We start from the raw sequence: 57,671 nt of genomic DNA, 5'->3' as shown, positions 1-57,671 counted from the left end.
CATTGCGCTGTTCGGTGTGCTGATCCTGATGACGCTGCGCACGCGGGCCAGCAAGCGCAAGCACAATCTCCAGATGCTTTCTTCCGGGATGGAAGTCGCAAGGCTTCTTGGTATCGGTGTCCTGATCCTTGGCTTCATCCTGATCCTCAACAGCTATCAGGGTGTGCCGGTTCCGGTCTTGATCCTGCTGGTGATCCTCGGTGTCTTCACGGTGATTGCAAAACAGACCGTGTTCGGTCGCCACATCTATGCGGTCGGCTCCAACACAGAAGCGACGCGCTTTTCCGGCGTGAACGTCAATTTCGTCAAGATGGCGGTCTTCGCTCTGATGGGACTGATGGCGGCAGTGGCTGGTCTGACGACAACCTCGCGCCTGGCAGCGGGCACGCCTTCGGCGGGCATGGGCGGCGAGCTCGACGCCATTGCGTCATGCTTTATCGGCGGCACCTCCATGCGCGGCGGGGTCGGCTCGGTGCTTGGTGCACTGGTCGGCGCGCTCATCATGTCGAGCCTCGATAACGGCATGTCCATGCTCGGCGTCGATACGTTCTGGCAGCAGATCATCAAGGGCAGCATTCTTGTTCTGGCCGTCTATCTCGACATCGTATCCTCCGGCACGCGGCGCGGATAAGTGTCGATCTATATATTAGGCAAATAAAATATATTGAGCCCTACCAATCAGCTTGCTAAATTGCAGCCATGACGATGCTCAAGGATATCGGCGGTCTGCTCGCTCTGACAGCCCGTCTTCTGGCTCGGTTCTGGCCCCAGCTGTTGCTTATCGGTACGCTGGGCTATATTGCGCGCGACCTGCTGCTCGATGCTGCGGTAAGCGCGGGCGGATATTTTCCGCTCGCCGGAATGGTCGTTCTTTCGCTGGTCGTGCTGGTCAAGTTGCTCGTGGTGGTGACGATGTTCGCCACGCTGCGGCCTGGATTACCTGCGCTCGCGTCGTTGCGTCAGACGGCGGCCGTAGGAGATGCTGCATCTTCGCCCGACAATCGCAGGGCAGACCGCATGTTGATGGTGACGGCGGCTGTCATCTTGCCGTTCTTCGCCTATTACGCCGCATGGGGGTTTCTCGGCGATACGGTTCGCGAATATTCCCGGCTTGCTTTTGAGCGCACTGCCTTTGGCGAGAAGATGCACATATTCGACCTGGTGCGCTCCGGCAGCCTGATAGCGGCAATTTTCGTCTGCTGGCTGATCCGCTGGATTGCCAAACGCGCCAATGAAAAAGTTCAATCGCCATGGCTGCGGCTGCTCATTGTCGCTGCGGATGCAAGCTGGATATTCATCGGTCTGTTTGCACTCGACAAGTGGAAAGACGATCTCATTCATTGGATCGGGGCCGGGTCTCTGCTCGACAGTTTCGATGTCAGTGCGGCATGGTTTTCGATGAGCGCATACGCCGCCGAAAATTTCGTGCCCGTGGAGTTCCAGCAACCGAGCTTCTGGGTACAGGCGCAAAATCTGTTCTTCTACGCGCTCTTGCCGATGGTCTGGCTGGTTATGGCCGCTATCATCTACGGCTATGATCTGTCCGCCAAGAAAGCGCCTGTGCCGCCAGCCCCATCTCGCGGAACAACCTTCCGGAAGTGGCTGAGCGACTTCGCCGCGCATTATCTGGGCGGTTATCGCAGCCGCTACCGGCCCGTCTGGACCTGCCTGAAACTGGTCGCCGGGGCGGGGCTTGGAACCCTGCTGTCGTTTATCGTTCTTTATCGTGCGATAAGCTGGATCGGTGCGTGGATCTGGTACAGCACGACCCATTATCTTGGACCATATGATATCGAAATCTGGCAACGTATTGCCAATGTTCTGGTTATTTTTATCGGCAGCCCGACGGAGCTTGATGGCGGCATTCTGCTTGATGCAATACGTATTGCGCTTCTGGCCGCAGTTCTCGAATATGCGTTGGTAAGCCAGAAGAACAGGGCTATTTCAGAACCAGATGCTCAGGTTGTTTCCCAAGCATAGTGAGCAATAGCGAAAGCTCTCCAGCATCTGCAGGTACAAGAAAGCTCTCGACGATACGAACTGGGGCGCTGCCGTTTTCATTGGCCAGATCGTAACATTTCGGCTTGTCGGCGGCTTCCGGTTTCAGTTTCTGGATTGTTTGGTTGGATACATATAATGTCGACCAGCGGCGGTCCTCAGTGTCCGTCACGGTCATGAAACAGGGTATCATCTGTTTCAATTGTTCGGCATCCTGAATAGTCACTTCGATTTCAGCGAGCACAATATTTGTTTCCGGCAATGTGCCAGGAAACCTGTCCAGCGCGACCAGTTTCCAGTTGCCGCCTCCATAAGCCTGTATATCGCCACGAGGCACGATAACCGGCTCTTGCAGCTTCTGCTCTATCCATCGCAACAAACCGCCGTCGGAACGAACGAAAACGGCAAGGGGCAGGGCGATAATCAGAAGGGCAAGGCATATCCAGAACGACTTCCGCTCGCCTGAAGAGGTCGCTTCACTCATTGGCTGACCTCCAATTGCCATGGCATGATGGTCCCCATGCGTTTGATCGCGATAGACCGGCTGACATTGTCCTGTGCCGTGGAATTCATGCTGATCTGCACCTGTTCTGAAAGAGGTGTCATTGAAGATTCGGCAATCAGCAGCTTTCCGCCTGCGATCTGGTCGCGCGGCAATTCAAACACCATCAAGATTGGACGCGGAATTCCTGGCTCCAATCGCTCGGAGCCGACTATGCCGGGTGCATAGGTTGGACGGCTGCTCATGGCATAGCGGATACCATTCGGCCCAAGCCATTCAACAGATGCGAGGCCGAGGCTTTCGATCTTTGCTTTCGCAGCCGCTTCGATGACCAGCCATTCGCCGTCCGTATCATAAATATGAGTGTTCCCGATGCCAGGTGTCGTCACTTGCCGGGTTCGATAGGCATTGACAATGCCGACGACGAAACGGCTGGTTTCGGCTGGCTTTCCCTGCTTTCCTTCAACGGTTACCGAGGAAAAAATATTGCTGTAATAAGGGGTTGAATGCTGCATGCCGTAAAGCGCTGCGATGGCCACGCATAACATGACGGCGCTTTTGAGCCAGCCTGTCATCCTTCGCCCTCGGCGGATGATATACGTACTGGCAATTGAATGACGGCGATGGGGTCCCGATCAAGCCATGTAGAGGCCCCATAGAGATTATCCCGCTTCTTGTAGATTTCGCTGCCAATGAGGAGGCGAATTTCCTGGGGCGGAGCTTCACCTTGCGGCCATTCCCACGCCGCCGTCAGCTTTTCGGGCATGCCGGGATTGACCCGGCCAGCAATCCACTTGTCGCGGATGATATAGAAAGTTGGATCGGTCAGAGCCGGGTTCGGCGGGTCGAGGGTCAGAAGCTTTCGCGACGCATAGGCTGAAGATGCGGAACGATTGTCGAGACTGACATCGACCATGAGATAGTTCTTGGGTTCGTAAGGTTTCACGCCGGTTGGCGGAACAGGGCCGAAGCGTGCCTCAGTGACGGCCACATGCCAGCGCCCGGTATCGACCATCTCGCCGGGGCTCACCTCGCGCATGGGTTCGGGATTGGCTGCTTCATAGATCGCCGTTGCGTAGGAGAATACGCTTGCGGCAGCCGTGCCGATACCTGCGATGACGATGGCAGCCAGTCGCTGCCGAATGCTTCGACGCTGTTCGTCCGCCATGACACCTCCCTCTGTGCTGGCGATTCAAACGACAATCCAAGCCCCTGGCTAAGCCCTTAGCTCCTATAGCATATCAATGTTCCATCGTCATCTTTTGGCTTAATCTATGTTAGCTCTCCTCGACGAATACCTCGTCACGCTTCTTGCGTACCGATGGAAGCAGCACGACCACGAGAACGGCTGCAGCTATGGCAAGCAGAATGGCGCTGATCGGTCGGGTGAAGAATGTTGCCGGGTCGCCGCGTGACAGGATCATGGCGCGACGCAGATGCTCCTCCAGCAACGGCCCGAGAACGAAGCCGAGCAGCAGGGGAGCCGGTTCGCAGCGCAGTTTGGCCAGCAGGTAGCCGATGAAGCCAAAAAAGGCGACTGCGTAGAGATCATAGACGTTCGAATTGACGCTATAAACGCCGATAGAACAGAAGGTCATGATGATGGGGAACAGCACATAATAAGGCACTGTCAGAAGCTTCACCCATAAACCGATCAACGGCAGGTTCAGGACGATAAGCATGAGATTGCCGATCCACATCGACGCGATCACGCCCCAGAACAATGCAGGTTGTTCTGCCGCAACATTCGGACCCGGCACGATGCCTTGAATAATCATCGCGCCGATCATCAATGCCATGACCGGATTGGCCGGAATTCCAAGCGTAAGCATGGGAATGAAGGATGTCTGCGCACCGGCATTATTGGCGGATTCTGGTCCTGCAACGCCTGCAATCGCACCTCTGCCGAATTCCTCCGGCGTTTTGGAGATGCGCTTTTCCACTGTGTATGAAGCAAAGGATGCGAGAATGGCACCGCCGCCAGGCAGGATGCCAAGTGCCGAGCCGATGGCGGTTCCACGCAGGATCGGCGCTGTCATGCGCTTGAAGTCGTCGCGCGTCGGCATCAGCCCTGTGACTTTCGCCATCAGCACTTCGCGCGTATGCTCGCTTTCAAGATTGCGCAATATTTCGGCGATACCGAACACGCCGACCGCAACCGCGACGAAGTTGAGCCCGTCGGCATATTCCGTAATACCAAGCGTGAATCGTGGTGCTCCGGTGTAGATGTCAGTACCGACAAGACCAAGCAGAAGCCCCAGAACGACCATCGCCAGTGCCTTGATGATCGAACCGTGAGCAAGCGCCACAGACGACACCAGCCCGACGACCATCAGCGAGAAGTATTCAGCGGAGCCGAATTTCAGGGCAATTTCAGTCAGCGGCGGAGCGAATACCGCTACCAGAAAGGTGGAAACAGTACCGGCGAAAAATGAACCGATTGCTGCAATTGCAAGTGCTGCACCGGCTCGCCCTTGGCGCGCCATCTGGTAGCCGTCGATGGCGGTCACGGCGGATGAGGATTCCCCCGGCATGTTGATGAGAATTGCGGTCGTCGAACCGCCATACTGGGCACCGTAATAGATGCCAGCGAGCATAATGAGTGCGGAAACCGGATCACCGATCTGGAACGTGACCGGAAGAAGCATGGCGATTGTGGCCGTAGCACCAATGCCAGGCAGGACGCCGATCAATGTGCCGAGCAGCACACCGATGAGGCAGAACCCAAGATTGGCAAGCGTCGATGCGGTTGAAAAGCCAAGCGCGAGATTGTTGAAAAGTTCCATGCTCATGCCCCCTTAGAATGGCCACCAGGGCCCGAAACGCTGATAGGGCAGCGCGAGCGCGTAACTGAACACAATGACGGAGAAGACCGTGATTGCAGCAGCAAGAATGATTGCAGCAAGCGGTTTCATGCGCATCGAGGCGAACGAGGCGATGAGGCAGGTCAAAAACAGCGACGGCACGAAACCGAGGCCGCGCACGGTCAGGCCGAAGAATATCGGGGCAGGCAGAATGAAGAACAGGCCGCGCCAAGCAATCGGCCCCATTGGTTCGCCAGATACACGTGTAGCCTGGACGAGAATGACCAGTCCAAGCAGGATCAGGACACCGGACAGGACAAGCGGGAAATATCCCGGTCCCATGCGAAGCGATGTGCCGATGTCCAGACCTAGCGACTGGTAGGCGAAAAAAGCGCCGGTCAGTGCGAGAAGGGCGCCGCACAATCCGTTGGTCGGGTCGATTGAAAATTTTCTTGAGGGCTCGTTCATGGGCCAATCATCTTTCGGATTTGCCGTTGAAAGGGCTATGCCGGATGCCCGGCATGTGAAGTCGGTCACTTATCCCCGTGGCTGCGATTTTGATGCACAACAAAGGGAAAACGACAATCAAAGCGCGTCGAACGACACACCTTGATTGCTTGCGATACGGTCAGTCTGCGTATTGCCCGGCGGCTTCGATGATCGGCTTCCAGCGTGCGACCTCGGATTCGAGCTTTGCTTTCAACGCTGCCGGTGTTGCATCGGATTCCGGTGACGGCTTTGTGCCGAGTTCGGCGAAGCGGGCGACCACGTTCTGGTCTTTCAGAGCCACCTGAAGCGACTTCGAAAGACGCTCGGTAATTTCTGCCGGGGTTCCTTTGGGCGCATATATGCCGTGCCAGATACCCACTTCCATACCGTCCAGGCCTGCTTCCTTGGTGGTTGGAAGGTCTTTCAGCACGTCCAGGCGTTCGGGCGAGGTGACGGCGTAAGCCTTGATCGTGCCTGCCTGAATCTGCTTCGTCGTATTTGTGGTCTGGTCGCACATGATGTCGACCTGCCCGCCGAGCAGATCGGTCATGGCCGGACCTGTTCCCTTGTAAGGAACCGTGACGAGCGGAGTTTCAATCGCACTCATGAACAGCATGCCGCACAGATGCGAGGCCGCGCCGATACCGGCATTGGCGACCGTTGCGGTATCCTTATTGGCCTTGGCATACTCGATCAGCCCCTTGAGGTCTGTCGGTTCAAGGTCCTTGCGCGCAACGATTGTCATAGGGACTTCCGTGACGAGGCCGACATATTCGAACGCATTCAGCGTGTCATAGGCGAGCTTGCGATAGAGTGTGGCGCTTGTAGCCATGCCGATATGGTGAAGCAGCAGCGTATAGCCATCGGGGTCTGCTGTTGCGACGCGCCCCGCGCCAAGTGTTCCGCCTGCGCCGCCGACATTCTCGACGATCACCTGCTGCCCGAGATCCTTGGACATGGATTCAGCAACAAGCCGCGTCACGGTGTCAGTCGGCCCACCTGCAGCGAAAGGCACGACCATGGTGATCGTCCGTTCCGGATAATTTTGTGCGTGTGCGGTGAAAGCTGCGGTGGAAATAGCAAGTGTTGTCGCCAAAGTGGCGATAAGCTTCATCATAGCGTCCTCCCAGACTATGTTGCGGCGGGCTGGCCCGTATTCTGAATTTAGTTCCCCACACCTCTTCGGGCGCTTCGGGCAATCTGATTTGATATTATCAAGTCACTGCAATAAAAAGATTTTACACCGATTTTGCTCTTGAATCGGCATGATTATCCGGTGCACTCTGAAAAGAATGTAGTTGTATCCTGACGGCTTGCCAATGCCTGAGCTTCAATGAAAGCGCTTATACTACCAAAGTCTGAGTATCTTACTCATCATGCTTTAACGGCCCGGCGAAATCGTCACGCATATTGTCTGGCAGGTCACAGCCTGATTGAGGGCTAACCCTGCACAGCTTTGCCCGCGAGTGGCCGGACGTGCAGAGCGAGGTGATCGACAAAGCTTCTTGCAGGTGCGGTTAAATCTTCCAGAGATCGCACCGCGATTACCAGGTTTCTTTTTGTCCATGCGTCTGCAATTGCTGCCGTTGCAACGGGGAGTGTTTTTCTGAGACGTCGTGCAGCCGTCTGTGGAATGATCGCAATGCCCACATTGGCAGCAACCATATTGCCGACGCCTTCGAAAGTGCGGAGCCTCGTCCTGATTTTAAGCCTGCCGCCCAGCCGTGTTGCTTGAACTTCTAGGTGTTCCTGCAAAGCGCCAGAGGTAAGGCCGACGAATTGTTCCTGCAGAAGATCGGAGAAGCTTACCCGCTTATGCTCGGCCAAGGGATGTTGTCTGGCCGTGATCAGCGCCAGATGATCTGTCGCAAAAGGAATGAGTTCCAATCCGGTCGTTTCTACGGCATCCGATAGAATGCCGATTTCAACGAAACCGCGCAAAACGGACCGGGCAATATCGCTGCTCTGCCGTTCTTTCAGTTCCACATCAATGCGGGGATTATCGGCCATCCAGCTCGCGAGCCTTACCGGTAGATATTCGGTGATGGCAGCGGTATTCGCCGCGACGCGAATGGCTGTTCGCATGGCTTTGGCATGAAAGCTCAATTCACTATGCATGTCCGCCATCTGCCGCATCACTGCCCTTGCATGATGGACGAGGGCTTCCCCCGCTTCCGTAAGGGCAACGCCGCGTCGTCCACGCTCCAGAAGCAAGACTTGCCCCGTCGCCTCCATGTCGCGCAGGCGCTCGCTTGCCGCTGGAAGCGACAGGCCGACTTCAGCCGCACCATGGGTGATGCTGCCGGTATCGGCGACAGCGATGAAGAGGCGAAGGTCGGTAAGATCAAAACGCATAAGCGATGTTAGCGCAAAATCTGCCTATGGGAAAGCCGAAGGCTGGATAAGGAACTTCCGCATTCCGTCCGATGGCTAAGCCGCTATAGCAGGGGCATGACTTATTCTTTTTCCTTGATCCTGACGATTGCGGTTACATTCCTCGGTGCTGGCTTTGTCAAAGGCGTTACCGGAATGGGACTGCCCACGGTCGCGATGGGCATTTTGGGCGCGCTGATATCACCGCTTGCAGCGGCAAGCTTGCTGATTATTCCGTCCTTCATCACCAATCTTTGGCAACTTCTGGCGGGGCCTAGCTTCGGCCAGCTTATGCTTCGTCTCTGGAGCATGATGCTTGCCATTGCAGCCGGGACCATTGCGGGAACTGCGGTTCTGGTTGGCGGAAACATTGCAGTCACCACATCGATGCTGGGTTTCTCGCTTGTTATCTACGCAGCCTATACGTTGTTTGCCCACCAGTTGCAGGTGCCAGAAAGGCTTGAGCGCCTGCTGTCTCCTGCCATCGGGCTGTTGACTGGCTTGATTGCGGGAGCAACGGGAATATTCGTTATTCCGGCTGTGCCTTATCTGCAATCGCTGGGTTTCAGAAAAGACGATCTCGTACAGTCGCTCGGGCTTTCCTTCACTGTCTCGACCGCCGCACTTGCGGTCGGGCTTTCTAGCAGGCAGGCCTATTCAGGCGATCTCCTGCTGGTGTCCGTTCTGGCCGTCCTTCCTTCACTGGTCGGCATGTTCATAGGGCAGGCTTGCCGCCGCAAGATCCGACCGGAAATTTTCCGTCGATGGTTTCTGATCGGCCTTATGATTCTCGGGCTTGAGATGGCGTTGAGACCATTGTTCTCGATGAGTTGATGAACGGGGAACGATTTTTCCCTTCCGCCACGCGGATACGGATTTGCTTTCTTGTTCGAATCCGGCAAGGGCAGGATATTGTCTCACCCCCAAGAGAACAGTCTTTAGCTTCAACGGGCTTTCGCTGAAGCTTCCCTATCATCGGCCTGATTGACGGAATGACCCAAAGAAATCCAGAACAACACCAGTCGCGCGCGTTCCGGCTGTTCAAGCCGGTTCTTGCCGGTGCAACGCTGCGAGAACGTTCGATTGGTTGCCTTGGTGCCCTGATCGGTATTGCGCTGACCGGTTTCATATCGAGCATGTTGCTGGGGAGCGGTCCGCATCTGCCTTTGATCGTAGCACCAATCGGCGCTTCAGCGGTTCTGCTCTTTGCCGTTCCAACAAGCCCGCTAGCCCAACCATGGTCGATCATCGGCGGCAACACGATTTCAGCCTTTGTGGGGCTGGCCGTCACCCAGTTCGTTGATGATCCGGCTTTGGCGATCGGCCTTGGCGTGGCGCTAGCCATCGCGGCAATGTCGGTTACCCGCAGCCTCCATCCGCCCGGCGGCGCAGCGGCGCTGACTGCGGTTCTGGGTGGTTCTGCGGTTGCCAAGTGGGGATTGCTGTTTCCGCTTGTGCCGGTTGCGCTGAATTCGTGCCTTCTCGTTGGCCTTGGTATCCTGTTTCACAAACTGTCGCGCCGGCAATATCCGCACGTGGCGGCTGCCGTTCCTGTGAACAAGCACAGCACCGAAGATTTGCCGCCTTCGGTCCGGATGGGTATCCGCGAGGAAGATATTGATCGCGCCTTGCTTGCTCTTGATGAGAGCTTCGATATCGATCGCAACGATCTTGGACGTCTGCTGCGGCAGGTGGAGCTTGAAGTGTCCATTCGTTCCCACGGTGATCTGACCTGCGCCGACATTATGTCTCGCGATGTCGTCAGCATCGATGAAGACGCAACGGCGAGCCAGGCGCGCGAGCTTATCCTGCGTCATAATCTCATGACATTGCCAGTGCGTGGGCTCGATGGCCGACTGAAAGGCGTGGTCGGCCTGCGCGAATTGATGCATCCGGGCGATGATTTCAGAAACTATATCGTGGAGACTCCAACCGCAGTGCAAGCCGATCCGGCTATGAGCCTTTTGCCCAGCCTGACCGATGGATTGGCGCACGCTGTCGTGGTCGTCGACGAAATGCGCCGCATTATCGGTTTGGTGTCGCAAAGCGATCTTCTGAGCACGCTTGCGCGTTCACTCCCCAACGAAAAACTGGCGCCTCTGAAAGCGGCCTGAACCGCTCGGCTCGTGCTTCTCTATTGAATTGGAATGGTTTTCCGGGCAGGGTTTCCTGACCCGGAAATCTGCAGCAGGTGATTATGTCCGTCCAGCGCGCGAGCTTTTATATTTTACTGGCACTAGTCACTATCGCCTTTGCATGGCTTCTGCTGCCTTATTATTCGGCAGTTCTCTGGGCGGTTATTCTCGCCGTGGTTTTCTCGCCGGTGCAGCAGCGTCTTGAACGTCTGCTTGGTGGCAGAAAGAATATTGCCGCTTTGCTTTCGGTGCTGATGTGCATCTGTTTGGTCATCATTCCGATGCTCGCCATTTTTGGCTCGCTGGTACAGGAGGGGAATTCCCTCTATCAACGGCTGAGCAGTCGGGAGTTCGATCTGAACAGCTATATCTCACGCATTCTGGGCGCCTTGCCAGATTCGCTGGAGGAGTGGCTCACCCGGTTCGAGCTGGGCGATTTCGCGGAATGGCGGGCGCGCATATCGTCTGCGATCATGCAGGGCAGTCAGCTTTTTGCGGGAAAGCTGGTCAGTTTCGGCCAGAACACGCTGCAATTCTTCATCGGCTTCGGCATCATGCTCTATCTGCTGTTCTTCCTTTTCCGCGACGGTGTGGATCTTGGGCGTAAGATCAGGCAGGCCATTCCGCTCAACGATGATTATACGCGGCAGTTTCTGGAAAAGTTCATTGCTGTCATCCGCGCGACGGTGAAAGGCAATATCATCATTGCCATCATTCAGGGCACGATCGGCGGCGTGACTTTCTGGTCCTTGGGCGTCGAAGCGGCTTTGCTCTGGGGCGTATTGATGACGTTTCTCTCCATGCTGCCAGCAGTCGGCGCTGCACTGGTCTGGGTACCGGCAGCGGCGTGGTTCTTTGCAAGTGGAGAATGGGTTAGCGGCGGAATTCTGGTTTTCGTCGGAGTATTCGTGATCGGACTGGTTGATAATCTTCTGCGTCCGCCTCTCGTCGGAAAAGGCACCCGCATGCCGGATTATGTCGTCCTCATATCCACTGTCGGGGGTATTTCACTGATCGGGATCAACGGATTTGTGGTCGGGCCGCTGATTGCCGCGATGTTCATCGCCGCATGGTCGCTTCTGGCAGAAGAGCAGAAGAGCAAGGGTTCCGCCCAACTGCCAAAGAATTAAATCTTACGCGACCTTCAACTCCGCTATGGGCAGCCCGGTGTCGGTCATTTTATTGTCGACACCATTTTCATCGAGAAATTGCTTCATCTCGGCATAAGTCTCGAACCATGCCCGGTTATATTTATCGAACAGCGATTGATCCCAATAGTCTTCGAGTTGGAAAGGCTTGTCGCTGAAGACGTCATAGCTTGGTATCTTGTAGGTCTCGGCGAATTCGGCCGTGCGGCTGTCATAGGTGAAATAGATGGACGGTATGCCATTGGCCAGCGCCATCAGATTGCCATGCAGGCGATAACCGAGAACGAGCTGTTGCCTGCGCACCAGTTCCTCGTAATCAGAAACGACATCTGAATAGAACATACGATGGCGATAAAGGTTTTCTATCGTCTCGTCGAAATACCAGTCCGCTGTCCAACGATGGTTCTTGAGGGCAGCAATGGCCTCCTCCTTCTGCTCCGCAGTGCCGAAGACCATCTTCTTTTCATCGACTTCGCCCTGCGCCATCAACGTTACATCGAAGCGTGCGGCCATGGATTTGATGAGGTCACGGTGACGGGTCAGATATTGCTCGATATCCTGCGCATAGGCAGGTGAAACCTCGCGGCGAACCGTAATACCGACCTGGGCAACGTTTTCGAGCGGCGGCAACTTGATACGCAAATGCTGGTTGTTGCGGCGAAATGCGGTCGGGCAGCCGACGATCCGGACATTGCGGATGCCGATATCGTTCAGCACCTGAGCAGTATAAGCGCCGCGCACGCCGATGGACGTCGTGGAATCTGCAATGATGCGCAGGACCGCCTTGGTCTCTTCGGAAAGCTGTATTTCCCCTCTGACCGGTGCTTGGGCCCCAACGCCGAATGCAATGACCGGCAGTTTCAGCCGCTGCAAGACCGGGATCGTGTCACGCCAGTTCATATCCTTGTTGATATAGTTCGAGCCGCGCAGGATCACATAATCGTATTCTTCGCGCAGTTGATCGATCTTCTCAGGTGAGAAATTGGTGATCGGAAGTTCGGAAGCTTTTTCGTAATTCATCAGCTTCAACGACGACTCGAAAACGAAGGCATCGCCGATATTGTGATAGTGATTGATGCTGCCCTGAACGTCGGTGTGACGATACCAGCGGACATTGTCGTGATCGTACACTTCTCCCGCAGGGATCATGACGAGGGCGCGTGCCATACGGTCTTCCTTCTGTTTCACTAAGGTCAAGCCAGGCTCAGCTTGCCTGAGAAAGAGCAGTTTGCGTAACTGCCGGTTTCTGTCTGCGCGGTTTTGACTCCCGCAGCCGTTTATAGAGATCGAGATGTTCCCTGGCGCAGTCGACATAGTGGACCGGATTGCGGATGGAATGATGCAACCTGTCCCATATGCTCGGCTCGCTCAGCACTTCTGTAAAGCGGTCGGCCAGATCCTCGGCGCTGCGAACACGGAAATGCAGGCCGTCTTCGCCATCGCGGATTTTCTCGGCCATGCCGCCAATATTCGAGCAGATGACCGGGCGGCGATGATGCAGTGCCTCCTGAATGACAATGGGTGAGTTTTCCCACCAGATCGAAGGCATGACCACCCAGTCGACCGACTGCATGAGGCGTGGCATTTCAGCATTCTGGTAAGCACCATAGAAACGCACGCGCGGGCCAGCCTCTTCAATCAGCTTTTGCATGCGCTCCTGAAAAGCGGGCGGCTGCTTTTCCAGATTGCCGCCGAAGATCATCAGGCGGGAGTCCTCACCCCAGACCTGTTCCGGTACACGCGATACGGCATCGACCAGAACGTCTATGCCCTTGAACGGGTTGATCTGACCGAAAAAGGCGAACCGGCTGCGACGCGGGTTCGGGCCGGTCAGCTCACGCGGAGGGGTAACATCGCGGATGGCGACGCCGTTCTCGATGACCGCCATCTTGTCAGGATTGAGGCCCCATTCGAGATAGCGGTTGGCAAGGAACTCGCTCGGTGACACGAATGCGTCGGCCAGTTCCAGCATGCCACGCACAAAGCGCTCGCGCTTGAGAAAACGCGCTGGCGGTATTTGCGGGAAGCAGGCATGGCAGTCGATAGGGGACGCCTCGTTGCAGAGCTTGGAGGTGCCAGCTTTGACCATCTGGCCATCATTGTTGCAGATGGACAGGAATTCATGAAACGTCACCAGAATGATGCGGTCTGGCAGCGCCTCGCGGATGGCATAGAGCGTTTCAAGCCCGAGGCCTAGAACGTGATGGAAATGCACGATGTCCGGGTCGAAGTCGCGGACAAAGCGCAGCAGGTCACGGCGGATTTCATCGGTGTTCTTGTTCGACAGATAGAAGTGGTCGTATTCGTCGGCATGGAACAGGATTTCGTCGCTGGCGCGCCGCATGCTCATGAGCGCCGTTGTGCCATGCCGGGGGATCGGGTGGGCAGTTCGCGCCAGATAGACTGACTGCACATCGGTAATGCTGTTCAAACCCTTGTGCAGATTGTAGGAAGCGATTTCACCCCCGCCCAGCGAAATCGACGGGTGAGCGTGCGAGATGACGAGAACACGGAGTTTGTCGCTCATGCGGGTTCCTCCGCCTGTACCTTGCGTCTGCCAGCGAGAATGGAGGACCAGCGTGCGTCGAAGACTTGTCGATCAATGCGCTCGATGAGCGCGATCGTCGATGCCCTGTCAGTTACGGATGTATCGTCTGCTCCCAGCATCTGCGCTGATGGTAACCAATAAGAGCGCAAGCCCGATTGTTTCAGTTTCAATCCGAGATCCAGTCCCTTTTCATGGGTGCCGAGATAACCGCGGGTGAAGCCGCCGACGGAAAACAGGGCTTCGCGCGGAAGGATGCAGCACTCGAACGTAGCCGTTGCGACTTCCGTCAAGGACATTCCTGAAACGGCGTCGATGGGATAACCGGCATAGCGACTGATCAGAGCGCGATCCGCCGACATGCCGGATTGTGGTCCCGCGACCCAGGTTCCTGCCCAGCGAATTGAGTCGTCTTCATAGGCAAGGGTGGGAGACAGAACGCAGTCCTTGTGCGCTTCATATGCGCTGACGAGCTTATTCAGCCATCCAGAGCGGCGCGGCAGCAACGATCCGGCCAGAAATATGACCTGATCCGTTGAAACCGTGCGGGCACCGACTTCCAGCGCATCGTAGAGGTCTTCCGATCCCGTGGCCGAAACGAGCCTGATGCGCAGCCGGTAGAAATCCGCGAGACGTCTGATTTGTACGCCGATACGGTCGATGATCTCGGTCGCAGCCGCGATCACAATTGGCGCGATGCGGGTTTCGGGATCGAGCGCAAGAAGTGCCAGCAAAGGTTCGATTTCCTCGACGCGCTCGTCGATGCCAATGATGATCGCTGGCCCTATCGCATCTTCGAAGGGCCCGAGATCGACCACGCCAAAGACTTCCGGAGCAGGACGGTTGACACCGCGCAGCAGCGGCACGAGTTGCTGGTCGACAATATGGCGCAGCGCCCATGCATTCGGATCGGTCGCGCGGATTTGCCGTACGATAGCGTCACGCGACGTGACGCGGGTTGGCGTCAATGGAAAGAACGCGCGCCTGCCATCGCTGATCGCAAGTTCGAGATAGAACGGCGAGGTGCTGTCACCGGCAAGTTCCGGCGCGAAGGCGACGAAACCATGGGCGTGACGGCTGGGGTCAAGGCCTGCATTGAATGGCGGCTGATTGTCGAATTCTCTTGTGACGTCGGGCCGGTCGATACGGGTCCAGCTGGTATCGATCTGGATTTCACCGCGGTGACGACGCAGCTTCACGCTTTCCACGTGGCTGTCGGGATCGAGCAGCCAGCCAGAAACCAGCATGCCGCTGCCTTCAACCCGGAAGACATTGTCTATCCCCATCCGGACAGGAAAGGGGAGGCCGGATACCGTGTCAGCGCCATCGAAACGGTTTGCGGCGGAACGCATGCGCAGCAGAATGTCAGTCGAGCTTCGTACGCGTGGCAGGATCGCCCGAATATGGCCCGGCGTTTCACGCGAACCAGACAACAGCCTGCGGTCATAGACTTCGGTAAAACGCCAGCCCCTTCGCCCGCGAAACAGAAGCCGTTCGATATCAGTTGGTTCCACCGGCTCATTGGCAAGCAGAAGGCCTGCAAATCCGGAAGCTTCATCGTTCAGGTCGGGACGGGCAAAAACGCTGACTGCGCATTCTGCAAGCGAAGGGTTTTTGCCGCTGATCAGCAGCCGGGTCACGGCGGGCGTCAGATCCTGTGCCCAGCCCTGAACGAAAATCTCGCCTTCGTCACTGCCGCCGATGAGCTCGATGCAGCCGTCGGAGCGGGCTCCCGCCTGCAGCAGAACGGTGATGGCCGAAAGTTTCTTCCGGCTGATAGGGCCAGAAATCAGGCCTTCGACCAGCTCATCGATGACGCCTGGCAAGCTCGGTCCAGCTAGATCGCTGATCATGGCGACAAAATCGGCAATGGAAGCAGAGCGCGATGCGAAATTATAGCGAGCGACTTTTGCGCGGTGCTGGAACATGATCGTCTTGAGAGTACCACGGCGCAAAGCAGCCGTTGGCACAATGGCGACGAAACCATGAGTTCCAGCGGGTGAAGGCTCTTTGAGCGGCCATGTGATCAGGTTCGTCTTCACACTCATGGCAGGATCGCCATTGAGAAAAGCCGTTACCTGATCGCTTGAAGCGCTGCCGATTCCGAGCACCAGCACCAGCGTGTCTTCGATCACGCTGCCGACGACCATTTCGCCCTCCATCATCATGGGAGGGCGATCCGGCGTGCGTACCTGTCTTGAGGCAGTTTTTGGCGTGTTGGGGCGTTCATCTTGAACCATGCGGCTTGTCCTCAGGGCATGACCGCAAGTGTGAGAAGCGCGCCAGCGACGAACCCCGTCAAGACCGCAGCCAGCAAGAACAGGAACTTGAGGTCCCCGCCGCTGCGCTTGCGAACGTCATCGATGCGCTGTTCCAGCCCTGCAACAACGCCGTCCATACGCATGATATGCACGTCGAGTTCAGTCATGCGCTGATGAAGATCGGTACGCAGCCCATCGACGGAACTTGCAATATCGAGCAATTCCGCCGGAGCGGCATTGCCGGATGCATCGAGCGTTGGCGCAACACGCTGCAATGAACGTTGGTTGACCTGAAGCTGACGCTGCGCCGCCATCAGCATGTCAAGCTTGTCCAGAATGCGGGTCATAGGCGCGGCGATAAGCGCTTCGGCGGCCTGTTCGTCGGGCTTTGGCACGCGCAGTTTCTGCTCTGTGCCAGCCGAATTGGCGGCAACCACCACAAGTTCGCCAGCTCGAACGGCGGCAAATTGCGGCAGCATCACCTCAAAAGCGTGTTTGCCATCGCCAATGCCATTGCGCTTCAGGTCGGGGCGATCCTTGTCGGCAGGTGCTTCAGCAATAGGCTTGTCGTCTAGCAGGACGCGGATCAAAAGCCGTTCCGTTGGAACGGAAGGATCGAAGGCCCAGCCATAAAGGCGGCCTTCCTCAATGGCGTCAACGCGTCCTTTCATGGCTTCGGTCCTTTGAGGCCCGGCGGCGGCATTGGGTGTCGCTGCCTGCTTGGTTTCCCCCTCGGATGGAACTTTGGTCGCGATGTTCATGATTTACCTCTTATGCTGCCTCGATACGTGCGACACGCAATGTCCCGATCAGATCGAGATAGCGTGCGGCGGTCGTGTCGATGGTGTCCGGATGGCGTGCGTTCTCGCTGAGTGACTGGCGCAAATCCGGGTTTTCCGCCATTCGGCGCATCGCCTGGGCGAGCGCGAGCGGATCATTCGGTGGAACGGTGAGGCCATTGACCTCGTTTTCAATCATTTCGGCCATTCCACCGATGTTGCTGCAAATAACGGGACGGTTCTGTCCCTGTGCTTCCTGAATGACGAGCGGGGCATTTTCCCACCAGATTGACGGCATGATCGCGCAGTCGACAGACTGGATCAACTGGGCGATGTCATCCCGTCGATAAGCACCCCGACGCTGGACGAAGGGGTATGTCTCTGCAAAGAGCCGCTCGATTTCACTGACAAAGCTTTCGCTTTGAAATGGTGCTGCGCCATGCACGCGCAATTCAAAATCGAAACCTTCTGAGATAAGCTGCTGTGCTGCTTCAAGCAGGACGGTTGCACCCTTCCACGGATTGAGGTTTCCGAAATAGCCGAAAACCGGCTTGCTGCGCTCGACCTGCCGCGTTTCAACTGCGGGGCGTTCCGGTTGACCATTGGGAATGACGCTGATCAGCTCTTCCGCAAGGCCCCATTCAACGTAACGTTGTTTGAGAAACTCGCTCGGTGAAACGAAAGCATCAACAGCGCTCAAGAGCGATTTGATATGCCTTTCGCGCAGTACGAATTTATCAAGTGCGATGTCCTTGAAACAGGCATGGCAGCGGTCTGGGCCAGCTCCATGGCACAGTTCCTTGCCTGTGGTGCGCACCATCAGCCCGTCGTGATGGCAGATGGGATAATAATCATGCAAAGTCAGAACAATACGGCAGTCGGGTAAAGTACGACGCACGATATGCGGGAATTCGGCGCCGAGCAAAAGCAGGTGGTGCAGGTGGACAACATCAGGCCTAAAGTCCAGCAATAGTTCGACAATATCAGGAACGATCCCGTAAAGGTCGATCTGGCTCATGTAGAACCGGTCGAAATGGCCCGACCAGAGCAGGATTTCGTCCCCACCACTGCCGATGCTCTGGAAGCTCGTGCCGGGACGAGCTTCGCGGTGCACCTTATTGGTGGCGCCCATGAACATGGCTTCGCAACCAGCACGCTGATAGGCGCGGAACAGATCATGCGCGAAGATTTCAGTTCCGCCGGGGTGCAGAGAGGGATGGTTATGGGCTGCTATGAGGACGCGCTGAGCCATCAGGCAACACCTCGCGAGGCGATGAAAATATCCTGATAGTGATCCGCATCAATGCCGCGCCAGTGACCAAAGGATTTTGTTTCGAGCGTCAGTTTCGCTCCTGCAAGCGCACGATCCAGAAAGCCGTTTTCAAAGCCCACTGCCGCAAGCGGTGGCAGTTCCGGCACGAACCAGCACGGTCCGCTGCCATGCCGTTCAAATGCAAGTCGTTTGTCACGTTTGCCATGGCGGTCGCGCGCGGCAACATCATCCACGACGAATGCCGTCATGAACAATTGTCCGCCGGGAGAGAGGACACGGGATACCTGATCGAGATAGGTCTTGACTTCATCTGATGGTAGATGCGTGACCACAGATGTCATGATGATGAAATCGAAACTCTTGTCCGCGAATGGCAGAGTAAGAGTGAGCCCGTTTACCGCCCCTTTGGGGTTGTAGAGGTCATGGGCGATGTCGATGTGGCGGAACTCGAAATTGGGGTAGCGCGACGTGATGTTCTGGCGGCACCAGTTCACGCCGCCCACTACGGGGTCAATCCCCGAATAGCGGGCTTTTGCCAGATCGAGATATTGGGTCAGCGGCACGGCCATGCGACCGATACCTGAACCGATGTCGAGCACGCGTGCGTCGGGGCGAAGTCCGCCCTTGCGAATGAAATGGCCGAGAAACTCGGCACCGACCGCTCGATAATCACCATCACCGACGAACACACTGTTCGGATCGGGTGAGGGCAAGAAACGGTTCTTCAAAACAGACTGCATCAGCCAGTCGATCTGCGCATCCGGTATTGCTGGTTTTGCTTCAAATGCTGGTTGTTTCAGCGCTACCACGTCCGTCAAGCGGCGTTCCTTTCAGATTTGGTCATAATCACATTGGACAGGTCGGCGGTGCCTTCCTGTTCCTGTGGCAGGACCATCAACTCGGTAATGTCATCATCCCAGCGCTGTGTATGGAGCCAGGAATTATATTGGCTTGCGAGGCCGCGCATGTAATCCGCGCTGCGGCGGATCGAGCGCCGTTCAAAATGGTAAAGTGCTACGGAAGGCTCATAGAATATCTGGAAGCCGAGCTGCCTGATCTTCAGGCACAGATCGCTGTCCTCATAGTCGCCGATGACGTAGTCTTCAGTATAGCCGCCGACGAGGTCGAAGATATCCTTGCGCGTTATCAGGCAGGCGCCGGTGACGCCCGGCACTTCCCGTGAACGAAGCGCTGGCGGATAGTTACCCGGCATGCCTTTGTAATAGTGGTGATTCAGCCAGATACCTTGACGGCCGCGGGCAAAATAAAGCCCCGCATGTTGAAGCGAACCATCTTCAAACAGAAGGCGAGGGCCGATTGCTCCGAGCTTCGGCTGATCGAACAATGGCTGGGTGAGTTGCTGCAACCAGCCATGTTCGGCAGGCACGACGTCAGAATTCAACATCACGATGGTCGTTCCTGTCGCAATGCTGGCACCCGCATTACAGGCACGTGCATAGCCGCCATTGCGGTTCATGATGGCGAGTTTGAACGGTATGTCATGCAGAATGTGCAATCCGCCAAGCATATGCTCGGTGTCGTCCTGAATTTCAGGAGAATCCAGCACGAATATGAACTCTGCGTTTTCCACCAGCCAAAGGTCCGTGGCCATGGATGAAAACTGGAAACGTAAGAAATCGAGGTTGCGGTAAAGCGGAATAACGATGGACGCGAGCGGAGAGGCAGGTGTCGTTCCGTAGTCCTTGACCTCGGAAATCCGTACCGTTGCAGCGAGCTTCTTCTCAACTTCGGTAAGCGCGGGTCCCAGAATGTGCGAGAAGACGTGAGGCTTTGCCTGTTGTGGCGGTACAGACCGCAAGATGCGATTGCGCTGCGCCGATGATTCGAAGGGTTGCGGGGCTGGCACGAGCGGAGCGGTCGTGCCGGACGCAAGGCGCATCTGGAATCGCGGCTGCAAAAGAGGCCCAAGATTCTGCACCGAAGGAAGCCAGGCGACAAAACCTGTCACATCCTGCTGCGGCGCATCTTCCCGCTTGGCAATCTTGCCGGGGAATTTGTGAAAATTGGGCTTCAGCGACAAAGCGCTGCCATTTTCCGGAAGATATTCGATGTCTGCGAGCATGGCTGCCGGGTCATGCATCCATCCGCCGACAATCAGCCCGCCGTCGAGCGCCAATGCAAGATCGATTTCCGCTGCCGGATGAGTGGCAGACTGCGCGATCTGGCGAACGGGTAGTGGAGTGCGCGTTTGCAGGTCGATGGCGACCGCAGCGCCAGCAGAGCTTAGTTTGCCGAGCTGGCGAACGAGAAACTCCCGCAATGCGCCATTGCCCTGCCATTTGGTCCACCATTTGGCGAAATCCGTTTGCTCGCCTGTCATTGCCGCAAGCTTGCGAACGGCAACGCCTTTCTGACCAGTGAGCACCAGCAGCAGCGATGACGGCAGGTCTTGTGCTGATTCCAGCAGAAAATGGCATGGCTGCCAGGCATTGCGCGCCTGCTTGCCCACCACAAACCTTGGTGGAATGACCATGACACTGCCGGAAGTGATGCCATAGATAGCCGAAATCTCACCCAGCATCGGGTCGACCGCTGTTTCAAGGAGATGATGTCCCTGAACCGGTTCGCCGCAATGCTGGGCCTCGCGCGGTTCCGGCGTCAACGCGAAAGTCAGGTCACGCACGAGGGATGCGAAAGTCTGGTTTCGCGAGAGCCGGAAAGTGCTGCGCCACGTGGTCAGTAGATTGGTAAGAAGCTTGATATGTCCGGGCAAAGTGAGTTCGCTGACGACATATTCGACGTCGAAGGGTGCAAGTTCGTTGGCCGGATAGACGATCGCCTGAGCAGTGGGCCCAAGGGAGCCAGCAGACAGCGATAGCTCGACGGGTTCACTGCCGGTGCGCAGTGCCCAGAACATGCGCAGGCCGCCATTCTCGAGCGGAATGCCAACACTCAACAGCGGGACCGGCTGAACCGGCATTTCAAATTTGCATTTGGTTGTTGTGCGAGCCGGGCCCGGGATATCCCAGATGACCACAGCGACATCGGCGCAGAGACGGCAAATGGAGAGGTTCTCGGTTTTGCTTTCAGTGTCCGCCGAATGGTCGAGGTTCAATGTGAGGCCCTTTCATTCTTGCAGGAATATCGGCTTGCATGGATTCAGCTCGCCGGAATGCCCAGGCACGCAAAGCTAGAGAAAATGCGTGCCCGGTAAAGACGAAACGTGCCCGGCGGGAGGACTGCCGGGCACGCTCTCAATTGTTCAATTAGTGAACAGTGAAGTACTGGTCGGGATGAGCCTGTACGTCGTCTGCATTGGTGTTCACGAGGGTAACGGTATCGCCATTGCCGAGATCGACAACGACATTGCCGCCAACCTGCGTGACACGGTCGGCAAGATCGTCTGCGGAAGCGATATCAAGACCATTGATACCCTTCTGGATTTGCAGAATGTCTTCGCCGGGATTGAAGTCGAGAATGACGTCGTTTCCGCCGCCACCATTGAACAGGAATGTATCGCTGCCATTTCCGCCGATAAGGATATCGTCACCGGCCCCGCCATCGAGGATGTCGTTGCCGTTGCCACCCTGCAGGATATCGTTTCCGTCGCCGCCAAAGAGAAGGTCTGCGCCATTGCCGCCCTGGAGAACATCGTCTCCAGCACCGCCAAACAGCACATCATTCCCATTGCCGCCGCTCAGGACGTCGTTTCCTGCATCACCGAACAGAATGTCATTGCCATTTCCGCCGAAAAGTAGGTCATCACCATTTCCGCCGAAAAGGGTGTCGTTCCCGTTATCGCCGAAGATGGTGTCATTGCCATCACCTCCGAATACGAGATCATCACCGCCATGGGCACGGATGAAATCGTCAAAGCGGGAGCCGAACAACACGTCGTCGTAGGCGCCGCCTTCTAAAGTGGCCATCTGCTTCTCCTTGTGTTCCTGTATGGGGTTTCCACAAGCCGGAATGCTCCGACCATTATGCTCTTAGTAGTCTGCTCTGCATTAATTGGAATTGCAACATTGGTAATTGGTATAATTGCGGCAACTATAAGTAACAAATTATTACCATTAATTTATATTGCAGTTGTGTAAACACAAATATGAAATATATTTGTCATCATTATAATTTCTATTTACGTGATATTTATATTGAAACTAATTCGAAATTTGAACTTTTTTGATTGATGAGGAGTGAATTGAAAATCATTTCAATAAGATGACGCCGCACATGAAATTTCATGCGCGGCGTTTCTGTCTTTTGGAATTTCAACCTATTATCGAGTTTTACTTTGAAATTCTCTGGCTATTAATCTTCGCGGAATGCGCGGTTCAAACTATCTGTGATAGGTGAAACCAAGTAATCGATAGCGCGACGTTCCTTGTGGACGATGATTATTTCAGCAGGCATGCCAGGATAAAGCCGCGCAGTTGGATTTGCTGCAAGTGACGCCGGAGTAATTTCAGCTCTTGCGACGAAGAATGCGGTATCTGTCTTTTCGTCGAGCGACTGATCGGCGGCGATATAGGTCAGTTTGCCGTCGAGCGGTGCCATTGAGCGTTGATTGTATGCCGTCAACCGGATCTGTGCCCCAGCGCCAACCGAGATACTGTCGATATCGCGTGGGCTGATTTTCATCTCAACGACGAGAGGCTCATTTTCTGGAACGATATCCATGATCGCTTCGCCCGGAGCTATGACGCCACCCGGCGTGCGCAATCGAATATTGGCGACGATACCGTCCTGCGGCGAGCGAACCTCCACGCGCCGCATCACATCCTTGGCGGCAACGATACGTTCCTGCACATCCGAAAGCTCGACCTGGCTCGATGTGATCTCGCCAGCGATTTCGGACTGTAGATCGCTTTCGATTCCCGTCAGGGCGAATTCTGCGCCAGCTTTTGCTTGTTCAGCCTTCGCTTTGTCACCGGCATATTCGCCACGATCACCCGCAAGCTGGCTGAGGCGCGTATCGATTTCCGTGAGCTTCGATTTCTGGGCAAAGCCTTTCTCAACGAGACTGGCAATCGCCTTGCGTTGATCGCTGATGAGTTCGATCTGCCGGTCGGTGGCCGCAATCTGCGATGTGGAAGCCTTGGCTTGCTCCGTATATTGCTCGATAGTCTTCTGCTGTATGTCAATCTTGCTCAGTTTCTGTGCAAGTCGCTTCTGGAAAAAAATGTTCTCGGCGCGGATGGCGTTTTGCGCGTTTTCACCGCCATCGGCGAAACCTTCCGGGAAGCTGATTTCTTTTTCGCCGGATTGCTCAGCACGCAGACGGGCCAGTTTTGCGATCAGGCCGATACGCCTGCTTTCCAGAGACTGGAGATCGGAGCGGGCCTTGGTGTCGTCAAGCCGGAGCAGGGGCTGGCCGACCTTAACGACATCGCCTTCCTGTACGAGCAACCGATCAAGAATGCCGCCTTCAAGATGGCTGATCGTCTTGCGCTTCGAATCGACGATCACCGTGCCCATTGCGACTGCCGCACTTCCCAGATTGGCAGAATAAGCCCAGGCGAAAAAACCGCCGAAAGCAACGCCGATTGTGGCAAGGCCAGCAATGATGAGGCCGCGCAATGGTGATCTCGTATCCTCTCGCTCCAGATCGAGCGCCCATTCAGGTTTGACGCTTCCGAAACGGGTCAGGGTTTTGTGATCCGAGGATTCTGCACGCGGCGCGAGCAGGCTGGAAACACGACGAGGAATGACCGATTTACCCATCATGCGTTTGCTGCTCCCATTTGCGGGCCGTTATTGGCGGGTGTCAGTGACGCGACGACATCGGTGCGCGGGCCAAACTGTGAAATGCGCCCGTTTTCGAGGACGAGCAGTTTGTCAGCGACCTGCATGATAGACGGCCGATGTGCGATCATGATGACAATCGCTCCATCGTCACGGGCATGCTCGACGGCACGGATCAGGGCGCGTTCACCGACAGCGTCGAGATTCGAATTCGGCTCATCGAGAACGATCAGGCGGGGGCGATTGTAAAGGCAGCGAGCCAGCCCGATTCTCTGGCGCTGACCACCAGACAAGGTCAGTCGACCGTCGCCGACCGGCGTATCGTAGCCAAGTGGCATGCGCCCGATCATCTCGTGCACATCCGCAAGACGCGCGGCTTCCAGCACGCGATGCGGGTCGCTGTCACCCATGCGAGCGATGTTGTCCTTGATGGTACCGTCAAGCAGCGAGACAGACTGTGGCAGGTAACCGGCAATCTCGCCGAACGAACCGCGTTCCCAGAGATAAACGTTATTGCCGTCGAGGAAAACGCCGCCTGACGTGGGTTTGACGATGCCGATCAGCAGACGGGCAAGCGTCGACTTGCCTGCTGCCGAAGGACCGACGACGCCGAGCACTTCACCTGGGGAAATCGAGAACGAAATGCCCTTGATGATCGGAACATCGACGCCTGGAGCAGCATAGATCAGCTTGTCGATTACGAGATCGCCATTGGGGCGTGGTGTCGGCATGGTCTGTCGAACGGCCAGATTTTCCGAAAGCAGGGATTGGACACGCTTCCAGCTCGCAATAGCGCTGACCCACTGACGCCAGTTTTCGACGATTCGATCGAACGGCATCAGCAAGCGACCGATGATGATGCTGGTCGCAATCATCGCGCCGGGGGTGATTTCCTGTTGCATGGCAAGTAATGTGCCAATGCCGAGCGATCCGATCTGGATGATGAAACGCGCTGTGCGGGCAATTGAGGAGAGGGCGCGGGCGCGTGTCCCGCCAAGGTCGAGCACCTCCAGCGCCTGAACCTGCATCGTGCGCCAGCGACGCGCGAGTGCCGGAAGCATGCCCATGGCTTCAATGACTTCGGCGTGGCGCAAGCTGCTGCCGATTTTGGAAACCGCTTCGATATTCGCTTGATTCGCCTCCTGAATCAGATTCCGGGTCAGGAGGTCGGTCAGCAGGCCGCACGCGACCAGGATAATCACGGCGACCAGGCCGATCACACCCAGCATCGGGTGAAGCAAGAACAAAACGCCAAGAAAGATAGGCGACCACGCCGCATCAAGCGGAGCATTGATGGCAGGCGACGTAAGGAAACTGCGCAGCTCATTGAGGTCGCGAAGCGTCTGTGTCGCTTTCGGCATGCCCTGATTCACGGAGGCCTGTACCGCTGCTGTCAGAACCGCGAGGTTAAGGCGGCGGACAAGCGCGCTGCCCATGGCCTGGAAGGAAAGCGAGCGGATATATTCCAGAACGCCGAACACCAGCATGGCGCCGATGGCGAGCACCGTCAGCATGGTGAGCGTGTCCATGCTTCGGCTGTTCAGCACCCTATCATGAACCTGCAACATATAGAGAGGTACAGTGAGTTGTAGCAAATTGATACAGGCGCTCAGCAGCACCGCATAAAGTAGTCCCGACAGGAAAACGCGGCGGGCCTTGAAAATCAGGCCTTTGGGCGTAGTTACCGAATCGTCTTGCCCCTTTTTGTGCGCAGGGCTCTTGCCAATCGATTTGAATTCGCGAGTATCATTCATACGCTATCTGCCTTGGAATGGTCACAGGTGGCGGATATCCCTAAAAACTGTGTGCTAGTTCTCAAGATCAGTAAAGTAATACTGCAGAGAATGTGACAGAAAAAAGGTTCTTACGGCGGGGAAATGCGAAAGGAGCAAAGAAAATATAACTGCAAATTTCTTCAAAATTTGAAGTAAAATTGAAAATGGAGAGCAAAAGATGCAAAAACTTCTACACGAGGGAGTGGAAGTCGAAACATCAGTCGATGGCTTTACTGCCGTTGATTTTCCTGAAGTTACCGCCGAAAAACAGGAACGCAGACATCCGGTCCATACAGTCGTTATCACGCATTTCGAACTGGCCCGGATGATAGAACGAGTGAACCGCCGCTTTGTGAGCTTGCTGAAAACCGAGTTGACGAAGTTAGGTGTGGAAGATATCGGTCCGGCCCAGACTTTGGTTCTGATGGCTATCGGCGATGTCGAGCTCACTGTGGGTGAACTATTGGATCGCGGACATTACGTCGGTTCCAACATTTCCTATTATCTTAAACAGCTTACCGATGGTGGGTATGTTGATCGCGTCGCCTCGCAGAGGGACAAACGGTCGGCCCGTATCCGCCTGACGGACAAGGGTGAGCGGCTGTGTGCAAGCTTGCGGAATGCAAGCAGGGCCTACAACCATATCCTTACCCGGGATGATGACGATCTCAGAAATCTCGAGATTGCCTATCAGACTCTGCACAGACTGGAACTCGTGTGGGGTAACGCCGCACGATTTGGCATTTGATGTGTTGCGATGCTTTTCGGCCGCTAGCCGAGCACGTTTCGTAACATGCGTATAGCATTTGTGCACAGGCGTGGTTTCGGCCAGTTCGCTGCGCTAGCCGAAAATCTGGCTACCAGCGGACATGATGTAAGCCTGATCTGCGAGACAGTGGACCGTCGCCTCCCAGCGGTCCGCGTCATCCGCCACAGAGTGGAATCTGGTCCTCGCACAGGCGGTGCGATGGCCAGATATCTTGAAGTACCCGATCATCACACGAGGATCGGGTACCGTGTGGCCGAAACCCTGGAAACCATGGCTCGTCAGGGGCAGGCACCCGATATCGTCGTCGGTCATATTGGTTGGGGCAGCATGATGTTCGTCAAGGACGTACTGCCCTCAGTGCCTGCACTCGGCTACTGCGAGTTCTTCTATCGCGCTAATGGTGCGGATGTAGGCTTTGCGCCGGGCGACAGGCCGGACATCGAAACACGGAAGCGTCTGCGTCTGCGCAACACGGCGCAGCTCGTCACCCTTGAGGCAATTGACGGTGGGCTTAGCCCGACACATTGGCAGAAAAGTCTCTACCCGCGTTCCGTGCAGAATCGCATCGCTGTCGTGCATGAAGGGGTGGATACGAAACTTTTCTATCCAGACCGTCACGCCACGATTCAGTTGCCCGATGGACGAACGCTTAAGGCAGGAGAATCGCGCGTGATTACATTCGTTGCGCGCGATCTCGAACCCTATCGCGGTTTTCCCCAAGCGCTTGAAGCTGCAGCCAAGGTCATTCGGCAGAACGGCGATGCGATCTTCGTATTTGTTGGCGGCGATGGCGTCAGCTACGGGACGCCACCGCCCGGTGGCGGATCGTGGCGCGAGCATCTGGTCAAGAATTTCGATCTGCCGCCGGATCGTATCGTGTTCGCAGGTACAATTCCGCATGCCCAGTTGCGCAAACTTTATCAGATATCGACGGCCCATATCTATTTGACTTACCCGTTCGTCCTGTCCTGGTCGGTCGTGGAAGCGATGGCCTGCGGCGCGCTTGTCATCGGTTCGGATACGCCGCCTGTGCGGGAAGTGATCCGCTCCGGTCAAAACGGGCTGCTCGTACCGTTTTTTGAGCCGGATGTACTGGCGGAAGTGATCATGAATGTCCTTCGCGATCCCGATGTATGCCTTCAGATGCGGGCAGCGGCGCGCCGGACCGTCGAAAATCGGTTCAGGTTGTCGGATTGTTTACAGCAGCAAAAAACCTTGATCGATGCAGTATTGAATGGAAGATGACCAGTATGTGGCGATAATCGGGCGCTCCAACGCTGATGATTAAATATAAAATCCCGTATTTCTGCGTGTTTACGCTGTATGTGCAATATACATGAACATTATTTCAAAATTTGAATTAAAATTGTTCCAAATATTTGCAATATTATCATATAGTTGATGCTATAAGTCTGTTGACAATACATAGTCTGTATTTTCTCATTGTAAGTGCAGGCCGAGACTCCCAAGTCGGCCATCACACAATGGATGATTATGTTGAGCACACCACTTCCTGCGATCTCGGCGCGGAAATCCCGCCGATATGCCATTGCTTCGATGCGTGATCGTGAAGCGCTGGAAGCGACGTCTCTGGGCGAGCTGACCACCTTTGTCGAAGGTGATGGAAAACGTCTTCGACTGGCGAACACATTTCCGCTCATCGCGGTTGCCGCTTCGCAAGAGGGCGAGAACGAGCTGAAGACGATTCTGCAGCAGGTTTATCGTCTAAGCACCATTCCGGAACTTCCTGTTGTCCGTATCGACGATGCGACGCCTGAAACAGTTCCTTTGCTGGTTACGCAATTGCTCGAGAGCAGTCTGGATCGTCTCGTCGGTCACGTCAGCAAAGTTCACACAGAGCTTGCGATGCTGCGTCGCGAGCGTGAAACCATGTTTGAAAACTACCGGGCAATCGAGGATGCATTTCACGCACGCAACTGGGATTCCTCAACAGAGATATTCAGTCATTCTCCTCTGGTTGACCCGAAGGATGAAGGCTTTGCACGCCTGCTGCGCGAATCGGAGATCGAACAACTTTTTCCGGTTTCGAGTTATGCAGTTTCCGGCTTTGCCCTGCATTTCCGTGATTTGCCTGCCAATCGTAACGGCCAGTTGATCGTTACGCTGGACTATCTTGAAAACGGCGAAGGGATCGCTGAATGGTTGGTACCTTACGGTATGCTGCATCCAGAGTGGAACTTTTTCTCGCTTCCCAAGGCATGTGACGGCAGCCATCGGACATTGCGTTTACGGATTTCTGCCTCGGGCGGGGTTCCTCCGGAATTGTCGCTGGGCAACGTGATCGCCAATGAACGCTACGCGGCGCGGGCGCGCATCCCACATGCCGACCTCGACATGCGCCCGCTGGCATTGCGGATTTTCACTGGCCTGCCGGGCGTTCGTCCGGCATCGCTGCCAAATGCCATCGTGCCGACGGCGCTGATCAATGGTCGCAAGGTCGACGATTACCGTCTGCCGGTCGAATTGCTGCGGAATGTGACCAATGTGTCCGTAACACCCATTACGCCTGACTTTCCCACTGTGCGTTTTCTCGAACATGAAGATGCCATCGGCTGTCACCCGCTTGAGGAGGGCATAACTGCGGCTGCAATCCGCCGTGTGGTCGCACCAGGCACTGTGCGGGTTTCTGCGCGCGCCGTTATCGACCATCCGGAAGGCCAGCCCTGCGCGGTCGGCTTGTTGCTGGTCAATCTGGCTTCGGACGTGAAGGATGAAATCGATGCGATTTCCAATCTCGACCGCCGCCGTCAGCAGGTATTGTTCAGTGGCTGGTCGGAAGTGGCGCCTAGCCGTCCGATCGACATCAACTTTATGCTTGAAGAACCGATCGATCGCACGATGGATCTCATCGTCTTGAGCAAGGCGGCGGCGGACTCGGTGGACTTCTCCTGGCTCAAGGTTTTCAACTTCCGTCTGGTCAAGCACGTCGAGGCGCGCCCCAGTCAGGAATTAGTCGAAGAGGCCGCGAATGTACGATAGGTCCAAGGATTTGATCGTCGTTGCCATGCCGCTTTACGGGCATGCGGCGCTGGCGCTCGAAGCACTGGAGACAGTGCTGGCGTCAGAAACGGTTTTCCGTACACAAATCGTGGTGTCTGTCGATGGCGATCCGCGCCGCGAAGTGTTCGACAGTCTGACGCTTTATGCGGCAGCTCACCCCAATATTCACATCATCTTTGGGGAGAATGCAGGCCCCGGTGGCGCGCGCAATCGCGCTGTCGACTATATTCTCGAAGAGATGCCCGATGTGAAGGCAGTCTATTTCGTTGATGCTGACAACCGTGTGCAGCCGCACACCATCGATACGCTTTATCGAAAGCTTCTGGCGTCGAATGCGGGCTGGGTCTATACCAATATCGACACCTTTTCGGTCAACTGGCGCGCTCATTATGGGGACAGCTATTCGCGCCTGATCCACTGCATCACTGATAATATCTGCGACACGGGATCGATGATTTCTGCGGAAGTTTTCCGCAGCGGTGTCCGTTTTGATGATGACCGTCAAAATGGCTTCGAAGACTGGGAGTTCTGGCTCTCCGCGATTGAAGCGGGTTTTGTCGGCACACCTTGCCACGATACTGGATTTGAATATCGCCTGCGTGCGGAAAGCCGTTTCAAGGAGGCCAATCGCGACCGTTCCGGGTCGATCAGTTTCTTGCGCAAGCGGCACAAGGCGTTGTTTCGGCGCCCGACACTCGTTGGATTCGAGCATGAGGAATGTCCGCGTTATGGCGTCATTCGAGCAGGTGAGGGAACAGTCAGCCTTTTCACCGACCTCAGCCTTGGCACCTCAGACCTTAAATTCGATGATGCTATCCGTGCATTTTGGGGCAGTGTCTCCGAACCGGATAATTTTCACTTTCCGCCATTTCTGGCTTCGTCCAATACCGAGACACTGAAGCTTCTGGCGCGTTCACGACTGTTACCGAATATCCTGTCGCGGCTCGAAAAACTTTCTGAACAGGCCAATATTGTCTTTGTGGAACTTACCAATGTCGAAGACGAGCGGCGGATCGATACCGAGATCATGCCGTCCGGCACGCGCCAACCTCACGCAGACCTGATTTTCGTCTCAACGAAGCTGATCAAGGACATCATCGAAAACGATGCGCTGGATTGGTTTGCATCGTTGGGCACGCAGCAATTGTGGCCCACATCGGCGCGGATGAAGGTTCGCTTTCCGTTTCCTCGCGTGCGTCAGCGCCGGGCCTTGTCACGGCCTGAGCAATCGATGCTCAATCTGGTGACATCGATTGCGACGAGCCCGCTCAAGCAAAGTGCGGCCATGCGCTGGACATGGCGTCCGCGTCGCCTGCCTGCACTTTCTGAAATGTATCAGGTGCTGCGTAACGAGCTTGGCGGTGGTCCCGTTTTGCCGCTTGCGCATAATGCGGCAAGGAAGAAGACGGCTGCCGTTCTGGTGCCAAATGCGTCGTTCGGCGGTGCTGAAAAAGTCGCCTATGCCGCCGGGCGCGAATTGAAGAACCAGGGATTTGAAACTCATCTTTTCGTACTCGGAAATGAGCGCATGGATGTGCTCGACGAGTTCGACCAGTCATTCGATTATCTGCATTTCTGGAAGGACGGCATTCCGGCCTGGGGAGACACAAACCGGTTTCTCGGTCAGGACTTCATCACCGACGACCACCCGCTTGACTGGAGCATCCTGCGCGGACAGCTTTCAGGCTTCGATCTTGTCGTAAACAATCACGTCATGGCGGCGCATCCCCTCATGGGGAAGCTCCGTTCCGAGGGCACGCGCACCGCTTGTTACCTGCATGTGGTGGATGAAACGGTCTTCCGCAGACAGGCGGGGCAGCCCTATGCGGCGATTGCGTTTGAACACGCCTATGATGCATTTCTGACCTGTTCTGATCAGCTGAAAATCTATCTGCACAGCTTTGGCGTTCCTTATGAAAAAGTGTTTTCCGTGCCAAACGGGGCCAGTTTTTCAATCGATACAAAACTGCGTACGCAGGTCACCGCAGCGCGCAAGCAGGGCCGCAAGGGCGAACCGATGCGAATGCTCTACATGGGGCGCCTCGACCGTCAGAAGGGTATCGACCGGCTGCATGACGCTATCGTCAAGCTGAAAGAACAGGGAATTCCCTTCGAAGCGCAGGCAATTGGCGGCGAAATCCTCTCTGATGATCCAAGCGCATCTTGGATGACACGCTTGAAGGATGCGGGTGTGAAAGTCTCGCCGCCGGTTTTCGATGGCAAGGACATCGCGAACCATCTCGCATGGGCCGATGTTCTCTTGATGCCGTCACGCTGGGAAGGTGCACCGCTGATGATTGCTGAAGCGCAGCAGCTTGGCTGCGTGCCGGTTGCCACAGCCGTTGGTGCCGTCGATGAGCTTATCAATCATGGTCGCGATGGCATTCTCATCCGCAATGGCAACGATGCGCAGATTGTCTCCGACATGACGCGCATTCTGACCATTCTTGCGCAGGATCGTGAAGCCCTGATGCGGACCGCTGAAGGTGCGCTCGCCTCTGCTGCTCACCGCACATGGAGTTCGGCTTTCTCCGAATTTACCGATTGGGCGAATGAAATACGCCCCGCTTATCCGAAATCCCGGTCTTCCCAGCCGGATGTTGCAGACGCTGCCAGCACGATTGCCGCTCTTCCCGGCCGTGCAGTTGCCTGATTATACTAGAAAGGTCGACCTATGAGCCGCCCAACCAATCCAAGAATCCTTGTCACGGGCATTCCGAGCCATCTGACGCGCCTTATCCAACGTGCGGATAAAGCGCAGGTCCATTACTCGGAAAAACAGCGTGATTCAGAATCCAGGGATAATTTCATCCAGGAGCTGAAGAACATCAGCAATACGGGCAATTATCTGATCGGCGAAGGCGCGATGACGGCGCTGCTACCGACAGCCAAGCACATTCCGTTCTGGCATCTCTACAATTGCGTGAACAATGGAACTGGTCTCGAAGAGATCAACAAGGAATTCGATATCTGCGTTTTCACTTGCGCAAACCTTCTGCGCAAGGGCTTGTCGGCAGATGCCGAAGCGCTCGTTCTGTCCAAACTCGACATGCCGGTGGTGATGCTTGGTATAGGCATCCAGAACCGTCCTGACATTGAGGGTGAAGACGGCCTGCCAGCGGGCACGAAGAAGCTTTTGGAAGTTCTCAAATCCCGCGAACATTATTTTCTCACGCGCGGTGAAAATGCAGCCGGATATCTCCGTGATCAGGGCTTCTCCTATGTCCGTCCGGTCGGTTGTCCGTCGCTTTATTTCCGTCCGGACAATATGCGCAAGGCGATCAGCCGTCTGCCGGATGTGAAAGTGGGTGAGGGGCGCACTGTCTTCACCGGATATATGGGGGCAGAACTTGAAACCATCGGCGACATGAATGCGCTGAGTTCTGATGATGGCCGTTCAGCCTATGTGGTTCAGGACGAACTTCTGCATTTCGATATGCAACTTGAATCCGATGCCAATGGCCGCGCCTACGATTCCACCACTGGCGAACTTGTCGGTCCACTCACCTACAAGGGCTCGGGTGATCTCAAGAAGAAGATCTCCGTTCACGCCTTCCTCGATACAAATCAATGGCGGGCCTGGTGCTCGACCATGGATTTCTCCTTCGGTCGTCGGTTCCACGGCAATGTTATCTCCATGCAGGCTGGTGTGCCGAGCCTGATGGTCGCCGTTGATGACCGTATGCGGGAAATGCTGAACTTCTCCGGTCTGCCGAAGATCGATGCCCGTGATCTTAATGCAGCCAATGACCGGCGGGCATTCGTGAGCGACCACATCGCCGCGATGAACATTCCCGAAGTCATCGAAAACTACTCGGCGCGCGAACGCAATTTCCGAAGCGTGCTTTCAGAAATCGGCATTGGATAACTCTCGATCCAAGCCGGTCTGAAGCAGGCTTCAGATTCTTGTTACTCGCATGTCTCCCAAAACCGGTTCCCACTTTGGGGAGACATGCCTCAACTCCAGCGAAGATGGATCACCATGCGCATAATGATCACCGGCATTCCGTCATATCTAATGCGGACCGTCGAAAGTGTGTCCGGGGCGACTGTTAAGCATCGCCCCTATTTCGAGCCCATCCGGACCAAGAAGGATGTGATCGATCAGGTCAAGAAGATTGCCAATACGGGCAATTACCTTATCGGAGAGGGCGCGGCGAACGCCGTGCGCGGCCACGATGTTACCTATGTGCCGTTCTGGCATCTGGCTAACAGCCTCAACTCACCGGATACCTATGCGAAGTTGAACGAAAGCTTCGATCTCTGCCTGTTTGCCTCAGCCAACCTTTTGCGTCCCGGCTATGCGGCAACGACGGAATCCTTCGTCTTTGAAAAGCTGAACATGCCGATTGTGGTCATGGGCATCGGTATTCAGAAGAAGGAAAATTTGAAAGCGGAGTTGCCGGAAGGCACGCGCCGATTCCTCGAAATTCTGCGCCGTAAGGAAAGTTTCTTCCTCACGCGCGGGCATTTTACCGAGGAGTTTCTCAAAGATGCGGGCATGAAATATGTCCGTCCGACAGGTTGTCCATCGCTTTACTATGCGCCGGACCAGATGAAGCGCTCGTTGACGCGCCTTGCAGATCCAACGCTGGCCGATGCGCAGAAGATCTCCTTCGGCGGTTATCTCGGCAGTGTGGCAGATACGATAGTCGATGCTCATGCGCTGCTCGAAAAGGATAGCGTTGCGAGCTACGTCATTCAGGACGAAGTCATCGTCTACAATATGAATATGGCTGGCGAAGATCATTCCGAAGCCTATGATCAGGCCGCAAGCCGCATCACTGCACCTGTCGATTACAAGCACATGGAAAAATGGCAGCGCAAGAACGAGTTGCTGGTGTTCTTCGACACGCACAAATGGCGTAGCTGGATTTCCAGTCAGGATTTCGGCCTGAGCCGTCGCTTCCATGGCACAATCATCGGTATGCAGTCCGGCGTTCCGGGCTTGATGATTGCGGTCGATGATCGCATGCGGGAGATGCTGGGTTTTATCGGCTTTCCGCATATTGAGGCGAGCGTCTGGAACCGTGAACCGCAGAAGAAAGCTTATCTGCGCGACTTCCTTTCCAAGATAGACGTACCTGCAGCCATCAACCGCTATTCGGAATGCGAGGCCAATTTCAACGGCGCGTTGAAGGATATCGGTATCCGATGATGAAAAGCCGCAAGAGCGTCAGGGGCAAGAAACCGGCAATCGCAGCCTTGTTTGGTGCTGCGTTGCTAGCTATCGCGCCTATTGGTGCCCTTGCCGATACGCGCTTTGGCGTCAACCGGGTCAATATGGCCTGGCTCAAGCCGGCAGAGCGCGAGAAAATCTTCGATCGGATGGTTGAGAACGGTGTGGTGGCGGTTCGGCTGTCACTCACACGACCGCTCGATCAAAGCATTGATGCGGTGCGTCTTGCACATGAGAAGGGCCTGGCCATCCTACTCGAAATATCGCTCAATAATGCAGACTTCTATTCTGAAGGAACAAAGCCTCGTTCCGGGCGCGGGCGCATATGGGATATGTATCGGCTTTCCGACATATCTCCGGAGCGCTTTCAGCAAGCGGTTGCAGGTGCCTTGCAGAAGATTGATGCGTTGGGTGTACCTTTGGTGGCCGTGGAACCCGGAAACGAGATCAACTGGGGTGCCTATAATGGCGATCTTGCCATCCTGCCCAAGGAAAAGATGAAGACCGCACGCTCTTTAGGCGAGATGGAGGAGCTTCCTCTGGTCGAAAAAGGTGCGGAGAAATACGTTGAACTTTTACGCATTGTCCGGGCGGAGCTGGCAACAACCAGGCACAGCACCAAGGCAAAGGTCGTATCTGCGGGGTTGTCTGATATACCCTTCATTGATGCCGACCGGCGCGGGATAGACACTGTCGAACCAGCCGACTTTACCGATCTTCTCAAGAAGTATGGTCTCGATGGCGCTGCTGACGGCTATGGCATTCACATCTATCCGGGGAGCAGTGGCACGCGGGCAGCACGTGCAAAGCATATCAACGGCGCGCTTTCGTTCTGCGGCGGTGCTGATGGCAAGCCCTGCTGGATCACGGAATGGGGCTTCGCCAATACATCAAAGGCCTGTCCGGCCAATGACAATAATCGCGAACAACTGGTCGAGAAGGCACGCGACCGCTTCCGCCAGATGATGGATAGCGGCCAGATCGCAGCTGCTTATTATTTTGATTGGGATGCAAGCACTTACGGTGTGTGGCGTTGCGGTTCGCTGACGCCAGCCGGTAAGGCTGCAACGGTGACGAAATGAAACTCAAGACTGTAATTATTGGTGGTTCCAACACTGTTATGCTGCCCGGCTATCTGCCGACGCTTCTGTCGACGATGGCGAAACGCGGGGTGGAGCTAGATGTCGTTGCTGATCTTGCGGTCGGGGGAACGACCAGCGCGCTTGGCCTTTATCAGCTCAAGCAGTTTGAACAGCTCGAAGAGTGCGAGCTGCTGCTGATCGAATATGCGATCAATGACGCCTTCGTTTATGGCGATGAAAGGCGACCGTTCCGCCATTGGGCAAGGTTTTACGAAGGGATCATTCGTTACGCGCTTGAGCGCAATCCGAACCTTCGGATTGCAACCCTCGTATTTGGCGCACGCAACGGGTCCTTTCTGAATTCTGTTCCCTCGATTGATGCGGGTATCAATTACATTTCGCAATGGTATGGAACGATCTCAGCCGACGTTTCGCGAATGCTGATGCAGCAATATGGTCGTGATGTCGTCAGTAATCCGGCATTCTATCTTGATCAGGGCCATTATGCGCGCCCTGTTTCGACGACCATTGTTGCGAACTTGATTGCCGATGTTCTCGAACCGGCCTTGTCTGCTCCACATCGTCCTAAAGCACTGCCATTTGCCATTGATCCAGACCACTTCGCCAATGCGCGTGCCCTGAGTGGTGAGCAGTTATGCAAGCGGCTGGGTCGCGTTCCGGTCCAATACAGCAATCGCCGCTTCTCGATCTCGGCGCTCGATCTTGGTGCGGACAGGATGCGCTTTGAGGTTGATAACGGACAATTGCTGGCACTTGGCTATGTCTGCGATCCGCGTATTCCGCCACTGGATGTGGCGATAGGCGGGGAGGTGCATCGCGCGGCAATGATGAAGGGCGGTGTACGCGACGGAACCTACAAATTCCTCGTTTCGATGCTGAGTTTCGAGTTTCTTTATGGCACGAAATTGCTGGATGCACGTGGGAATGTGGCGCTTATCATGTCAGGTGCTGAAGGCGGAGCCGAGCACAAGCTGCATGTTCCCAAAGACAGTGCTCACCACGAGGAGCTGCCTGCGGAACCGGTGCTTCCGATAACCGGCATCCTGTTTTCCGGCAATTTGAAAGTCATGTCGCTGGAGAAGAAAGCTGCGGTAGACGCCGTTCCATCGGAAGCTGCTCAATAGGCTGTTATTCAACAAAAATCTTCACGCTGGCGGCTCGCCCGGCAGCATCAACCACAGTCAGTGTGGAATAGCCGGTGCCATCCGGCAGCCATGTGGCCGTGCGGCGGCGGTTGGGCTCGGCAATGGGTTTGCCATTGGCAAGCCAGCGAAACGGTGCGCGTCCGCCCTGTAATTTCAGCACCAGCGGCGAGGCATTATCGGTCAGGGCTTTCAATTCGACATGCGCGCCATCCGGTGGAAACACGATGCGCGGTGCAGGCTCAATCGTGGCTTTGAGAACCGGCAGCGGATCGCTGCTCGATGAAAAGCGTATCTGCGTTACAGGAAGATCGGCGCGTGCTGTCCGAAATGCGCCAGCAGGTGCACGCGGCAACGGTACGGAAGCAACACCTGAACGTACAAAGGCTTCAAACAGGATGGGCGCTGCCGAAACATAACCGGCAAGGCCCGGCACCGAGCCGCCATCGGCACGCCCGACCCAGACACCCAGCACATAACGCCCGTCATAACCGACCGACCAAGCATCGCGATAGCCATAGGACGTGCCGGTTTTGTAAGCGAGGCCGAGGCGTTTCGCGCCTTGCGGCGGCACGACACCGGCCAGAATATCGCCAATCTGCCACGATGCCTGCTCGCTCAGAATAGGAGCCGATGGCTGAACAGGTTCTGAACCTTCGGTGCCGTCACGAAGGGCTGCCCCTCGCCCGCCATTGGCAAGGCCAGTATAAAGCTGCACCAGATCGCGCAGGCTGATGCCCGCGCCACCAAGGCCGATAGCCAGTCCCGGCGCTTCACCTTTCGGCAATTGCAGATTAACCGCCGCCTGTCGAATACGCGTGGTGAGCCGCGCAGGGCCAATTGCATCGAGCAGGCTGATGGTCGGCACATTCAGCGACATTTGCAGCGCCTGGCGAATGCTGACATCGCCCTGATAGCTCATATCGAAATTGCGCGGACGATAGCCTGCAAAATCCTGCGGGCGGTCCTCAATGATGGTTTCCTGCGCAATCAGTCCCTGCTCGAAGGCCAGCCCATAGATGAAGGGCTTGAGCGTGGAACCGGGCGAGCGCACGGCCCGGGTCATATCGATCCAGCCCTGCCGCTTGCCATCGAAATAATCAGCGGAGCCAACCTCACCCAGAATATTGCCGTTGCGACTGTCGGCCAGCACCATGGCGACCGATACTTTTGGCCCAAGCTTCGCAGCAGCTTCGCGCGCCACAACTTCAAGCCCTGCCTGCACCGACTTTTTAAGCGTCAGATGATGCCGGGCCTCGGTCGGCGCCTGTTTCAAAGCGAGATCGGCAAAGTGAGCGGCCAATGAAGGCAAGGGATGACGCGTCGCGGATATGCGCTCACGCGATGCACGCTCGGCTTCTTCGCTCGTGAAAACATCAGACGAAACCATGCGTTTTAGAACGCGATCCCGCGCGGCAACCGCGTTTTCCATCTCGCGATCCGGGCGGCGGCGCTCCGGCAATTGCGGCAAAGCCACAAGAAGCGCTGCTTCCGATATGGTGAGGCGCAGCGGCTCCTTGCCAAAATAGGCTAACGATGCCGACCGTACGCCTTCCAGATTGCCACCATAGGGCGCGAGTGTCAGATAACGTTCGAGAATTTCAGACTTGCTCAGCCGTCGCTCAATTTGAACTGCACGCGCCAGCTGGCGGAACTTGGAGCCGAAGCTGCGGCTTTCGCGCGGCTCGATAAGGCGTGCAAGCTGCATGGAAAGTGTGGAACCGCCAGAAACAATACGGCCGCTCCCTGCAAGCTGATACGCGGCCCGAAGAAGTGCTGTGAAATCAATGCCGCCATGATCGTAAAAACGCTTGTCCTCATAGGCGATCAGCATTTTCACGAATTTCGGATCGACATCTTCGATGCGGGTATTCAAACGCCAGTAGCCGTCCGGCGTTGCATAGGCACGCAGCAAAGCGCCGTCGCGATCCATAACTTCAGTGGAAATGGTCAGCCGTTCCGGCAAAGGCGGAGGATAGGCGCGGTCGAGCCAGTCAAGCCCGACCACGGTTCCGAGTGCAGCGATGCCGAGAAACGCGGCACCGCCAATCGCTATTTTCCAACGCCTTTTCATTTGTTTGGCCATGATCTTGTCCGAAAACCGGTTCCCACTTTTCGGGATCATGGCTTACGGTGCAGCCACCTCCATCATGCTTGTCGCCGTGCGCGCTGCAAATTGCGGACGATACATATCCTCAACCGTTGCTGCCGGATGGGTGTAAAGACCCGGCGTCACCGCACGCACCACATAAGCGAGCGTAATCGGCTTCTTCTCGCCTGCAGAGCGGTCGAAAGCGGCCACAAAACGATCATTGCGGAATTCGAGATGCGCTGCCTGTGTGCTTTCCAGCCATGGGAAATTGCCAAGATCGGCACTGGAAACAAGGCCCGGATTGTCGATCTCGAAACCGGCTGGCAGCAGATCGGTCACAAGCAGACGCGACTGCCATTCCTGCAGATCGTCGATTTTCAGAACAACAACATAGCGCTCATTCTGATTGACCCCGGTGACATTGGCCGGCTCGCCATCAAGCGTATAATAAGTGCGCTCGATGTTGAAACCTTCTCCACCCGCAGGCAGTGACTGAGCAGGTGCTGCAACAGCCGTGACGACCGCATCAACCGAACCCTGCCCCTTGTTGGTGACGACCAGCGGCTGCGTTTCAAGGGCTGCGCCATTGAGACGCTCGGAGAACGCGCCCTCATGCGCTGTGCCATTGATGTCGAGGCTGATTGCGCCATTGTCATCCTGAAGCCCGCGTGCGGCAAGCAGCATCCATGCCTGATCCTGCGTGCTGAGATAACGTGCCTTTTCGCGCTGGAACTCAACCAGCGTAATCAACGATGGCAGCACTTTCGGCGCAGGCTTGGTTTCCGACGCAAGAGCCAGCATTGCCGCGCCATCACGCAGCGGCGAACCATAATCGGAGCGATTATAGTCGTAGCTGGACTGGCTGGTTGCGAGCTGGAGCGACGCATTGAACACGCGTTCCGAACGCGGCTGATCACCATAAAGCGCTAATGCTGCACCGAGCTGGGCAACGGCCATCGGGCTTGCAAAGTTTTCAAGCTGGGTATCGGCAAAGTAACGCAGATCGCCAACTGAAGCCTTCTTGTTGCGTGCCAGAACATAGAGCGCATAGGCAATGTCGTTGCCGCGTTCCTTGACGTCGGTGGTATAGCCGAGCGCATTTTGCAGATTAGAAAGTGCAGACAGCATCGCCTGCTGCGGCACGTCATAGCCCTTTTCGCGGGCACGCGTCAGGAAGTCGGTCACATAGGCGTCCATCCAGAGATCACCCGATCCCGGCGACCAGAGGCCAAACGAACCGCTTGAAGACTGGTTGTTGAGCACGCGGAAGATGGAATCCTGTACGCGCTTCTTAAGTTCTTCCTGACTTTCCAGACCCGCTGCCGCTTCCGTACCTGCAGCCATTTCGCTCAAATAAAGCAGCGGCAGTGCGCGGCTGGTGGTCTGCTCTGTGCAGCCATAAGGATAGCGGTCGAGCGCCATCAACAATGCTGGCACATCAAATGCGGCACTTCGCGTCACACCAACGCTGACAAAAGCACCATCAAGCAGGCTTTCAGACAGAAGGCCGCCATCGACTCGCACATTTCCGCCATTGGCCGTGAGATTGACGACATGGCGGCTCGTGACCGGCAGATCGACCGGACGCACCGGCAATGCCAAAGCCTGCTCAACATTGAGGCCTGCATCGTTGGAAAGCCGGATCGTCACACCACCCGCACCCGTGGCCACAGCATTGAGTGGAACGGTGATAGACTGCCGTTTGCCACCTTTAAGCGCGATGCTTTCAGGGTAGGAGCCAACCTCAACACCGAGATTATCAGTGGTCTCAAGGCTCACACGATAATCGCCGTCTGGTGCATCCGTATTGGCAATATCGAAGCGGATATTGGCCTGATCGCCAGGGGCCATGAAGCGTGGCAGACCAGCGGTGATGACCACAGGATCGCGGATGATAACATCGGTCACCGCATGGCCAACAGCCTTCTTGGTCCATGCCACCGCCATGACGCGCGCGGTACCGTTGAACTGCGGTATGTCGAAAGTGATTGTTGCCTTACCGTCGCTGTCGAGTTCAACCGGACCGGAGAACAGCGCAACCAGCTTTTCGGTGGGCGGGCTGCCTTCCGCTGCCATATTGCCACCATCGCCACCTGTGCGCAGCTTGCCGGTGACGCCGAGCGAACCATCGATCAGGCGACCATACATATCGCGCATTTCAAGGCCCAGCTGACGCTGGCCGAAGAACCAGTTTTCAGGGTTCGGCGGCTGATAGCGTGTCAGATTGAGAATGCCGACATCGACTGCCGCGACCATGACATAGGCCTGCTCGCCACCCGCATTTTCAACCGAAACCGGGATGGAAAGTGTGGAACGCGGCGTGATCTTTTCAGGCGGGGTCAGCTTGACAGCAAGCTGCTTGTCGGCAGGATCGACCTTCAGCCATTTAAGACCAATTGCACGCGCAGGCATACGGCTTTCAATAGCCTCACCCGGACGGAACAGCGTTGCTGTTACATAGGCGCCCGCACCCCAATCCTCACCCACCGGAATATCGATGGTCGTGCCACCTTCCGGCACGCTTGCGGTGATTGTCTTAAGCAGCTTTTCCGCACCAATGGTGATGAGCAGCTCACCGGCAAAACGTGGGGACACTTTCAGTTCTGCCGTGTCACCTGCCGCATAATGTTCCTTGTCGAGCGCGATTTCGAGCCCGTCCGGTGTTTCGGTCGAGGTTGAGCTGACAAACCAGCCCGCATCGAAATCATAGCTTGTGGCCGGACCCGAAGCATCAGCTGTTTCGATTTCCAGACGGTAACGACCCCAATCGACCGGCAGACTGATTTCAGCTTCGCTATCGGTTGTAAGGTCAATCTTGCCGTTGGCAATCGCCTTGGTGAAAGTCACTGGTTCGTAGTTCCAGCTGTTGCCACTGCGATACCACTGATAATTACGCTCGATCTTGACCAGCGACCATTGTGCGCCATCAAGCGCCTTGCGATCACCCTTGCTGTCAGAGGCGATCAGGCTGAACTTTGCAGTGCCACCCTGCGGAACTTCATCGCCAGCAAAATCCGGGCGAATGCCGATGAGATCGGTTTCCGGCTGAATGGCCACATCGATCTTACGCTCAACCGCACGACCACCGGTTTCGCGCATACGAACGGTCACGGCTGCATTTACGAGACGCGTCGTTGACGGCATTTCATCGACTGTAACCGGGAAAGTCGCCTTGCCATTGTCATCGACTTTTGACAGGCCATCGAGCGGCAGACGCGTGGCTTCGCCCTGTTCTTCATCGGCGAGGCCGAAATAATAGCCCTTGAAGCGGTCCCACTGACGCTTGGTCGAAAGCGTGACTTCGCCTTCAAGCGCAAGACCGGCGGCAGGCGCACCATAGAGGAAACGACCGTCCACGGTGATATTGGCGGTTTCGCCAACAGCGATTTCCGGCTTGTCAGGCGTCAGATCGAACTCGATCCGGTCCGGCACGAAATCTTCAACCAGGAACATCTGCGCGGCAATCGCTGGCTGCTTGGGATCGGTATAGACCGAAACGTTCCAGGTGCCGCGCATGGCGTTCGACGGCAAGGTCAGGTCGATGGCATGACCACCGGCCAGTTTGCTATCGGAAACGAGACGGCGATCTTCCACGCCATCGGGACGCGTAAAGATGAAGGTGAGCGGTAGATCATCAATTGCGGTTGCGGTGTCGTCACGCGCAAGCGCGCCTACATGCACAACTTCGCCCGCGCGGTAGATACCGCGCTCTGTCCATGCATAAAGATCAAGCGCTTTCGGCACAGCACGGCCCGTCACACCACGATCGGAAAGATCGAAACCGGCGCGCGCCATATCGAGGAATGTGAAATCCTCATCATCGCTACTTGCCATCAGCACCGCTGGCACCATGCCGTCCGTGCCGCGTGTCAGTCCCGGCGTAAACGTCGCACGGCCATCGCTGTCGGTGGTCGCTTCGCCCAGCACTTCATTGTTGCGTGCAAGCAGCGTCAGCTTCACGCCTTTAAGCGGCTCTGCGCTTTCCAGCGAACGGGCAAACACGTTGATGCCGTCCTGTCCGGTATAGGTCGAAAGGCCGATGTCGGAAACGACAAACCACTGCGTTGCCTTGGTGCCATATTCATCATCGGACTTCTGAACCAGCGGCTCGGCGGTCAGCACATAGACGCCAGGCTTGCGTTCCGGCAGTGCTTCATCAACCGGGAAACTGGTCGTTGCTTCCTTGTTCAGCTCATTGCCTGCAACCTCGATCTCACCTTCCCAGACAGGCGCACCCATCTGATCGGAAACCGTGCTGATGTCGTAGCTGTCCAACTGGCGCAGGAACTGATAGCCGGAGAGAAGCTGTGCCAGCGAACGGTCGCCGACGCGGTAGAGCTTGACCTTGGCTGTACTCAAATTGACGCTGACCAGCGGAATGCCGCGGCGGGCTTTCGCAGGCAGCACAAAGCTGTCGCCGGTAAAGCGCACCGATGGCGCGCGGTCCTGCACATAGATCGAAAGATTGACCGGAGCTGGCAGCACTTCGCCAACAGCCGATGGCAGACCCTGACGAAAAGTCACCGTATAATTACGGCCATGTTCCAGACCCTCTACGCAAATCTGGCGATCCTTGGCGTCAACGGCTTTTGGCGCGCCATTATCGAGCGTAACGAAGCTCGAATAATCGACACCGCTTTTGACCAGCTCTTCCGAGAACTGCGCGCAGATGCGCGGCGCGGCATTATCATTATCGACCGTATTATTGACGATGCGGAAGCCTTTGCGGGCCTTCAGATCTTCATAGGCGTCACGAACGGATGCGGAATTGACGAGATCAAGGCTCGCTTCATAAGCCTGCAGAGCCGGGCGCGATGCATCGCGCTTTTCGAGTGCCTGCGCCATGACGGCAAGCGCTTGCGCGCGCTCATCCTTGGTGCGTGAGGTCTGGTAGGCAAACCACGAGGCCGACGTCGCATCGCGCTGGAATTTGGAACGTTCCTGACCATTGGACGGCTCGGTCGCAAGCGCTGACAGTGCATATCCGGCCCAGATTTCGCTTTCGTCCGGCGAAATGCTGGCAGCCAGGCGGAATTTTTCCATTGCCGTGCGCGGATCGCCATTCATCCCAGCAGCGCCTGCTTCATTGCGCAGATCGCGCAGGCTGTCGGAGCTTTCAAGGCCGCCGATTTCGCGTTTCAGACGACGGGCTTCGTCAATCAGATTGGCGGCAAAGAACGAGATGCTGGGTGGGGCGCCGATATCTTCAACTTCACGCGCGGCTGCGGATTGCGTTACGACCTTGCCCGCAATGGAGCCAACGGACTGATTGAGCTTGTTGAAATCAGATTTCAAGAAGCACCATTTCACCTTCGGATTATAGGTGAAGGCGAGGCATGCATTATCGCCCAGACAAATGCTTTTGCACTGGTCGAGCGAGACATTCTTCTCCGTACGCAAGTCAAAGCCAAAATAATCGCTATCTTTGGTGATCTCTATCCGCCGGGTTTCGGCAGCCTGTGTCGTGTATGGAACTGCCGACAGACAGGCTGCGACCGCAAAGGCCGATAAAAGCCGGTTGAAACCAATACGCATTTGCATCCCCTCACGACGACCGGTGCCATTTCCAATTCTATTAGAAAAGGCGAAAAGAATCCGGCTCATGTGAAGCCTCACCGCGACAAACTGTCAAGGCGAATAGGGGATATCTACAACTATTAGGATAATTCTAGGGGAAAGTGCGTTCTGCGAGATAATACGTGCATCGCAGAACGTCGCTGGTACTTCAAATGACACCACCATTGGCACGCAATGTCTGGCCGTTTACCCAGCCGCCATCCGGTCCAGCCAGGAATGCGACTACCGCCGCGATATCTTCCGGTGTGCCGAGACGTTCGAGCGGGCTCATTTTGGCCATGCGCGCGATCAGTTCTTCAGACTTTCCATCCAGAAAAAGATCGGTCGCCGTGGGGCCGGGCGCAATGGCATTGACGGTTATGTTTCGTCCGCGCATTTCTTTGGCCGTGATGGCTGTCAGCGTTTCGACTGCGGCCTTGGTTGCGGCGTAGATACCGTAATTTTCCAGTTTCAGGCCAACGACGGTAGTGGAAAAATTGATGATACGCCCATTGTCGCGAAGGCGTTTACCAGCCTCTCGCATGGTATTGAAGGTGCCTTTGAGGTTGACTGCGACAAGATTATCGAAATCAGCGTCTTCAGTCTTGGCAATAGGTGAGAGGGCCATAATCCCGGCATTGTTGACGAGAACATCTACGCCGCCGAACGCGTCTTCGGCGGCATCGAACATTCTCTTTACTGCGGCGGGGTCGGAAACATCTGCCTGTGCTGCTCGCGCAATGCCGCCGGAAGCCTTGATCTTGCTAACCACGGCATCAGCAAGAGCGGCATTGCCTGCATAATTGACGATAACGATAAAGCCATCGCGGCCCAGCCTTTCGGCAATAGCCGCGCCGATACCGCGCGATGCTCCAGTGACGATGACAATCTTGCTTTTTGTATTGGACATTGTCCTCTCCGTTCGCGTGATCTGACTTTGTGCAACCCACAGCAAGATTGCACTTTTCTGCATTCGTTTAATCGGGCATTATTTGTCATCACTATCCGAAAATACCGAACAGTGAGATGGACAGATTTGAGGCGATGCGGGTGTTCACCCGCGTAATGGAACGGCGCAGTTTCACTCTGGCGGCGGAAGATCTCGGGATACCTCGTTCAACGGTTACGGACGCGATCAAGCAGCTTGAAAAGCGCTTGGGCGCACAGCTGTTTCTGCGAACTACACGCCATGTCAATCCGACGCTTGACGGTCAGGCATATTATCAGCGCTGCATAGAAATTATCGCGAATGTTGAAGATGCAGAAGGCGGATTTTCGGGGGCAACACCCAGAGGCTTGCTGCGCGTAGAAGTGCAGGGGACGCTTGCGCGTCATTTTCTCCTGCCGGAATTACCAGCCTTCCTGGAGAAATATCCGGAGATTGAATTCTATATGACCGAGGGAGACCGGTTCGTTGACCCGGTTCGGGAAGGTATTGATTGCGTACTGCGCGTCGGCGCATTGCAGGATAGTGAAATGATTGCCCGGCGCGTTACGACGCTGGAGGAAATCACCGTCGCATCCCCTTCTTATATCGCGCGATTTGGACATCCCAAACATCCAGATGATCTGGCCGTTGGTCATCGGATGATCGGTTTCAGGGCCAGCGGTAGTATTGCGCCTATGCCATTGGAATTCATGATTGAAGGCAGGTTACGGATGGTCACGATTCCAGCGCCTGTAACGGTCAATGCCGCTGAAAGCTATACAGCCAATGCCTGCCTGGGGCTCGGCATTATCCAGATACCCCGTTATCACGCGATGAAACATATCGCTGATGGAAAATTGGTGTCGATACTCACTGCTTATCCTCCAAGCCCGTCACCAGTATCCGTTGTATATCCACGCGATCGCCAGCTTTCTCCACGCGTGAGGGTATTCATCGATTGGCTTGTCACAATATTTGCCCAACAGAATAGCGGGGGTTATTAACCTCTCATTAAGAATTTGGAACAAATGGCGCTTTTACGTGTTAGAATAGAAGCTGCAGAGATACAGGATGCACATCGCTACGCACCATGGGAGGGAGGGCAGAGATGAGCAATATTCTATTCTGGACCGCTTTGGTAATCGTGCCAGTGCTTTTGGGTACTGCCTATGCCTATCTGCAATCGATCCGGCATAGGGACGATTTCTAGAAGCTGAAAAATAACTTCAGTGTGGTTTGTCTGGCCTGGTTGAAATCAAGTCAGATGTTTTTGTTTGCAAAGACGTTGCGCTTATCACACCGCGATTCTTTACTGATTTTCAGATTCACCCAATTTTCTTCCCTATGTCGCGTCAGGTGTATAATAGAGGGTCGCGTTGCATGTACTTTTTTCGATAAAGTTAATGCCTATTTCAATATGAAGTCTTCGACTACATGCAATTGTAGATTGCTTCTTATCAGATAAATCAATCATTAGTGGATGTTTTTATGGCCCTGCATATTCCCCTGTTCAGGGGGATTTTGACAAATTTTCTAATAAAATTAATATCTTACGGGTATAAGTATATGAGATAGCGATTTACTCAGCATGAATATGCGCCATATTGAGGCGTTCCACGCGGTTGTTTTATTTGTTTGATTATCCTTGGTTTTACAGAAGTAGTTTTATTTTCCATCTGATATTTTGCGTTGCCTAATGAAAGAAAATGCCCTTCTATTGTTACGAGTAATGCATTGCTAGTAACTGAGGGGTTTCAATGCATCGTCGCAGCGTTGGCTTTAGCGCGTTTCATTTTTTATCGAGTACGGCGCTGATTTCTTTGGGCGCCGCCTTGCTGCACGGCACCCCTTCCTTGGCTGCATGTTCGTTCTCTCCAACGCTCGGCGATGACACATTCATCTGCGATAGCGGCACATCTTCCGGTGGCCTTACTGATACTGGCGGCAACAACACATTGCTTCTGCCATCTGGAGGAGCAGGAACCATAAGCGGGGATGTTGTCTTCGGCTCCGGCGTTGATCTCGTGGAAGTCCATTCCGGTTCGATCATGGGGAATGTCAATCAGGGTGACGGTCTCAACAGTTTTCTCATTACGGGTGGAAATGTCACGGGCAACGTTCGTCAAGGAAACGATATTGACGAATTCCGGATAACGGGCGGCGAGATTGGTTCGCTCAATCAGGGCAATGGTTACGACCGTTTCTTCATATCGGGCGGGCGTATCGTCGATGCCTTTGACGACGGTGACTATGCCGTGATGACTGATGGGCGTATCGGACGTGTCAATCTCAAGCTCGACAATAACTATTTCAATATGTCCGGCGGAACCATTGACCGCAATCTTATTGCAGGGCTTGGCAACGATACGATTATCGTTTCGGGCGGCATGATTGGCGGCAATATAAGTATCAGTAGCGGAACCGACAGTGTCACCATGACGGGCGGGACAGTTGCGGGCGACGTCCTGCTTGGTTTCGGTAACGATCAGTTCTCTTGGAATGGCGGTGGTATAATCTATGGAGCGATTGATCTCGGCCCGGATAATGATACTGCAATTCTTACCAACCTCACGGATGCCAATATTGGCGCAACCAAACAACTTACCGGTGGTGCGGGGACCGATGTTCTCACGTTCAATAATGTAAAGACGGGAAAAGTCGCCCGTTTTGATAGCTGGGAAACTATCAATCTTACCGATGATACGCGTCTTCTTTTCGATAGCGCTCTCACGTTGGGCGACGTCGGAACAGGGACAGGGGTGCTCAACATAGACGCGACGAGTACGGTCTATGGCGGTGCGGCAAAGGGCGGTGTAAATCCGTTCGCGGCAGGACAACTGGCCAATGTTTTCAATGCCGGGCGCATTGATTTGACCAATGGCGGAACCAGCGTCGCTGACACATTTACGATCAAGGGCAATTATGTCGGCCAGAACGGGCTTCTGTTCGTAGACACAGTGCTCGCTTCCGACAGCGCGCCTTCGGACAAGCTTGTGATCGATGCGGGCGTTGCATCAGGTAATACAAGCATCGCCGTCACGAATGTTGGTGGCGCAGGCGCTGCAACGAATGCCGACGGCATCATGGTTGTGCAGGCGTTGAACGGTGCCTCAACCAATCAGAACGCGTTTTCTTTGAATGGTCGTGCGGCTGCCGGTGCTTACGAATACTTTCTGTTCAAGGGCGGTGTATCGGCGAATACGACTGAGAACTGGTATCTGAGATCTACGTTGGTTCGTGGAAGCGAACCGCCTGCCTCGACAGGCGGAACTTCCGTTACACCGGAAGAACCTGAAACGACTGCTCCACCCCCTGCACTTGAGCAGCCGCCGGCAACCTTGCCAGCCGATCCGGACACAGAAACTCCGGTGACTGAAGGTGCCATCGCTCCTGAAGCTCCGCCACCGCCAGATTCGGCAGAAGCGCCTCATCCCCCGAATAATGCGATAGGGCAGCAGCACGAGGTTGGCCTTCCATTCGATGGGGCAGTTCCGCCTTCTCCGGGAGCTACACGGGTTCAGGGCGATGTAGTGCCGCTTTATCGTGTGGAAGTGCCAGTCTATTCGGCTTTGCCGCCAGTGGCGCACCATCTGGCACTTTCCACGCTCGGTACGTTTCATGAGCGTCGCGGTGAGCAGGATTTGCTGGACACCGCCGGATATCTGCCTGCGAGCTGGGGCAGAGTCTTCGGGCAGGACATCGACATGAAATGGCGGGGAACAATTGCACCGAGCCTTGACGGAAAGCTCTTTGGTATTCAGGCGGGACAGGATATTCTTGGTCGCGAAACGGGTGGCGGACATTCTGACCGTTTCGGCCTGTTCTTCGGCTATTCCCGTGCAACAGGTAACATTACCGGGCAAGCGCTCGGCTGGAATGATCTCGCTGTTGGTGATCTCGAAGTTACAGGTACAAGTTTCGGTGGGTACTGGACTCATATCGGGCCACAGGGCTGGTATCTTGACGCCATACTTATGGGAACCTGGTTCGGTGGTGATGCAGCCTCGAATGCGGGCCAGAGTGTCGATCTCGACGGGCAAGGGGTTACGGCTTCGCTCGAAGGGGGATATCCTGTTGCCCTGAGCGAAAACTGGACACTGGAACCGCAGGCGCAACTGATATGGCAGCGCCTTTCGCTCGACGATCAGGCCGATCGATATTCTTCGATAGAGTTTGATACAAATGATGCGTGGACGGGCCGGATCGGATTCAGACTGCAAGGCAGGCAGGAAACATCGGTCGGAAAATTGCGACCGTATCTGAAAGCCAATCTATGGCAGAATTTTTCGTCGGATCAGACCGTGCGTTTTGCCACTGATCCGATTGTGACCGATCTCAAAGGTACGTCGCTGGAACTAGGTGGCGGACTGACCTTGGATATCACCGAGAAAGCCAGTCTGTTTGCGACAGCTGATTATACGACCAATCTTGGCGGGGAGCGTAGCCGGATATGGGAAGGCAATTTGGGGCTGAACGTAAAGTGGTAAAAACAATGGCGATCGAAATCAATCGCCAGATTTCAGAGGAGGGAACAACGACAATGGGTAGACGTGCATACGAAAAGCTCGCGAGAATATGTGCATCCCTGAACACTTCCGAGCAAGAGTTGGCGCACTCTCTCGGTATCTCGCGAGTTGCGCTGAAGGCGATAGATCGCACAGACGCGCCTCTCTATCTGCGGTTGGCATTAGCTGCTCTGGTATCAGAAATGAATCCTGATGAAGTGCTGAACTCCAAACGCGAAGGCTCAGAATTGGAAGCATCTCTACAGCTCTTGTCGGTGAGGTAATCATCAAAAGTTATGGGTTTCAAAGGTGTTGTGGTGGCAAAATCTTTCGCCTTGCTTCTTTTGACTGGACTGCTTTGTTTTCCGCAATTGGCTGCCGCGTCTTGTACGCGAGCAGCCGGTGCTGCGGATATGATGACACAACGCCAGCTTTCGGCACTGCGCGCGCTGGAACGCAGTCGAGGTTGCAAGGGCGGGGACGAGCGCGGTGGATTTTTCAATCCTTGTCGCGATCTTTCGCAGCGAATAGCTGAAATACAGCGGCAGCTTTCGTCCAGTTCGCTTTCTTCCCGTTCTTGTGGTGAACCGCCCGGTGCCAGTCAAACCGCAAAGGTGAAGCTTGATCGACCAAAGATGTCGGCGGTTGCAACGAACAGCAAACCATGGGTGCCGAACGGCATCAAAGGCGCTTTGACTTACTGTGTTCGTTTGTCGGATGGCTATCTGTTTCCCACCCCGCATTCTCAATTTCAGAAATCTGACAATGTGGCGGAAACGATGGCACAATGCCGTTTCATCTGTCAGGGGCAGAATGTCGATCTCTATGTTCTGAACGATCCGAACGGTGAGACAGCCGACATGGTGTCAGTCTCGAATGGCAAGCCCTATATCGAGTTGCCCACTGCCTACAATTATCAGGGTAGCAGCGAATTCCAGAAATGTGATTGGGCTGGCTATATCGGCAAGATCAGCGAGTTGCGCGCCAATAAAAAAGGCGGTCGAGCACTCAAGAATGTGGTTGTTCCCATGCCGGATACGCGTCCCGCGCGTAACGATGTTGTCAGTGTTTCAACTGCGTCTTTCGCACCCATAACCGACCGCAACGTGCGCATAGTCGGCTCTGCTTTCATTTTTGATGAAGGTGGGGAGAACGTGAAGCCTTCTGTATATTGACGGTGCGGCCTTCAATCTCCCACGGTCAATTTGAATGAGACGTGTCGCGATTGAGACTGAACAGCTCGCTGTCAGTCTGTAACCTCCGTGAAACGGGCGTTTTCAATTCATGCCCGGAAACTATCGATCATTGCATTGTTTGAAATCTGTCAGTGTTGTTCGACCTGGAGGAGGTAGACATGAGCAAGAACCGTGGTGTCGTTTATTTGCGGCCCGGGACAGTCGAAGTACGCGATATTGAAGATCCAGCGTTGGCGGCACCAGATGGGAGGAAGCTGGGGCATGCCGTCATACTGAAAGTAATCTCGACCAATATTTGTGGTTCCGACCAGCATATGGTTCGAGGACGCACCACTGCGATGCCCGGCCTTGTGTTGGGTCATGAAATCACGGGCGAAATCATAGAGAAGGGCAGTGATGTCGAGATGCTCGACGTGGGCGATATCGTCTCGGTGCCGTTCAACGTTGCTTGTGGACGCTGCCGCTGCTGTAAATCCCAGGACACTGGTGTCTGCCTGACGGTCAATCCATCGCGTGCTGGTGGCGCCTATGGATATGTTGACATGGGCGGGTGGATTGGCGGGCAGGCACGCTACGTCATGGTGCCCTACGCTGATTTCAATCTGCTCAAGTTTCCTGATCGTGAACAGGCGATAGAAAAAATTCGCGACTTGACCATGCTTTCCGACATCCTGCCGACGGGCTTCCACGGCGCGGTCAAGGCCGGTGTCGGCGTTGGTTCCGTTGTGTATGTCGCAGGCGCGGGACCGGTCGGTCTTGCGGCTGCTGCTTCAGCACGTATTCTGGGCGCTGCGGTTGTCATGATTGGCGATTTCAACAAAGAGCGCCTCGATCACGCTCGAAAAGTTGGCTTCGAACCTATCGATCTTTCGGCAAGCGACCGTCTTGGCGATATGATTGCTGAGGTCACAGGCAGCAATGAAGTCGACAGCGCGATCGATGCCGTCGGTTTCGAGGCGCGGGGACATAGTGGCGGTGAGCAACCGGCAATCGTGTTGAACCAGATGATGGAGATAACTCGTCCCGCCGGGGCAATCGGTATTCCGGGACTTTATGTCACCGAAGATCCGGGCGCCGTCGATAAAGCTGCGAAACAAGGTAGTCTTTCGCTGCGGTTCGGCCTCGGTTGGGCCAAGGCGCAGTCGTTCCATACCGGACAGACCCCCGTTTTGAAGTATAATCGCCAGTTGATGCAGGCGATCCTACATGGACGCTTGAACATCGCCGAAATCGTAAACGCTCAGGTCATTTCACTTGAGGATGCAGCGAAGGGCTATGAAAGCTTCGATCAGGGTGCTGCGAAGAAATTCGTGCTCGATCCGCATGGCCTTTTGAACAAGGCCGCCTGATTTAAGTCTATTTCGAAAAGCGAAAGGACGTCCTCGCGGGCGTCCTTTTTGTTTGCGACTTATGCAATCTGTAACGTTACAGATTATTTCTAAATGTGTGTTCTATGCTGAGTCGGTCATGAGGAAAAACACAGGCTGACGCTCTCACAATCAAAAATCTGTCAAGGAAAAATAGCGATGATTCAATTGGTTAATCTCCAAGCACGCGTTGAGTTCTGTCCGTTGGAAATTAAAGACTTGCAAGAGAGATTGTTTCGAATACCATACCTGTAACGTTTCAGATTTGGGAGGATATGAAATGTTAATTGAAAGAGCCAAGCTTCTCGCCGCATCCGCTTGTCTGGTTATGACAGCGTTGACAATGGCAGATACAGCTTCGTCGGCCAATCTTGAAGTTACGCATTGGTGGACATCTGGCGGTGAGGCTGCGGCGGTCAAAGTTCTCGCTGAAAAATATGATGCACTCGGCGGTGACAAGTGGGTCGATGGAGCGATTGCCGGTAGCGGGTCTACCGCGCGACCGATCATTATCAGCCGTATTCTCGGTGGTAATCCGATGGGCGCAACCCAGCTCAATCACGGACGGCAGGCCGAAGAGCTGGTTCAGGGCGGCTTGATGACAGACCTTACAGAGCTCGCCGAAAAGGAGGGGTGGGCCGACTTCATTCGTCCGAAGAGCCTCTTGGAATCCTGTACTTTTGAAGGACGTCTCTACTGTGTGCCACTGAATATTCATTCATGGGAATGGATGTGGATCAATCCGCAAGCCTTTCGCGATGCCGGTGCTGAACCTCCGAAGAACTGGGACGATCTCGTCGCCGCAGCTCCCAAGCTGAAGGAAAAGAGCATCGTGCCGCTGGCAACCGGCGACGGCTGGCAGGTGAATGGTATGCTGACAGTCCTGACAACAGCAATTGGCGGTAAGGACCTTTATCTGAAGGTCAACAAGGACAAGGATGCCGATGCGGCGCGCAGCCCTGAAATGAAGAAGGTTTTCGAAGCGCTTGCGCAGGCGCGCTCACTGGCTGACCCGGGTTATGTCGGCCGTTCGTGGAATGAGGCGACCAATATGGTGTTGACCGGCCGCGCAGGTACCCAGATCATGGGAGACTGGGCGCAGGGCGAGTTTGGTACGGCGGGCAAGGTTGCAGGCAAGGATTATGACTGCTTGCCGGGGCTCGGCGTTCATCAATATCTGGATACCGGCGGTGATGCGATCTACTTCCCGAAGAACAAGGATCCGGAAGTCACCAAGGCACAGCTCAAGCTGGCAAGTATGCTTGTTTCCAAGGAAACGCAGGTTGCCTTCAATCTTGCCAAGGGGTCGTTGCCGATCCGTGGCGATGTCGATCTCGATTCAGCCTCAAGCTGTATGCGTGCCGGCATCGATATTCTGAAAAACCCGGACAACATTGTTCCGTCTGTTGAGCAGTTGCGGGCACCCGATACGCAAGGACAGATCGAAAGCCTGGCGGCTGAGTTTTTCTCCAATCCCGACATGACCGTCGATGACATTCAGGAACGTTTTGCCGAGATTATCGAACAGGCACAATAGTCAGTTCAAGTCCTGCGCTATCGATGAGGAGTACGGTGGAGGACACCCCCGAGAACCGGGACAGGGAGGAATATCATGGCCGTCATGGAAGAGGGCAAGCCTAGAAAACCGCCGGGAATATTTCGCAATCTGAATGCAAAGGTTGCAGCACTTCCGATGATCGCGACGGTTCTCGTGGTATTCATTGGCTGCACGCTCTGGACGGTTGTGTATTCCTTCACGTCTTCCAAATCGCTGCCTATGTTGAACTTTGTCGGCTTCGATCAATATACTCGCCTGTTTTCGGCAACCCGCTGGCATGTATCAGTCCGTAATCTGGCGATCTATGGCGTCCTATGCATGGGCTTTTCTCTTGTGACGGGGTTTGTCCTTGCTGCCTTGATGGATCAGAAAATCCGCTTCGAGAACACGTTTCGTACGATCTTCCTCTATCCCTATGCCCTGTCGTTCATTGTGACGGGTCTTGTCTGGCAGTGGATATTCAATCCCCAACTCGGTTTGGAGAAAGTCATTCGCGATATTGGCTTCGACAATTTCCAGATGGCGATCCTGTCGAGCCGAACTTACGTCATCTATGCGATTGTCATTGCCGGGCTCTGGCAGACGACGGGGTTGGTCATGGTTCTGATGCTGGCCGGTTTGCGCAATGTCGATGATGAAATCTGGAAGGCTGCACGAGTTGACGGCATTCCGAAGTGGAAAGCCTATCTGTTCATCATCCTGCCGATGATGCGCCCCGTTCTGGTAACAACTGTCGTCCTGATCGCGACAGGCATTGTCAAACTTTACGATCTGGTGGTTGCCATGACCAATGGCGGTCCCGGCATCGCATCAGAAGTACCGGCAAAATACGTCTACGACTTCATGTTCGGCTGGGCCAATCTGGGGCAGGGACTTGCTGCGTCTACAGTCATGCTAACCACTGTTCTGATTATCCTTGTTCCGTGGACGATGCTTGAATATAGCCGAAGGAAAGCGCGATGACGGAAGCTGTCCTGAACAGGAAGATTCCTTCCGAAACTGAGGCTGTAGCAGCCCAGGCTCGTCTGGCACAAAAGCAGGCTTCGCGGCCCTGGGGTCGCAAGCCGAAACGGCGTTTTACGCCTGCCACCATCATGCTCTACAGCATTTTGTTCGTTGCCGCCGTTTATTACCTGCTGCCGCTCTACGTGATGGTCGTCACATCCCTGAAAGGCATGCCTGAAATCCGGCTGGGTAATATCTTTTCACCACCAGTCGAGATCACATTTGAACCATGGGTCAAGGCGTGGAGCCAGGCTTGCACTGGCCTTTATTGTGAAGGCATCAGCGCAGGTTTCTGGAACTCGATCAAGATCACCGTGCCGAGCGTGATTGTTTCCATCGCCATTGCTTCGGTCAATGGTTATGCATTGGCCAACTGGAAATTCAAAGGATCGGAAATCTTCTTTTCGGTCCTGTTGTTCGGTGCATTCATTCCATATCAAGTCATGCTGTATCCGCTCGTCATAATTACGCGCGAGCTTGGCATATTCGGTACGCTGACTGGCGTTGTCTTCATCCATACCATTTTTGGCATGCCGATCCTGACGCTGTTGTTCCGAAATTACTTTGCCGGTCTGCCGCCAGAACTCTTCAAGGCAGCGCGTGTCGACGGGGCGGGCTTCTGGCGCATTTTCTTTCAGATCATGTTGCCGATGTCGCTACCGATCTTCGTTGTCGCGATCATTCTGCAAGTAACAGGTATCTGGAACGACTTTCTGTTCGGTGTGGTGTTTGCGGGAACGCAGAACTTTCCGATGACCGTCCAGCTCAACAATATCGTCAACTCCATGCAGGGCGTGAAGGAATATAACGTCAATATGGCTGCCACCATTCTTACGGGTGCAGTCCCATTGCTCGTTTACTTTCTTTCTGGCCGTTATTTCGTTCGTGGCATTGCCGCTGGCGCAGTGAAAGGATGAACTCATGAACTCCAGCGTTTCCATCCAGGACCTGTCGCTCGACTTCGGCTCGGTCAATGTGCTGCAAAATCTCAATCTGGAAATCGGAGAAGGGGAATTCCTTGTGCTTCTTGGGCCTTCCGGTTGCGGCAAGTCTACGCTGCTCAATTGCGTGGCGGGCCTTCTCGATATTTCGGAAGGCAGCATATTCATCAAGGGGCGCAACGTTACGTGGGAAGAACCGAAGGATCGCGGCATCGGCATGGTATTTCAATCCTATGCGCTTTATCCGCAGATGACCGTCGAAAAGAACCTTTCCTTTGGTTTACGTGTTGCCGGGTTGCCCAAAGGAGAGATCGATAAGCGCATCAAACGTGCTGCTGAAATTCTCCAGATCGAACCCTTGCTGCAACGTAAACCCTCAGCCCTGTCCGGCGGGCAGCGCCAGCGTGTTGCGATCGGTCGTGCACTGGTGCGCGATGTCGATGTGTTTCTTTTTGACGAGCCACTTTCCAATCTTGATGCCAAGCTACGTTCCGAACTGCGGGTCGAGATCAAGCGTCTTCACCAGAAGCTTGGCAATACGATGATCTACGTCACACACGACCAGATTGAGGCCCTGACGCTAGCGGACCGCATCGCAGTAATGAAAGGCGGGGTGGTTCAGCAATTGGCTGATCCGCTGACGATTTACAATCGTCCCAAGAACCGGTTCGTAGCGGGATTTCTTGGTTCACCATCGATGAATTTCTTTACTGGGGAAATTGTGGCCCAACGTGGCAAGCCCGTATTTCATATCGGTGAGACTGCCGTGCGGCTCGATGGATATGACGGGAGACTGGCTTCGGGCCAGAAGGCGACGCTTGGTATTCGCCCTGAGCATATTCGGCTTGAGGTCGAAGATGGTTTTGAGGCGACAGTCGATCTGGATGAACCAATGGGCGCTGATAGTCTGGTCTGGCTACGTTTGAATGGCCATCCGCTATCCGCACGGGTGGAAGCGGGTAAGCGCTATCGGGCAGGCGAGAAGATGAAAATTGGCTTCAAGCCGGATGCCTTGTCGCTTTTCGACGCCCAAACCGAGGAAAGACTTTAAATGAATAGCGAAGAACGCTCCCCTTAAAAGCTTCCTGTGAGAGGCGAAGCTATTGGCTTTCAATCGACGGCACGAGGGCTTGCCTCGGATCGGGCTGGATTTCTTCGTCCGCAAGAAAGCCCGGCAAATTCTGGAACGAGTTCGAAGGATGAAAACATGAACGGATACTCCTATCAACTTTACAGCTCCCGTAATTTTCAACCATTGGAGCGCACGCTCACCATGCTGCGAGACCTCGGCTATCGTCGGGTGGAAGGCTATGGCGGGATTTATGGTGATCCGGCTCGACTAAAGAAGGAGCTCGACGCTTTGGGGCTCTCCATGCCTACCGGGCACTTCGGCCTGGACATGCTCGAGAACGAAATCGACCGTGTTCTGGAAATCGCCAAGGTTGCCGATATGAAGGCGATTTTTTGCCCTTATCTCGATGTTGATCGTCGCCCGGATAGCGTTGCCGGTTGGCAGGAGTT

Annotated in this window: 43 protein-coding genes (2 of these 43 cut by a window edge); 23 read left to right on the top strand and 20 right to left on the bottom strand. The window is 55.2% G+C overall.

Features of this window, described 5'->3' with window-relative positions:
* Together F9K94_RS18255 and F9K94_RS18250 are read left to right on the top strand one after the other, a co-directional pair.
* Window positions 1–631, top strand: partial view of a sugar ABC transporter permease gene (locus F9K94_RS18255; protein ID WP_061347832.1) — the 3' portion only. It extends 539 nt beyond the left edge of the window; only the last 631 of its 1,170 coding nucleotides appear in the window; its start codon lies off the left edge, out of view; its stop codon occupies window positions 629–631.
* A 68-nt stretch (window positions 632–699) separates the two neighbouring features.
* A complete protein-coding gene (locus F9K94_RS18250; protein ID WP_151647463.1) occupies window positions 700–1,980 on the top strand; it encodes a hypothetical protein in 1,281 nt (426 codons plus the stop codon).
* Here the strand turns inward: F9K94_RS18250 and F9K94_RS18245 are convergent.
* From F9K94_RS18245 to F9K94_RS18215, 7 genes are all read right to left on the bottom strand, one after another.
* Window positions 1,940–2,482 (bottom strand): hypothetical protein, encoded by a 543-nt coding sequence (locus tag F9K94_RS18245; RefSeq protein ID WP_151647461.1) that lies wholly within the window; start codon window positions 2,480–2,482, stop codon window positions 1,940–1,942. The genes F9K94_RS18250 and F9K94_RS18245 overlap by 41 nt on opposite strands.
* The gene (locus F9K94_RS18240) at window positions 2,479–3,075 is read right to left on the bottom strand and encodes a hypothetical protein (RefSeq protein WP_151647459.1); all 597 of its coding nucleotides are present in this window, start codon (window positions 3,073–3,075) and stop codon (window positions 2,479–2,481) included. Before F9K94_RS18240 ends, F9K94_RS18245 begins: the two co-directional genes overlap by 4 nt.
* On the bottom strand, window positions 3,072–3,668 hold the full coding sequence (locus tag F9K94_RS18235; RefSeq protein WP_151647457.1) for a hypothetical protein: 597 nt from the start codon (window positions 3,666–3,668) through the stop codon (window positions 3,072–3,074). The genes F9K94_RS18240 and F9K94_RS18235 overlap by 4 nt, the downstream gene beginning before the upstream one ends.
* A gap of 109 nt (window positions 3,669–3,777) precedes the next feature.
* Window positions 3,778–5,286 carry a tripartite tricarboxylate transporter permease gene (locus tag F9K94_RS18230; RefSeq protein ID WP_061347837.1) on the bottom strand — a complete coding sequence of 503 codons (1,509 nt, stop codon included), beginning with the start codon at window positions 5,284–5,286 and terminating at the stop codon, window positions 3,778–3,780.
* Window positions 5,287–5,298: 12 nt separating this feature from the next.
* A complete protein-coding gene (locus tag F9K94_RS18225; RefSeq protein WP_061347838.1) occupies window positions 5,299–5,772 on the bottom strand; it encodes a tripartite tricarboxylate transporter TctB family protein in 474 nt (157 codons plus the stop codon).
* A gap of 160 nt (window positions 5,773–5,932) precedes the next feature.
* Window positions 5,933–6,910 (bottom strand): tripartite tricarboxylate transporter substrate-binding protein, encoded by a 978-nt coding sequence (locus F9K94_RS18220; RefSeq protein WP_407922051.1) that lies wholly within the window; start codon window positions 6,908–6,910, stop codon window positions 5,933–5,935.
* A gap of 323 nt (window positions 6,911–7,233) precedes the next feature.
* The gene (locus F9K94_RS18215) at window positions 7,234–8,148 is read right to left on the bottom strand and encodes a LysR family transcriptional regulator (protein ID WP_151647455.1); all 915 of its coding nucleotides are present in this window, start codon (window positions 8,146–8,148) and stop codon (window positions 7,234–7,236) included.
* Between the two features lie 96 nt (window positions 8,149–8,244).
* Between F9K94_RS18215 and F9K94_RS18210 the strand changes: the two genes are divergently transcribed.
* From F9K94_RS18210 to F9K94_RS18200, 3 genes are all read left to right on the top strand, one after another.
* A complete protein-coding gene (locus F9K94_RS18210; protein ID WP_151647453.1) occupies window positions 8,245–9,000 on the top strand; it encodes a sulfite exporter TauE/SafE family protein in 756 nt (251 codons plus the stop codon).
* A gap of 158 nt (window positions 9,001–9,158) precedes the next feature.
* Window positions 9,159–10,280 carry an HPP family protein gene (locus tag F9K94_RS18205; protein ID WP_151647451.1) on the top strand — a complete coding sequence of 374 codons (1,122 nt, stop codon included), beginning with the start codon at window positions 9,159–9,161 and terminating at the stop codon, window positions 10,278–10,280.
* Window positions 10,281–10,363: 83 nt separating this feature from the next.
* The gene (locus F9K94_RS18200) at window positions 10,364–11,431 is read left to right on the top strand and encodes an AI-2E family transporter (protein ID WP_151555834.1); all 1,068 of its coding nucleotides are present in this window, start codon (window positions 10,364–10,366) and stop codon (window positions 11,429–11,431) included.
* A 3-nt stretch (window positions 11,432–11,434) separates the two neighbouring features.
* Here the strand turns inward: F9K94_RS18200 and F9K94_RS18195 are convergent, their stop codons facing one another.
* The 10 genes from F9K94_RS18195 to F9K94_RS18150 form a co-directional block, all read right to left on the bottom strand.
* On the bottom strand, window positions 11,435–12,616 hold the full coding sequence (locus F9K94_RS18195) for a polysaccharide pyruvyl transferase family protein (protein WP_151647449.1): 1,182 nt from the start codon (window positions 12,614–12,616) through the stop codon (window positions 11,435–11,437).
* Between the two features lie 37 nt (window positions 12,617–12,653).
* The gene (locus tag F9K94_RS18190; RefSeq protein WP_151555832.1) at window positions 12,654–13,976 is read right to left on the bottom strand and encodes a glycosyltransferase family 4 protein; all 1,323 of its coding nucleotides are present in this window, start codon (window positions 13,974–13,976) and stop codon (window positions 12,654–12,656) included.
* Complete coding sequence (locus F9K94_RS18185) at window positions 13,973–16,234, bottom strand: glycosyltransferase family 2 protein (protein WP_151647447.1); 2,262 nt, start codon at window positions 16,232–16,234, stop codon at window positions 13,973–13,975. Before F9K94_RS18185 ends, F9K94_RS18190 begins: the two co-directional genes overlap by 4 nt.
* An 11-nt stretch (window positions 16,235–16,245) precedes the next feature.
* Window positions 16,246–17,016, bottom strand: a complete 771-nt coding sequence (locus tag F9K94_RS18180) for a hypothetical protein (RefSeq protein WP_061347847.1) — start codon at window positions 17,014–17,016, stop codon at window positions 16,246–16,248.
* Window positions 17,017–17,026: 10 nt separating this feature from the next.
* Window positions 17,027–18,286 carry a glycosyltransferase family 4 protein gene (locus F9K94_RS18175; RefSeq protein WP_151647445.1) on the bottom strand — a complete coding sequence of 420 codons (1,260 nt, stop codon included), beginning with the start codon at window positions 18,284–18,286 and terminating at the stop codon, window positions 17,027–17,029.
* Complete coding sequence (locus F9K94_RS18170) at window positions 18,286–19,125, bottom strand: class I SAM-dependent methyltransferase (protein ID WP_151647443.1); 840 nt, start codon at window positions 19,123–19,125, stop codon at window positions 18,286–18,288. The genes F9K94_RS18175 and F9K94_RS18170 overlap by 1 nt, the downstream gene beginning before the upstream one ends.
* The gene (locus tag F9K94_RS18165) at window positions 19,122–21,383 is read right to left on the bottom strand and encodes a glycosyltransferase family 2 protein (protein ID WP_151647441.1); all 2,262 of its coding nucleotides are present in this window, start codon (window positions 21,381–21,383) and stop codon (window positions 19,122–19,124) included. The genes F9K94_RS18170 and F9K94_RS18165 overlap by 4 nt, the downstream gene beginning before the upstream one ends.
* A 151-nt stretch (window positions 21,384–21,534) precedes the next feature.
* Window positions 21,535–22,194, bottom strand: a complete 660-nt coding sequence (locus tag F9K94_RS18160) for a calcium-binding protein (RefSeq protein ID WP_061347851.1) — start codon at window positions 22,192–22,194, stop codon at window positions 21,535–21,537.
* A 385-nt stretch (window positions 22,195–22,579) separates the two neighbouring features.
* A complete protein-coding gene (locus tag F9K94_RS18155) occupies window positions 22,580–23,995 on the bottom strand; it encodes an HlyD family type I secretion periplasmic adaptor subunit (protein ID WP_151647438.1) in 1,416 nt (471 codons plus the stop codon).
* A complete protein-coding gene (locus tag F9K94_RS18150; RefSeq protein ID WP_012092860.1) occupies window positions 23,992–25,767 on the bottom strand; it encodes a type I secretion system permease/ATPase in 1,776 nt (591 codons plus the stop codon). The genes F9K94_RS18155 and F9K94_RS18150 overlap by 4 nt, the downstream gene beginning before the upstream one ends.
* A gap of 199 nt (window positions 25,768–25,966) precedes the next feature.
* On the opposite strand from F9K94_RS18150, the gene F9K94_RS18145 reads away from it, so the two are divergent.
* The 8 genes from F9K94_RS18145 to F9K94_RS18110 all read left to right on the top strand — a co-directional run bounded on the left by F9K94_RS18145 (window position 25,967) and on the right by F9K94_RS18110 (window position 36,984).
* Window positions 25,967–26,536: a MarR family winged helix-turn-helix transcriptional regulator gene (locus F9K94_RS18145; protein WP_010658636.1), complete on the top strand. Its 570-nt coding sequence runs from the start codon at window positions 25,967–25,969 to the stop codon at window positions 26,534–26,536.
* Between the two features lie 45 nt (window positions 26,537–26,581).
* A complete protein-coding gene (locus F9K94_RS18140; RefSeq protein WP_151647436.1) occupies window positions 26,582–27,802 on the top strand; it encodes a glycosyltransferase family 4 protein in 1,221 nt (406 codons plus the stop codon).
* 249 nt (window positions 27,803–28,051) lie between these two features.
* A complete protein-coding gene (locus tag F9K94_RS18135) occupies window positions 28,052–29,557 on the top strand; it encodes a DUF6212 domain-containing protein (protein ID WP_061347854.1) in 1,506 nt (501 codons plus the stop codon).
* Window positions 29,547–32,231 carry a glycosyltransferase gene (locus tag F9K94_RS18130; RefSeq protein WP_061347855.1) on the top strand — a complete coding sequence of 895 codons (2,685 nt, stop codon included), beginning with the start codon at window positions 29,547–29,549 and terminating at the stop codon, window positions 32,229–32,231. The genes F9K94_RS18135 and F9K94_RS18130 overlap by 11 nt, the downstream gene beginning before the upstream one ends.
* A gap of 21 nt (window positions 32,232–32,252) precedes the next feature.
* Window positions 32,253–33,446: a polysaccharide pyruvyl transferase family protein gene (locus tag F9K94_RS18125; protein ID WP_151647434.1), complete on the top strand. Its 1,194-nt coding sequence runs from the start codon at window positions 32,253–32,255 to the stop codon at window positions 33,444–33,446.
* Window positions 33,447–33,560: 114 nt separating this feature from the next.
* Window positions 33,561–34,736, top strand: coding sequence for a polysaccharide pyruvyl transferase family protein (locus F9K94_RS18120; RefSeq protein WP_061347857.1), 1,176 nt, complete (start codon window positions 33,561–33,563; stop codon window positions 34,734–34,736).
* On the top strand, window positions 34,736–35,839 hold the full coding sequence (locus F9K94_RS18115; protein ID WP_407922054.1) for a glycoside hydrolase: 1,104 nt from the start codon (window positions 34,736–34,738) through the stop codon (window positions 35,837–35,839). The genes F9K94_RS18120 and F9K94_RS18115 overlap by 1 nt, the downstream gene beginning before the upstream one ends.
* Complete coding sequence (locus tag F9K94_RS18110; protein WP_151647430.1) at window positions 35,836–36,984, top strand: SGNH/GDSL hydrolase family protein; 1,149 nt, start codon at window positions 35,836–35,838, stop codon at window positions 36,982–36,984. Before F9K94_RS18115 ends, F9K94_RS18110 begins: the two co-directional genes overlap by 4 nt.
* Window positions 36,985–36,988: 4 nt before the next feature.
* On the opposite strand, the gene pbpC is transcribed toward F9K94_RS18110, so the two are convergent.
* From pbpC to F9K94_RS18095, 3 genes are all read right to left on the bottom strand, one after another.
* Window positions 36,989–39,088, bottom strand: coding sequence for a penicillin-binding protein 1C (pbpC, locus tag F9K94_RS18105; protein WP_151647428.1), 2,100 nt, complete (start codon window positions 39,086–39,088; stop codon window positions 36,989–36,991).
* A gap of 42 nt (window positions 39,089–39,130) precedes the next feature.
* A complete protein-coding gene (locus F9K94_RS18100; RefSeq protein WP_151647736.1) occupies window positions 39,131–44,635 on the bottom strand; it encodes an alpha-2-macroglobulin family protein in 5,505 nt (1,834 codons plus the stop codon).
* A 184-nt stretch (window positions 44,636–44,819) separates the two neighbouring features.
* Window positions 44,820–45,560: an SDR family oxidoreductase gene (locus F9K94_RS18095; RefSeq protein WP_151647426.1), complete on the bottom strand. Its 741-nt coding sequence runs from the start codon at window positions 45,558–45,560 to the stop codon at window positions 44,820–44,822.
* Between the two features lie 116 nt (window positions 45,561–45,676).
* Between F9K94_RS18095 and F9K94_RS18090 the strand changes: the two genes are divergently transcribed.
* The 10 genes from F9K94_RS18090 to F9K94_RS18045 all read left to right on the top strand — a co-directional run.
* Window positions 45,677–46,582: a LysR family transcriptional regulator gene (locus F9K94_RS18090; RefSeq protein WP_151647424.1), complete on the top strand. Its 906-nt coding sequence runs from the start codon at window positions 45,677–45,679 to the stop codon at window positions 46,580–46,582.
* 753 nt (window positions 46,583–47,335) lie between these two features.
* Window positions 47,336–50,065, top strand: coding sequence for an autotransporter family protein (locus tag F9K94_RS18085; RefSeq protein ID WP_151647422.1), 2,730 nt, complete (start codon window positions 47,336–47,338; stop codon window positions 50,063–50,065).
* Window positions 50,066–50,070: 5 nt separating this feature from the next.
* Window positions 50,071–50,367: a hypothetical protein gene (locus tag F9K94_RS18080; protein WP_235920644.1), complete on the top strand. Its 297-nt coding sequence runs from the start codon at window positions 50,071–50,073 to the stop codon at window positions 50,365–50,367.
* A gap of 129 nt (window positions 50,368–50,496) precedes the next feature.
* Window positions 50,497–51,258 carry a DUF2865 domain-containing protein gene (locus F9K94_RS18075; protein WP_235920643.1) on the top strand — a complete coding sequence of 254 codons (762 nt, stop codon included), beginning with the start codon at window positions 50,497–50,499 and terminating at the stop codon, window positions 51,256–51,258.
* Window positions 51,259–51,437: 179 nt separating this feature from the next.
* On the top strand, window positions 51,438–52,628 hold the full coding sequence (gene fdhA / locus F9K94_RS18070; RefSeq protein WP_151647418.1) for a formaldehyde dehydrogenase, glutathione-independent: 1,191 nt from the start codon (window positions 51,438–51,440) through the stop codon (window positions 52,626–52,628).
* Window positions 52,629–52,926: 298 nt separating this feature from the next.
* Window positions 52,927–54,183, top strand: a complete 1,257-nt coding sequence (locus F9K94_RS18065) for an ABC transporter substrate-binding protein (RefSeq protein WP_192799528.1) — start codon at window positions 52,927–52,929, stop codon at window positions 54,181–54,183.
* 75 nt (window positions 54,184–54,258) lie between these two features.
* The gene (locus F9K94_RS18060; RefSeq protein ID WP_151647416.1) at window positions 54,259–55,167 is read left to right on the top strand and encodes a carbohydrate ABC transporter permease; all 909 of its coding nucleotides are present in this window, start codon (window positions 54,259–54,261) and stop codon (window positions 55,165–55,167) included.
* Window positions 55,164–56,126, top strand: a complete 963-nt coding sequence (locus F9K94_RS18055) for a carbohydrate ABC transporter permease (RefSeq protein WP_151647413.1) — start codon at window positions 55,164–55,166, stop codon at window positions 56,124–56,126. The genes F9K94_RS18060 and F9K94_RS18055 overlap by 4 nt, the downstream gene beginning before the upstream one ends.
* A gap of 4 nt (window positions 56,127–56,130) precedes the next feature.
* The gene (locus F9K94_RS18050; protein WP_061347869.1) at window positions 56,131–57,201 is read left to right on the top strand and encodes an ABC transporter ATP-binding protein; all 1,071 of its coding nucleotides are present in this window, start codon (window positions 56,131–56,133) and stop codon (window positions 57,199–57,201) included.
* Between the two features lie 156 nt (window positions 57,202–57,357).
* Window positions 57,358–57,671 carry the start of a sugar phosphate isomerase/epimerase family protein gene (locus F9K94_RS18045; protein WP_061347870.1) on the top strand. 433 nt of this gene lie beyond the right edge of the window, so the window shows 314 of its 747 coding nt (coding positions 1–314); it begins with the start codon at window positions 57,358–57,360; the stop codon falls past the right edge of the window.

The organism is Brucella tritici (assembly GCF_008932285.1).
Classification (GTDB): Bacteria; Pseudomonadota; Alphaproteobacteria; order Rhizobiales; family Rhizobiaceae; genus Brucella; species Brucella tritici.
Note: the sequence above shows the minus strand (reverse complement) of the source record. Positions and strands in the feature narration are given on the sequence as shown.

What these genes read in the sequence shown, in the direction of transcription:
- F9K94_RS18210 (WP_151647453.1), top strand. Translation starts at nt 8,245, where the DNA reads ATGACTTATTCTTTTTCCTTGATCCTGACGATTGCGGTTACATTCCTC.
- F9K94_RS18235 (WP_151647457.1), bottom strand. Translation starts at nt 3,668, where the DNA reads ATGGCGGACGAACAGCGTCGAAGCATTCGGCAGCGACTGGCTGCCATC.
- pbpC (WP_151647428.1), bottom strand. Translation starts at nt 39,088, where the DNA reads ATGGCCAAACAAATGAAAAGGCGTTGGAAAATAGCGATTGGCGGTGCC.
- F9K94_RS18205 (WP_151647451.1), top strand. Translation starts at nt 9,159, where the DNA reads ATGACCCAAAGAAATCCAGAACAACACCAGTCGCGCGCGTTCCGGCTG.
- F9K94_RS18190 (WP_151555832.1), bottom strand. Translation starts at nt 13,976, where the DNA reads ATGAGCGACAAACTCCGTGTTCTCGTCATCTCGCACGCTCACCCGTCG.
- F9K94_RS18075 (WP_235920643.1), top strand. Translation starts at nt 50,497, where the DNA reads ATGATGACACAACGCCAGCTTTCGGCACTGCGCGCGCTGGAACGCAGT.
- F9K94_RS18155 (WP_151647438.1), bottom strand. Translation starts at nt 23,995, where the DNA reads ATGATGGGTAAATCGGTCATTCCTCGTCGTGTTTCCAGCCTGCTCGCG.
- F9K94_RS18130 (WP_061347855.1), top strand. Translation starts at nt 29,547, where the DNA reads ATGTACGATAGGTCCAAGGATTTGATCGTCGTTGCCATGCCGCTTTAC.
- F9K94_RS18200 (WP_151555834.1), top strand. Translation starts at nt 10,364, where the DNA reads ATGTCCGTCCAGCGCGCGAGCTTTTATATTTTACTGGCACTAGTCACT.
- F9K94_RS18230 (WP_061347837.1), bottom strand. Translation starts at nt 5,286, where the DNA reads ATGGAACTTTTCAACAATCTCGCGCTTGGCTTTTCAACCGCATCGACG.
- F9K94_RS18085 (WP_151647422.1), top strand. Translation starts at nt 47,336, where the DNA reads ATGCATCGTCGCAGCGTTGGCTTTAGCGCGTTTCATTTTTTATCGAGT.
- F9K94_RS18185 (WP_151647447.1), bottom strand. Translation starts at nt 16,234, where the DNA reads ATGGTTCAAGATGAACGCCCCAACACGCCAAAAACTGCCTCAAGACAG.
- F9K94_RS18080 (WP_235920644.1), top strand. Translation starts at nt 50,071, where the DNA reads ATGGCGATCGAAATCAATCGCCAGATTTCAGAGGAGGGAACAACGACA.
- F9K94_RS18110 (WP_151647430.1), top strand. Translation starts at nt 35,836, where the DNA reads ATGAAACTCAAGACTGTAATTATTGGTGGTTCCAACACTGTTATGCTG.
- F9K94_RS18090 (WP_151647424.1), top strand. Translation starts at nt 45,677, where the DNA reads ATGGACAGATTTGAGGCGATGCGGGTGTTCACCCGCGTAATGGAACGG.
- F9K94_RS18240 (WP_151647459.1), bottom strand. Translation starts at nt 3,075, where the DNA reads ATGACAGGCTGGCTCAAAAGCGCCGTCATGTTATGCGTGGCCATCGCA.
- F9K94_RS18145 (WP_010658636.1), top strand. Translation starts at nt 25,967, where the DNA reads ATGCAAAAACTTCTACACGAGGGAGTGGAAGTCGAAACATCAGTCGAT.
- F9K94_RS18100 (WP_151647736.1), bottom strand. Translation starts at nt 44,635, where the DNA reads ATGCAAATGCGTATTGGTTTCAACCGGCTTTTATCGGCCTTTGCGGTC.
- F9K94_RS18115 (WP_407922054.1), top strand. Translation starts at nt 34,736, where the DNA reads ATGAAAAGCCGCAAGAGCGTCAGGGGCAAGAAACCGGCAATCGCAGCC.
- F9K94_RS18195 (WP_151647449.1), bottom strand. Translation starts at nt 12,616, where the DNA reads ATGGCACGCGCCCTCGTCATGATCCCTGCGGGAGAAGTGTACGATCAC.
- F9K94_RS18120 (WP_061347857.1), top strand. Translation starts at nt 33,561, where the DNA reads ATGCGCATAATGATCACCGGCATTCCGTCATATCTAATGCGGACCGTC.
- F9K94_RS18225 (WP_061347838.1), bottom strand. Translation starts at nt 5,772, where the DNA reads ATGAACGAGCCCTCAAGAAAATTTTCAATCGACCCGACCAACGGATTG.
- F9K94_RS18055 (WP_151647413.1), top strand. Translation starts at nt 55,164, where the DNA reads ATGACGGAAGCTGTCCTGAACAGGAAGATTCCTTCCGAAACTGAGGCT.
- F9K94_RS18065 (WP_192799528.1), top strand. Translation starts at nt 52,927, where the DNA reads ATGTTAATTGAAAGAGCCAAGCTTCTCGCCGCATCCGCTTGTCTGGTT.
- F9K94_RS18150 (WP_012092860.1), bottom strand. Translation starts at nt 25,767, where the DNA reads ATGAATGATACTCGCGAATTCAAATCGATTGGCAAGAGCCCTGCGCAC.
- F9K94_RS18180 (WP_061347847.1), bottom strand. Translation starts at nt 17,016, where the DNA reads ATGAACATCGCGACCAAAGTTCCATCCGAGGGGGAAACCAAGCAGGCA.
- F9K94_RS18245 (WP_151647461.1), bottom strand. Translation starts at nt 2,482, where the DNA reads ATGAGTGAAGCGACCTCTTCAGGCGAGCGGAAGTCGTTCTGGATATGC.
- F9K94_RS18060 (WP_151647416.1), top strand. Translation starts at nt 54,259, where the DNA reads ATGGCCGTCATGGAAGAGGGCAAGCCTAGAAAACCGCCGGGAATATTT.
- F9K94_RS18125 (WP_151647434.1), top strand. Translation starts at nt 32,253, where the DNA reads ATGAGCCGCCCAACCAATCCAAGAATCCTTGTCACGGGCATTCCGAGC.
- F9K94_RS18140 (WP_151647436.1), top strand. Translation starts at nt 26,582, where the DNA reads ATGCGTATAGCATTTGTGCACAGGCGTGGTTTCGGCCAGTTCGCTGCG.
- fdhA (WP_151647418.1), top strand. Translation starts at nt 51,438, where the DNA reads ATGAGCAAGAACCGTGGTGTCGTTTATTTGCGGCCCGGGACAGTCGAA.
- F9K94_RS18250 (WP_151647463.1), top strand. Translation starts at nt 700, where the DNA reads ATGACGATGCTCAAGGATATCGGCGGTCTGCTCGCTCTGACAGCCCGT.
- F9K94_RS18095 (WP_151647426.1), bottom strand. Translation starts at nt 45,560, where the DNA reads ATGTCCAATACAAAAAGCAAGATTGTCATCGTCACTGGAGCATCGCGC.
- F9K94_RS18215 (WP_151647455.1), bottom strand. Translation starts at nt 8,148, where the DNA reads ATGCGTTTTGATCTTACCGACCTTCGCCTCTTCATCGCTGTCGCCGAT.
- F9K94_RS18135 (WP_061347854.1), top strand. Translation starts at nt 28,052, where the DNA reads ATGTTGAGCACACCACTTCCTGCGATCTCGGCGCGGAAATCCCGCCGA.
- F9K94_RS18050 (WP_061347869.1), top strand. Translation starts at nt 56,131, where the DNA reads ATGAACTCCAGCGTTTCCATCCAGGACCTGTCGCTCGACTTCGGCTCG.
- F9K94_RS18220 (WP_407922051.1), bottom strand. Translation starts at nt 6,910, where the DNA reads ATGATGAAGCTTATCGCCACTTTGGCGACAACACTTGCTATTTCCACC.
- F9K94_RS18160 (WP_061347851.1), bottom strand. Translation starts at nt 22,194, where the DNA reads ATGGCCACTTTAGAAGGCGGCGCCTACGACGACGTGTTGTTCGGCTCC.
- F9K94_RS18175 (WP_151647445.1), bottom strand. Translation starts at nt 18,286, where the DNA reads ATGGCTCAGCGCGTCCTCATAGCAGCCCATAACCATCCCTCTCTGCAC.